The sequence below is a fragment of the Synechococcus sp. CCAP 1479/9 genome, assembly GCF_019038535.1.
In the GTDB taxonomy this organism is placed as follows: domain Bacteria; phylum Cyanobacteriota; class Cyanobacteriia; order PCC-6307; family Cyanobiaceae; genus Cyanobium.
The window spans coordinates 1-53535 of record NZ_JAFKRK010000005.1 but is presented as its reverse complement, the minus strand read 5'-3'; the positions used below and the strand labels follow the sequence as shown (position 1 = coordinate 53535).

Annotated in this window: 61 protein-coding genes and 1 tRNA gene (1 of these 62 only partly in view); 35 read left to right on the top strand and 27 right to left on the bottom strand. The window is 68.0% G+C overall.

The genetic code is table 11. The features are described from left to right. The 3 genes from ubiE to hisF all read right to left on the bottom strand — a co-directional run. Positions 1 to 275, bottom strand: the 5' end (the start) of a protein-coding gene (gene ubiE, locus KUG38_RS01795; protein WP_216918781.1) for a bifunctional demethylmenaquinone methyltransferase/2-methoxy-6-polyprenyl-1,4-benzoquinol methylase UbiE. The gene continues 427 nt to the left of window position 1, outside the view; the window shows 275 of its 702 coding nt (coding positions 1-275); its start codon is at positions 273 to 275; its stop codon lies beyond the left edge, outside the window. Positions 276 to 305: 30 nt separating this feature from the next. After that, on the bottom strand, positions 306 to 629 hold the full coding sequence (locus tag KUG38_RS01790) for a hypothetical protein (RefSeq protein WP_094586113.1): 324 nt from the start codon (positions 627 to 629) through the stop codon (positions 306 to 308). 80 nt (positions 630 to 709) lie between these two features. Next, on the bottom strand, positions 710 to 1507 hold the full coding sequence (hisF, locus tag KUG38_RS01785; RefSeq protein ID WP_216918780.1) for an imidazole glycerol phosphate synthase subunit HisF: 798 nt from the start codon (positions 1505 to 1507) through the stop codon (positions 710 to 712). A 43-nt stretch (positions 1508 to 1550) separates the two neighbouring features. On the opposite strand from hisF, the gene petP reads away from it, so the two are divergent. The 3 genes from petP to KUG38_RS01770 are packed head-to-tail and all read left to right on the top strand — an operon-like array spanning position 1551 to position 4979. Beyond that, the gene (gene petP, locus KUG38_RS01780) at positions 1551 to 1763 is read left to right on the top strand and encodes a cytochrome b6f subunit PetP (RefSeq protein ID WP_094586115.1); all 213 of its coding nucleotides are present in this window, start codon (positions 1551 to 1553) and stop codon (positions 1761 to 1763) included. Positions 1764 to 1776: 13 nt separating this feature from the next. After that, complete coding sequence (chlG, locus tag KUG38_RS01775) at positions 1777 to 2793, top strand: chlorophyll synthase ChlG (protein ID WP_216918779.1); 1017 nt, start codon at positions 1777 to 1779, stop codon at positions 2791 to 2793. After that, a complete protein-coding gene (locus tag KUG38_RS01770) occupies positions 2790 to 4979 on the top strand; it encodes a transglycosylase domain-containing protein (RefSeq protein WP_216918778.1) in 2190 nt (729 codons plus the stop codon). Before chlG ends, KUG38_RS01770 begins: the two co-directional genes overlap by 4 nt. Here KUG38_RS01770 and KUG38_RS01765 read toward each other — a convergent pair. Both KUG38_RS01765 and KUG38_RS01760 read right to left on the bottom strand, forming a co-directional pair. After that, entirely contained in the window at positions 4976 to 6394 is a 1419-nt protein-coding gene (locus tag KUG38_RS01765; RefSeq protein ID WP_216918777.1) for a 16S rRNA (cytosine(967)-C(5))-methyltransferase, read from the bottom strand. The two genes, KUG38_RS01770 and KUG38_RS01765, sit on opposite strands and share 4 nt — an antisense overlap. Beyond that, a complete protein-coding gene (locus KUG38_RS01760; RefSeq protein WP_216918776.1) occupies positions 6391 to 6810 on the bottom strand; it encodes an MGMT family protein in 420 nt (139 codons plus the stop codon). The genes KUG38_RS01765 and KUG38_RS01760 overlap by 4 nt, the downstream gene beginning before the upstream one ends. A gap of 59 nt (positions 6811 to 6869) precedes the next feature. Here KUG38_RS01760 and trmH point away from each other — a divergent pair, with 59 nt between their 5' ends. Further along, positions 6870 to 7559 (top strand): tRNA (guanosine(18)-2'-O)-methyltransferase TrmH, encoded by a 690-nt coding sequence (gene trmH / locus KUG38_RS01755; RefSeq protein WP_190610934.1) that lies wholly within the window; start codon positions 6870 to 6872, stop codon positions 7557 to 7559. Here trmH and KUG38_RS01750 read toward each other — a convergent pair. Together KUG38_RS01750 and KUG38_RS01745 are read right to left on the bottom strand one after the other, a co-directional pair. Continuing rightward, on the bottom strand, positions 7501 to 7779 hold the full coding sequence (locus KUG38_RS01750; RefSeq protein WP_216918775.1) for a hypothetical protein: 279 nt from the start codon (positions 7777 to 7779) through the stop codon (positions 7501 to 7503). The two genes, trmH and KUG38_RS01750, sit on opposite strands and share 59 nt — an antisense overlap. Before the next feature lie 60 nt (positions 7780 to 7839). Further along, entirely contained in the window at positions 7840 to 8700 is an 861-nt protein-coding gene (locus KUG38_RS01745; protein ID WP_216918774.1) for an ABC transporter permease, read from the bottom strand. Between the two features lie 443 nt (positions 8701 to 9143). Between KUG38_RS01745 and KUG38_RS01740 the strand changes: the two genes are divergently transcribed. Together KUG38_RS01740 and KUG38_RS01735 are read left to right on the top strand one after the other, a co-directional pair. Then, entirely contained in the window at positions 9144 to 9839 is a 696-nt protein-coding gene (locus KUG38_RS01740; protein ID WP_094586123.1) for a response regulator transcription factor, read from the top strand. Between the two features lie 2 nt (positions 9840 to 9841). Then, positions 9842 to 10558, top strand: a complete 717-nt coding sequence (locus tag KUG38_RS01735; RefSeq protein WP_216918773.1) for a response regulator transcription factor — start codon at positions 9842 to 9844, stop codon at positions 10556 to 10558. On the opposite strand, the gene KUG38_RS01730 is transcribed toward KUG38_RS01735, so the two are convergent. Continuing rightward, the gene (locus KUG38_RS01730) at positions 10527 to 11918 is read right to left on the bottom strand and encodes a sensor histidine kinase (protein WP_216918772.1); all 1392 of its coding nucleotides are present in this window, start codon (positions 11916 to 11918) and stop codon (positions 10527 to 10529) included. The two genes, KUG38_RS01735 and KUG38_RS01730, sit on opposite strands and share 32 nt — an antisense overlap. Positions 11919 to 12220: 302 nt before the next feature. Here KUG38_RS01730 and KUG38_RS16835 point away from each other — a divergent pair, with 302 nt between their 5' ends. The 4 genes from KUG38_RS16835 to KUG38_RS01710 all read left to right on the top strand — a co-directional run bounded on the left by KUG38_RS16835 (position 12221) and on the right by KUG38_RS01710 (position 16928). Beyond that, positions 12221 to 12640, top strand: coding sequence for a type II secretion system protein (locus KUG38_RS16835; RefSeq protein WP_286195529.1), 420 nt, complete (start codon positions 12221 to 12223; stop codon positions 12638 to 12640). Positions 12641 to 12813: 173 nt separating this feature from the next. Beyond that, a complete protein-coding gene (locus KUG38_RS16830; RefSeq protein WP_286195528.1) occupies positions 12814 to 13233 on the top strand; it encodes a type II secretion system protein in 420 nt (139 codons plus the stop codon). 696 nt (positions 13234 to 13929) lie between these two features. Further along, positions 13930 to 16092 carry an O-linked N-acetylglucosamine transferase family protein gene (locus KUG38_RS01715; RefSeq protein WP_216918771.1) on the top strand — a complete coding sequence of 721 codons (2163 nt, stop codon included), beginning with the start codon at positions 13930 to 13932 and terminating at the stop codon, positions 16090 to 16092. A gap of 125 nt (positions 16093 to 16217) precedes the next feature. After that, positions 16218 to 16928, top strand: a complete 711-nt coding sequence (locus KUG38_RS01710) for a class I SAM-dependent methyltransferase (protein WP_216918770.1) — start codon at positions 16218 to 16220, stop codon at positions 16926 to 16928. Between the two features lie 57 nt (positions 16929 to 16985). On the opposite strand, the gene KUG38_RS01705 is transcribed toward KUG38_RS01710, so the two are convergent. From KUG38_RS01705 to KUG38_RS01690, 4 genes are read right to left on the bottom strand one after another with little or no spacing between them, the layout of a single operon-like run. Then, on the bottom strand, positions 16986 to 17552 hold the full coding sequence (locus KUG38_RS01705) for a PulJ/GspJ family protein (protein WP_216918769.1): 567 nt from the start codon (positions 17550 to 17552) through the stop codon (positions 16986 to 16988). Positions 17553 to 17592: 40 nt separating this feature from the next. Continuing rightward, complete coding sequence (locus tag KUG38_RS01700; RefSeq protein ID WP_216918768.1) at positions 17593 to 18087, bottom strand: GspH/FimT family protein; 495 nt, start codon at positions 18085 to 18087, stop codon at positions 17593 to 17595. Continuing rightward, positions 18074 to 18478, bottom strand: coding sequence for a hypothetical protein (locus tag KUG38_RS01695; RefSeq protein ID WP_216918767.1), 405 nt, complete (start codon positions 18476 to 18478; stop codon positions 18074 to 18076). The genes KUG38_RS01700 and KUG38_RS01695 overlap by 14 nt, the downstream gene beginning before the upstream one ends. Continuing rightward, positions 18475 to 18987, bottom strand: coding sequence for a hypothetical protein (locus KUG38_RS01690; protein WP_216918766.1), 513 nt, complete (start codon positions 18985 to 18987; stop codon positions 18475 to 18477). The genes KUG38_RS01695 and KUG38_RS01690 overlap by 4 nt, the downstream gene beginning before the upstream one ends. Positions 18988 to 19127: 140 nt before the next feature. Between KUG38_RS01690 and KUG38_RS01685 the strand changes: the two genes are divergently transcribed. Next, complete coding sequence (locus KUG38_RS01685; protein WP_216918765.1) at positions 19128 to 19730, top strand: hypothetical protein; 603 nt, start codon at positions 19128 to 19130, stop codon at positions 19728 to 19730. A 208-nt stretch (positions 19731 to 19938) separates the two neighbouring features. On the opposite strand, the gene lepA is transcribed toward KUG38_RS01685, so the two are convergent. After that, positions 19939 to 21747, bottom strand: a complete 1809-nt coding sequence (gene lepA / locus KUG38_RS01680) for a translation elongation factor 4 (RefSeq protein ID WP_216918764.1) — start codon at positions 21745 to 21747, stop codon at positions 19939 to 19941. Between the two features lie 76 nt (positions 21748 to 21823). Then, positions 21824 to 23395, bottom strand: coding sequence for a class I SAM-dependent methyltransferase (locus KUG38_RS01675; RefSeq protein WP_216918763.1), 1572 nt, complete (start codon positions 23393 to 23395; stop codon positions 21824 to 21826). A gap of 119 nt (positions 23396 to 23514) precedes the next feature. On the opposite strand from KUG38_RS01675, the gene KUG38_RS01670 reads away from it, so the two are divergent. The 7 genes from KUG38_RS01670 (at position 23515) to serS (ending at position 29320) form a co-directional block, all read left to right on the top strand. Then, the gene (locus tag KUG38_RS01670; RefSeq protein WP_502988674.1) at positions 23515 to 23826 is read left to right on the top strand and encodes a NifU family protein; all 312 of its coding nucleotides are present in this window, start codon (positions 23515 to 23517) and stop codon (positions 23824 to 23826) included. 200 nt (positions 23827 to 24026) lie between these two features. Continuing rightward, entirely contained in the window at positions 24027 to 25637 is a 1611-nt protein-coding gene (locus KUG38_RS01665; protein ID WP_216918762.1) for a hypothetical protein, read from the top strand. 6 nt (positions 25638 to 25643) lie between these two features. Beyond that, the gene (locus tag KUG38_RS01660; protein ID WP_216918761.1) at positions 25644 to 26264 is read left to right on the top strand and encodes a type IV pilus modification PilV family protein; all 621 of its coding nucleotides are present in this window, start codon (positions 25644 to 25646) and stop codon (positions 26262 to 26264) included. Further along, positions 26264 to 26854: a pilus assembly FimT family protein gene (locus KUG38_RS01655; protein WP_216918760.1), complete on the top strand. Its 591-nt coding sequence runs from the start codon at positions 26264 to 26266 to the stop codon at positions 26852 to 26854. The genes KUG38_RS01660 and KUG38_RS01655 overlap by 1 nt, the downstream gene beginning before the upstream one ends. A 4-nt stretch (positions 26855 to 26858) precedes the next feature. Continuing rightward, positions 26859 to 27404, top strand: a complete 546-nt coding sequence (locus KUG38_RS01650; RefSeq protein WP_216918759.1) for a PulJ/GspJ family protein — start codon at positions 26859 to 26861, stop codon at positions 27402 to 27404. 11 nt (positions 27405 to 27415) lie between these two features. Beyond that, entirely contained in the window at positions 27416 to 27967 is a 552-nt protein-coding gene (locus tag KUG38_RS01645) for a hypothetical protein (protein WP_216918758.1), read from the top strand. Positions 27968 to 27994: 27 nt separating this feature from the next. Further along, on the top strand, positions 27995 to 29320 hold the full coding sequence (serS, locus tag KUG38_RS01640) for a serine--tRNA ligase (protein ID WP_216918757.1): 1326 nt from the start codon (positions 27995 to 27997) through the stop codon (positions 29318 to 29320). On the opposite strand, the gene KUG38_RS01635 is transcribed toward serS, so the two are convergent. The 6 genes from KUG38_RS01635 to KUG38_RS01610 form a co-directional block, all read right to left on the bottom strand. Next, positions 29268 to 30860, bottom strand: a complete 1593-nt coding sequence (locus KUG38_RS01635; RefSeq protein ID WP_216918756.1) for a class I SAM-dependent methyltransferase — start codon at positions 30858 to 30860, stop codon at positions 29268 to 29270. The genes serS and KUG38_RS01635 overlap by 53 nt on opposite strands. 11 nt (positions 30861 to 30871) lie before the next feature. Then, complete coding sequence (locus tag KUG38_RS01630) at positions 30872 to 31504, bottom strand: prepilin-type N-terminal cleavage/methylation domain-containing protein (protein ID WP_216918755.1); 633 nt, start codon at positions 31502 to 31504, stop codon at positions 30872 to 30874. A gap of 1 nt (position 31505) precedes the next feature. Continuing rightward, complete coding sequence (locus KUG38_RS01625; RefSeq protein ID WP_216918754.1) at positions 31506 to 32111, bottom strand: type IV pilin protein; 606 nt, start codon at positions 32109 to 32111, stop codon at positions 31506 to 31508. Then, on the bottom strand, positions 32108 to 32737 hold the full coding sequence (locus KUG38_RS01620; protein ID WP_216918753.1) for a hypothetical protein: 630 nt from the start codon (positions 32735 to 32737) through the stop codon (positions 32108 to 32110). The genes KUG38_RS01625 and KUG38_RS01620 overlap by 4 nt, the downstream gene beginning before the upstream one ends. Continuing rightward, entirely contained in the window at positions 32737 to 35463 is a 2727-nt protein-coding gene (locus KUG38_RS01615) for a type IV pilus modification PilV family protein (RefSeq protein WP_216918752.1), read from the bottom strand. Before KUG38_RS01615 ends, KUG38_RS01620 begins: the two co-directional genes overlap by 1 nt. An 84-nt stretch (positions 35464 to 35547) precedes the next feature. Beyond that, positions 35548 to 36003: a PilZ domain-containing protein gene (locus KUG38_RS01610; protein ID WP_216918751.1), complete on the bottom strand. Its 456-nt coding sequence runs from the start codon at positions 36001 to 36003 to the stop codon at positions 35548 to 35550. Between the two features lie 113 nt (positions 36004 to 36116). On the opposite strand from KUG38_RS01610, the gene rseP reads away from it, so the two are divergent. From rseP to KUG38_RS01580, 6 genes are all read left to right on the top strand, one after another. Continuing rightward, entirely contained in the window at positions 36117 to 37205 is a 1089-nt protein-coding gene (gene rseP, locus KUG38_RS01605) for an RIP metalloprotease RseP (RefSeq protein ID WP_216918750.1), read from the top strand. Position 37206: 1 nt separating this feature from the next. After that, positions 37207 to 37854 carry an endonuclease III gene (gene nth, locus KUG38_RS01600; RefSeq protein ID WP_216918749.1) on the top strand — a complete coding sequence of 216 codons (648 nt, stop codon included), beginning with the start codon at positions 37207 to 37209 and terminating at the stop codon, positions 37852 to 37854. Between the two features lie 75 nt (positions 37855 to 37929). After that, entirely contained in the window at positions 37930 to 38232 is a 303-nt protein-coding gene (gene rpsN / locus KUG38_RS01595) for a 30S ribosomal protein S14 (RefSeq protein WP_043325519.1), read from the top strand. A gap of 130 nt (positions 38233 to 38362) precedes the next feature. Continuing rightward, the gene (locus KUG38_RS01590) at positions 38363 to 40492 is read left to right on the top strand and encodes a polyribonucleotide nucleotidyltransferase (protein WP_216918748.1); all 2130 of its coding nucleotides are present in this window, start codon (positions 38363 to 38365) and stop codon (positions 40490 to 40492) included. 72 nt (positions 40493 to 40564) lie between these two features. Continuing rightward, entirely contained in the window at positions 40565 to 40807 is a 243-nt protein-coding gene (locus tag KUG38_RS01585; protein ID WP_216918747.1) for a type II toxin-antitoxin system Phd/YefM family antitoxin, read from the top strand. Then, positions 40801 to 41217 carry a type II toxin-antitoxin system VapC family toxin gene (locus KUG38_RS01580; RefSeq protein ID WP_216918746.1) on the top strand — a complete coding sequence of 139 codons (417 nt, stop codon included), beginning with the start codon at positions 40801 to 40803 and terminating at the stop codon, positions 41215 to 41217. The genes KUG38_RS01585 and KUG38_RS01580 overlap by 7 nt, the downstream gene beginning before the upstream one ends. A 16-nt stretch (positions 41218 to 41233) precedes the next feature. Here the strand turns inward: KUG38_RS01580 and KUG38_RS01575 are convergent, their stop codons facing one another. Continuing rightward, positions 41234 to 42166, bottom strand: coding sequence for a 3'(2'),5'-bisphosphate nucleotidase CysQ family protein (locus KUG38_RS01575; protein ID WP_216918745.1), 933 nt, complete (start codon positions 42164 to 42166; stop codon positions 41234 to 41236). Between the two features lie 32 nt (positions 42167 to 42198). Between KUG38_RS01575 and rsmI the strand changes: the two genes are divergently transcribed. Continuing rightward, positions 42199 to 43053 (top strand): 16S rRNA (cytidine(1402)-2'-O)-methyltransferase, encoded by an 855-nt coding sequence (gene rsmI, locus KUG38_RS01570; RefSeq protein WP_353617692.1) that lies wholly within the window; start codon positions 42199 to 42201, stop codon positions 43051 to 43053. A gap of 24 nt (positions 43054 to 43077) precedes the next feature. Further along, complete coding sequence (locus tag KUG38_RS01565; protein ID WP_216918743.1) at positions 43078 to 43317, top strand: hypothetical protein; 240 nt, start codon at positions 43078 to 43080, stop codon at positions 43315 to 43317. A 4-nt stretch (positions 43318 to 43321) separates the two neighbouring features. On the opposite strand, the gene KUG38_RS01560 is transcribed toward KUG38_RS01565, so the two are convergent. Continuing rightward, positions 43322 to 44284, bottom strand: coding sequence for a hypothetical protein (locus KUG38_RS01560; RefSeq protein ID WP_216918742.1), 963 nt, complete (start codon positions 44282 to 44284; stop codon positions 43322 to 43324). An 83-nt stretch (positions 44285 to 44367) separates the two neighbouring features. Between KUG38_RS01560 and KUG38_RS01555 the strand changes: the two genes are divergently transcribed. The 3 genes from KUG38_RS01555 (at position 44368) to KUG38_RS01545 (ending at position 45270) form a co-directional block, all read left to right on the top strand. After that, positions 44368 to 44441: transfer RNA gene (locus KUG38_RS01555), tRNA-Arg, on the top strand. A 96-nt stretch (positions 44442 to 44537) separates the two neighbouring features. After that, the gene (locus KUG38_RS01550) at positions 44538 to 44834 is read left to right on the top strand and encodes an AbrB/MazE/SpoVT family DNA-binding domain-containing protein (protein WP_216918741.1); all 297 of its coding nucleotides are present in this window, start codon (positions 44538 to 44540) and stop codon (positions 44832 to 44834) included. A gap of 4 nt (positions 44835 to 44838) precedes the next feature. Beyond that, the gene (locus KUG38_RS01545; RefSeq protein ID WP_353617691.1) at positions 44839 to 45270 is read left to right on the top strand and encodes a type II toxin-antitoxin system VapC family toxin; all 432 of its coding nucleotides are present in this window, start codon (positions 44839 to 44841) and stop codon (positions 45268 to 45270) included. On the opposite strand, the gene KUG38_RS01540 is transcribed toward KUG38_RS01545, so the two are convergent. Both KUG38_RS01540 and KUG38_RS01535 read right to left on the bottom strand, forming a co-directional pair. Beyond that, positions 45267 to 45671: a YccF domain-containing protein gene (locus KUG38_RS01540; RefSeq protein ID WP_094586160.1), complete on the bottom strand. Its 405-nt coding sequence runs from the start codon at positions 45669 to 45671 to the stop codon at positions 45267 to 45269. The two genes, KUG38_RS01545 and KUG38_RS01540, sit on opposite strands and share 4 nt — an antisense overlap. Positions 45672 to 45715: 44 nt before the next feature. After that, positions 45716 to 46090 carry an ArsR/SmtB family transcription factor gene (locus tag KUG38_RS01535; RefSeq protein ID WP_286195525.1) on the bottom strand — a complete coding sequence of 125 codons (375 nt, stop codon included), beginning with the start codon at positions 46088 to 46090 and terminating at the stop codon, positions 45716 to 45718. A 53-nt stretch (positions 46091 to 46143) separates the two neighbouring features. On the opposite strand from KUG38_RS01535, the gene KUG38_RS01530 reads away from it, so the two are divergent. The 5 genes from KUG38_RS01530 (at position 46144) to KUG38_RS01510 (ending at position 50739) form a co-directional block, all read left to right on the top strand. Further along, positions 46144 to 47184 (top strand): ArsJ-associated glyceraldehyde-3-phosphate dehydrogenase, encoded by a 1041-nt coding sequence (locus tag KUG38_RS01530; protein ID WP_216918740.1) that lies wholly within the window; start codon positions 46144 to 46146, stop codon positions 47182 to 47184. Between the two features lie 7 nt (positions 47185 to 47191). Continuing rightward, on the top strand, positions 47192 to 48475 hold the full coding sequence (gene arsJ, locus KUG38_RS01525) for an organoarsenical effux MFS transporter ArsJ (protein ID WP_216918739.1): 1284 nt from the start codon (positions 47192 to 47194) through the stop codon (positions 48473 to 48475). Between the two features lie 97 nt (positions 48476 to 48572). Beyond that, positions 48573 to 49193 (top strand): DUF3598 family protein, encoded by a 621-nt coding sequence (locus tag KUG38_RS01520; protein WP_216918738.1) that lies wholly within the window; start codon positions 48573 to 48575, stop codon positions 49191 to 49193. Continuing rightward, positions 49193 to 50158 carry a histone deacetylase family protein gene (locus tag KUG38_RS01515; protein ID WP_216918737.1) on the top strand — a complete coding sequence of 322 codons (966 nt, stop codon included), beginning with the start codon at positions 49193 to 49195 and terminating at the stop codon, positions 50156 to 50158. The genes KUG38_RS01520 and KUG38_RS01515 overlap by 1 nt, the downstream gene beginning before the upstream one ends. 44 nt (positions 50159 to 50202) lie before the next feature. Continuing rightward, positions 50203 to 50739, top strand: coding sequence for a hypothetical protein (locus KUG38_RS01510; protein ID WP_216918736.1), 537 nt, complete (start codon positions 50203 to 50205; stop codon positions 50737 to 50739). A 13-nt stretch (positions 50740 to 50752) separates the two neighbouring features. Here KUG38_RS01510 and KUG38_RS01505 read toward each other — a convergent pair whose 3' ends face one another. Then, positions 50753 to 50923 (bottom strand): hypothetical protein, encoded by a 171-nt coding sequence (locus KUG38_RS01505; protein WP_216918735.1) that lies wholly within the window; start codon positions 50921 to 50923, stop codon positions 50753 to 50755. A 340-nt stretch (positions 50924 to 51263) separates the two neighbouring features. Between KUG38_RS01505 and KUG38_RS01500 the strand changes: the two genes are divergently transcribed. Continuing rightward, positions 51264 to 51602: a PilZ domain-containing protein gene (locus KUG38_RS01500; RefSeq protein ID WP_216918734.1), complete on the top strand. Its 339-nt coding sequence runs from the start codon at positions 51264 to 51266 to the stop codon at positions 51600 to 51602. Between the two features lie 6 nt (positions 51603 to 51608). Here KUG38_RS01500 and KUG38_RS01495 read toward each other — a convergent pair whose 3' ends face one another. Together KUG38_RS01495 and KUG38_RS01490 are read right to left on the bottom strand one after the other, a co-directional pair. After that, a complete protein-coding gene (locus KUG38_RS01495) occupies positions 51609 to 52346 on the bottom strand; it encodes a pentapeptide repeat-containing protein (RefSeq protein ID WP_216918733.1) in 738 nt (245 codons plus the stop codon). 5 nt (positions 52347 to 52351) lie between these two features. Further along, positions 52352 to 53317 carry an HAD family hydrolase gene (locus KUG38_RS01490; RefSeq protein ID WP_286195524.1) on the bottom strand — a complete coding sequence of 322 codons (966 nt, stop codon included), beginning with the start codon at positions 53315 to 53317 and terminating at the stop codon, positions 52352 to 52354. Between the last annotated feature and the right edge of the window lie 218 nt (positions 53318 to 53535).

The window sequence follows — 53535 nt, the reverse complement described above, 5'->3', positions numbered from 1 at the left end:
GCCCGGCCCTCGGCGATGGCCAGCGGGGCGGCGGCCGCATCCAGGCCCAGCACCAGCCCGCCGGGCCTGACGCGGGAGGCCAGCACCAGGGCCAGGTCGCCGGTGCCGCAGCAGAGGTCCAGCAGGCGCTGGCCGGGGCGGGGGCGCAACCAGAGCAGGGCCTGACGCTTCCAGAGCCGGTGCAGCCCCAGGCTGAGCAGATCGTTCAGCTGGTCGTAGCGGGGGGCGATGGTGTCGAACAGATCGCTGATCTGCCGGGGATCAACGGTGGCCAAATCGGGGTGGATCGGGGGTGGGATCGGGCTTCAGCCCTTGCCCTGCAGGGTGAGGGAGTCGTCCCAGGGCAGCACGATCGCATCCAGGCTGACGCCGGTCACCTCATGGTCGGGGGCCGCCAGACCACGGGCCTCGAGCCGCACCGGGCTGGTGAAGGTGAGCACCATCACCGTGGCCAGGCCCACCGCCGCCGAGCAGACCATGCAACCGGCGAGCATCAGGGAGAACTCGCGGCGGTCGGTGGCGGCCTGCATCAACTGGAGCGCCCAGGCCACCAGCGCGATCACCACCACGACCACCACCAGCGCGATGACCGTGAACAGGGGCGTCGGCAGCAGCAGGAAGGCGTTCAACGATGCACCGGAGGCCACGGACGTTACTCAATGTTACGGCGCCTGAGGGAGGCGGTGCGATCGCCGCTGCAGCGAGCGATTCATCCCACCGCTACGGCCGTCAGCAGGGGCCGCACCGGCAGGCCCCGCTGCAGCAGATCGGTCTTGATCTCCTCGACGGTGAGGACCCCGTCGTGCAGCAGGGAAGCCAGCAGGGCGGCCGAGGCACCGGCGACCTCGAGGGCGGCGGCGATGTGGTCGATGCAGCCAGCGCCTCCGGAGGCGATCACCGGCACCTCCACGGCCTCCACCACGGCCCGGGTCAGGGCGAGGTCGTAGCCCGCCTGGGTGCCGTCGCCGTCCATGGACGTGAGCAGGATCTCCCCGGCCCCGAGCGCCACCACCCGGCGGGCCCAGGCCACCGCATCGAGGCCGGTGTTCTCCCGCCCCCCCTTGACGAACACGTCCCAGCCCGGGGGCTCCTCGCCGACGCTGGGGCGGCGGCGGGCATCGATGGCCACCACGATGCACTGGCAGCCGAAGCGATCGGCGCCGGCCGTCACCAGCTCGGGGGTGCGGACCGCTGAGGAATTGAGGCTCACCTTGTCGGCGCCGGCTCGCAGCAGCTCGGTGATGCCATCGACGCTGACGATGCCACCCCCCACCGTGAAGGGGATCGTCACCGCCTCGGCGGTGCGGCGCACCATGTCGACGAGGGTGGCGCGGCCCTGGTGGCTGGCGGCGATGTCGAGGAAGACGAGTTCGTCGGCCCCGGAGGCGCTGTAGCGGCAGGCCAGTTCCACCGGGTCGCCGGCGTCGCGCAGCCCGACGAAATTGACCCCCTTCACCACCCTGCCGTCGGCCACGTCGAGACAGGGGATGATCCGCTTGGCTACCACGGGTTCGCTGTTAGGGTTGCGCGACTTTCTAATCGCGCCGGACATGGCCCAGGCTGGCATCACCATCGGTTCGAAGGTGCGGGTCACCCGCGTGCGCGATCGGATCCCGGCCGGCCTGGTGGCCGCCCTCAAGGCCGATGCCACCGGCACGGTGAAGGATTTCCGTGTCACCGACGGCACCGGCATCGGTGTGGTGGTGGAGCTCAGCGGCGGCACCACCACCTGGTTCTTCGACGACGAAATCACCCCTGCCTGAGACGGCCCAACCCATGAGCCAGAGCCCCGAACCCAGCGCCGGCTCCCCAGGCGTCTCCGGTGGCGCCCGGCAGCTGCTCGGGATGAAGGGCGCCGCCGGCACCTCCAACATCTGGAAGATCCGGCTGCAGCTGATGAAGCCCGTCACCTGGATCCCCCTGATCTGGGGGGTGATCTGCGGGGCGGCGGCCTCCGGCAACTTCCACTGGACCCTCGCCGAGGTGGGGGCGTCCGTGGCCTGCATGCTGATGAGCGGGCCGCTGCTGGCCGGCTACACCCAGACGATCAACGACTACTACGACCGCGAGATCGACGCGATCAACGAGCCCTACCGGCCGATTCCCTCCGGGGCGATCCCCCTCGGCCAGGTGCGTCTGCAGATCGTGGTGCTGCTGCTGGCCGGGCTGGCCGTGGCCTGGGGCCTGGATGTCTGGGCCGGGCACCGCACGCCGGTGCTGCTGCTGCTGGCCCTGGGCGGCTCGTTCGTGAGCTACATCTATTCGGCGCCACCGCTGAAGCTGAAGCAGAACGGCTGGCTGGGCAACTACGCCCTGGGCGCCAGCTACATCGCCCTGCCCTGGTGGGCGGGCCAGGCCCTGTTCGGCCAGCTCACCTGGGGCACGGCCCTGCTCACCCTGGCCTACAGCCTGGCGGGGCTGGGCATCGCCGTCGTCAACGACTTCAAGAGCGTTGAAGGGGATCGGGCCCTGGGCCTGCAATCGCTGCCTGTGGTGTTCGGAATCCAGCGGGCCAGCTGGATCAGTGCCGGCATGATCGACATCTTCCAGCTGGCGATGGTGGCGGTGCTGATCGCCATCGGCCAGCACTTCGCCGCCGTGCTTCTGGTGCTGCTGATCATTCCCCAGATCACCTTCCAGGACATCTGGCTGCTGCGCGATCCCGTCGCCTTCGACGTGAAGTACCAGGCCAGCGCCCAGCCGTTCCTGGTGCTGGGGATGCTTGTCACCGCCCTGGCCATCGGCCACAGTGATCTGACCCGCATCGCTGCGCTGACGGCAACGCTGCCATGACCAGGGTGGGCCTGTCCACGGCCACCAGCGGCCCGCGGCAACCCGGTGAGCCGCCACCCAGCCGGCCTAAGCGACGCTCCGGCTGGCGCCTGCTCGCCCCGGCCCTGGCGGCGACCGCCGTCGGCGGAGTGGTGGCCCTGGGGCAGACGACCCTGGTGCGCGCCCTCGACGGGATGCTCCCCGATGCGGGCCGCATCACCAGCTTCAACCGGCCGGGGACGATCACGATCCTCTCCTCCGACGGCCAGGTGGTGCTCAAGAAGGGGCCGGCCACCCGCGAAAAACTTCCCGCCGGCAAGATGCCGCTGCTGATCCAGCGCGCCTTCGTGGCCGCCGAGGACCGGCGCTTCTACCAGCACGACGGCATCGATCTGCTCGGCATCAGCCGGGCCGTGATGCGCAACGTCCAGCAGGGTGCCGTCGAGGAGGGCGCCAGCACGATCACCCAGCAGCTGGCCCGCACCGTGTTCCTGAGCCAGGACCGCACGATCATGCGGAAGCTCAAGGAAGCGGCCCTGGCCGGAAAGATCGAGCGCCAGCTGAGCAAGGCGCAGATCCTCGAGCAGTACCTCAATTACGTCTACCTGGGCTCCAGCGCCTACGGCGTCTCCGATGCGGCCTGGATCTACTTCTCCAAACGTCCCGACCAGCTCACCCTGCCGGAGGCGGCGCTGATCGCCGGCCTGCCGCCGGCCCCTTCGGTGTATTCGCCCCTGGTGAATCCGGAGGTGGCGCTGCGGCGGCGCTCGATCGTGCTGCAGCGCATGCGGGAGGCGGGCTTCATCGACGATGAGCAGCTGCAGCGGGCCGACGCCGCCCCCCTGGCGCTGAAACCGGCGGAACCGAAGTTCTTCTACAACCCGGCCCCCTGGTACACCAGCTGGCTGGAGCAGGAGCTGCCCAAGGTGCTCAGCAAGGAGCAGCTGGAGGTGGGCGGGCTCACGATCCGCAGCGGTCTGAATGCGGCCTGGCAGGCCCAGGCCCAGAAGACGATCGACTCCTACGCCACGGGCAGCATGGAGGGGGCCCTGGTGGCCATGGAGCCCGGCACGGGGCTGGTGCGGGCGATGGTGGGGGGCAAGGACTGGGAGAAGACCCAGTTCAACCGGGCCTCCCAGGCGCTGCGCTCCCCGGGCTCCACCTTCAAGCTGTTCGTCTATCTGACGGCCCTCAAGCTGGGGATGAAGCCGGAGGACACGGTGCTGGATTCGGCCCGCTGCTTCGGCAGCTATTGCCCCAAGAACTTCGGCAACCGCTACATGGGCCGGGTGAGCCTGGCCACGGCCCTGCAGAACTCCCTCAACATCGTGGCGGTGGGGCTGCTCCAGAAGCTGGGCTATGACCCGGTGATCGCCACCGCCAAGAGCCTCGGCATCCACCGGGAACTGGGCCGCTACCTGTCGATGGCGATCGGCGCCAACGAGCAGACGGTGCTCGACATGACGGCGGCCTATGCGGCGCTGGTGAACCGCGGCGTGTACATCCAGCCGCTGCCCTTCGAGGAGATCTACGGGCCGGAAGGGGAGCTGCTCTGGTCGCGCCGGGCCAACGGTCCCCGCGGCACCCGGGCGGTGAGCAGCGACATCGCCGACGCGATGGTCTGGATGCTGCAGCAGGTGGTGCAGGGCGGCACCGGCGGCGGCGCCGCCCTGGCCGACCGGGCGGTGGCCGGCAAGACGGGCACCTCGGAAGGGGGGCGGGATCTCTGGTTCATCGGCTCCATCCCCCAGCTCACCACCGGCGTCTGGCTGGGGTACGACAACAACCGGGAGACGGGCACCACCAGCGTGCTGGCCACCTACGCCTGGCGGACGTTCATGGAACCGGTGACCAAGGGGATGCCGGTGCAGAAGTTCCCGCCCAAGCCGAAGCTCACCGGCACCTTCAAGCCGGTGCCGGGCAAGAAGACCACCGAGCGCGACGCCCGACCGGAGGACAGCGGCAGCCGCGAGACCCAGCGCTGGCAGCCGCCGGAGCAGGAGCCCAGCCGCACCGATCCCCCCGAGCGGGAGCCCTCCACGGAACAGCCGCCCACCCAGAGCGAGCCGACCCCGTCGGCGCCGCCGAACAATCCCGTCGCCGCACCCCGCTCCCGCGACGCGGCCATACCCCCGCCGCCACCGCCGGAACCCGCCGCCCCCCTGCCGCCACCGCCCCCCGTCGCCGCACCACCGCCACCGCCCTAGGCGGCCCCCGGCCCCCGCAGCAGCGCCGCATAGAAGCCGTCGCCACCGCCGCACTCCGCCGCCGCGGGAGTGGGCCACCACTGACGCTCCTCCAGCAGGGTCCAGTCCGGATGGGCCGCCAGCAGCGCGGCGATCAGGGCGCCGTTCTCCCGCGGTTCCACCGTGCAGGTGGCATAGAGGAGCCGGCCGCCGGGGGCCAGCAGCGGCAGCATCGCCTCCAGCAACTGGCGCTGCAGGATCACCAGCCCGTCGATGGCATCGGGGGTGATCCGCCAGCGGGCATCGGGGTGGCGGGCCAGGGTGCCGAGTCCCGAGCAGGGGGCATCCAGGAGAATCCGCTCGAAATGGCCCTGCCAGTGGGGCTTCAGCTCCCCGAGGCCGGTGGCGTCGGCGGCCAGGGAGCGGATCGTGGTGAGGCCCAGCCGCTCGGCGTTGCGATCCACGCGCCGCAGCCGGGCTTCGGAGCGATCCAGCGCCCACACCTCGCCCCGGTCGCCGATCAGCTCCGCCAGGTGGGTGCTCTTGCCCCCCGGGGCGGCGCAGGCATCCAGGATCCGCTGGCCGGGTCGGGGGTCGAGCAGGGGGGCGATGGCCTGGGCGCTGCGGTCCTGCACGCACCAGAGCCCTTCGCCATAGCCCGGCAGCTCGCGGGGATCGCCCACCCGCTCCAGCAGGGTGAGGCCATGGGGGGTCTCGGGCAGGGCGCGGGCGGTCACGCCGGCGTCCGTGAAGCGCTGCAGCAGGGCGTCCCGGGTGGTGCGCAGGCCATTGACCCGCAGGTCGAGGGGCGGCACCGCGTTGCAGGCAAGGGCGAAGGCCTCGGCCCGCTCCGGCGGCAGCCAGTCGAGCAGCCCGGCGCTGAGCCAGGGGGGCAGGGAGCGGCGCACGGCCAGGGCGGCGGCCGGGTCAGCCGGCAGCGTCAGCCCATCCCAGGGCTCCTGGCAGGGTCCGGTGCCGACCGGCCCCTCGCGCCGCCGCAGCAGGGAGCGCAGCAGGCCGTTCACCACCGGTGCCAGCTTGGCCAGGCCGGCGCGCTTGGCCAGCGCCACCGTGGTGCTCACCGCCGCCGCCGCCGGCACCCGGTCGCTGAACAGAAGCTGGTAGAGCCCCACGTGCAGCAGCCAGCGCAGGGCCGGGGGCTGGCGCTGGGCGCTCACCTTGCCGAGGGCGTCGATCCAGGCGTCGAGCAGCCGCCGCTGGCGGATGGCCCCGTAGGCGATCTCGGTGGCCAGGGCGCGGTCGGCGGGCGACAGGCCACCGCCGGCGCGGGCCAGGGAGGCCAGCTCCCGCTCCAGGGCGGCGTCGGCGTAGGCGCCGGCCGCGACCGCCTGCAGCACCTGCCAGGCCAGCTGCCGGGAGGCCAGGCCGGGGACGACGTCGCTGGCGTGAATCGGCGGGCTCCCGGGACGGATCAATCCTTTGTACAGGACCGCAGGGCTGGGCCTGGGGGCTCGGGGGTCCAGGCGTCGCCGGCCTCCGGCAGGAGCGCGGCGGGCGGGTGCCAGCGGTGCCGGGCCAGGGGCAGGCGCCCGTCGGGGGCCACGGCGATCCCCTCGGCCAGGAGCAGCTCCCGCTGCATCCAGTCGCTGCCCTCGCGGCCGGGGCTCATGGCGATGCGCCCCTGGGCGTTCACCACCCGGTGCCAGGGCACCTCGGAGGGCAGGGGCAGGCGCCGCAGGGCCCAGCCCACCTGGCGGGCGCAGCCCCAGGCCCCGATCAGCTCGGCGACCTGGCCGTAGGTGGCCAGCTGGCCGGGGGGGATGTGGGCCACCATCGCGTAGACGCGACGGTCAAAGGGGCGTCCGGAGTCGGCGGCAACCGGGCTGGCCATGGCGGACGCGGCGCGGGGGACAGGGAGGGCAACGCCGATGATGGCGTTTTGCCACGCCGATGCCGCTGCTGCCCCGCCGCTTCGAGCGCCTGCGCGCGGTGCTCGATCGCCGCATGGGGGATCTGACGCTGCTGCTGGAGCAGGTGGACAAGCCCCACAACCTCTCGGCGATCCTGCGCAGCTGCGATGCGGTCGGGGTGCTCGAAGCCCATTCCGTCAGCCTCCCGGGGCGCACGCCCACCTTCAACAGCACGGCCCTGGGCAGCCAGAAGTGGGTGGCGCTGCACCGGCACCGGAGCAGCAGCGACGCCATCGCCCAGCTCAAGGCCGGCGGCTTCCGGCTCTACGGCACCCATCTGGGGGCACAGGCGGTCGACTACCGCGACTGTGACTTCACCGGCCCCACGGCCTTCGTGCTGGGGGCGGAGAAGTGGGGCCTGAGCGAGGAGACGGCCGCGGCGATCGACCAGGCGATCGTGATTCCGATGGTGGGCATGGTGCAGTCGCTCAACGTGTCGGTGGCGACCGCGATCCTGTTGTTCGAGGCGCTGCGGCAGCGGCAGGCGAAGGGCGGCCTGCCGAGCCGGGGCGAAGGGCTGGCGCCGGAGCAGTACACCCGGCTGCTGTTCGAGTGGGCCTACCCGCAGGTGGCTGACTGGTGCCGCCGCGAGGGGCGCCCCTATCCGGCCCTCAGCCCGGAAGGCGCCATCCTCGAGGAGCTTCCGCGGACCGTGCGGCTTCGCTGTTGAGGGGGCCGCCGTCGAAGCGGGCGGCGCTCGGCAGCCAGAAGGTGAGCCCCAGGGCCAGGATCTCAAGCAGCAGCTGGCGGCCGCCGAGCAGCACCACCAGCACGGCCACGAAGGCCAGGAACTTCTGGAAGACGCTCCAGACGTCGTCGGGCGTGTTGCCCGCCTTCTGCCAGAGGGCAACAGCCAGCGCCAGCAGGGCCAGATCCAACCACCAGGGCATCGCCGCAGCCGCCGTTCACTGGAACGCTACCCCAGGCCTTCGGTGTCGGCCCGGAGACATTCAGCCGCGCTCACCGGCCGAAACGCCGCTCAGCCAGTTCTCCAGGCCCTCGCCCAGGAAGGACAGGCCGAGCACCAGGACGAACATGGCCAGCCCCGGAAACAGGGCGGTCCACCAGATGCCGGTGGGCAACGCCGTCAACGCCTGTTGCAGATCGCTGCCCCATTCCGGGATGGTCTCCGGCAGTCCGAGCCCAAGAAAACCCAGCCCCCCCAGCACCAGCACCGCATCGGCCGCATTGAGGGTGAGCAGCACCGGCACGGAGGTGATCACATTGCGGAACAGGTAGCGGCGCATGATCCAGGCGGGGCCGGCCCCCAGGGAGCGGGCCGCCTCGATGAACAGCTCCGCCTTCACCTGGGCCGACTGGTTGCGCACCACCCGGAAGTACTGGGGCACGTAGACCACGCAGAGGGCGGCGGCGGCGTTGGGCAGACCCCGGCCCAGCAGGAAGGCGAGCACAACAGAGAGGAGCAACACCGGCAGGGTGTACAGGGTGTCCATCACCAGCACCAGCAGACGGTCGACCCCGCCGCCGAGGTAGCCGCTCACCATGCCGAGGGGAACGCCGATGGCGAGGGCGAGCACCAGGGCGGTCAGTACCACCTGCAGGGCGACGCTGCTGCCGGAGAGCGTGCGTACGCAGACGTCGCGGCCGAGGCGATCGGTGCCGCACCAATGGCCGAAGGAGGGCGGTGCGTAGATGGGGTTCTCCAGGCCCGCGTTGGGATCGCTCAGCAGGCCCCCGTGCACCAGCAGCGGGGTGGCCAGGGCGATCAGCCCGTAGACGACCACGATCGCCAGGCCCCAGCGCGCCATCCGTTCCGCGAGGGTGGCGCCTCCGACCCGGGGGGCCTCCATGTCGGCATCACCAGTGGACTTTGGTATCACAAGTGGACGGGCATGCCCCGGAGTCGTGCGCATCTGCGCTCAAACGGGCGCAGATCAGGAACGCCGGAAGCTGTGGAGGATCGCCAGAAGAGTAACCTTGCCCATTGCCACTGTGGCGGCCTGCCGATCAGCGGAGTCACTGAATAACTCCGGCAGCCGTGATGTGCGGCGGAATTTATGCCTCTGACGGCGCCGACGTCAAGCCAAGCCGCGGGGATCGACATCGGGCCGTACTCACCGGGCCTACAGGAAGGTGGCAGTGATGCAATGGGATTTCTACCGCGTTGCAAGAGTGCCTGCAGGTGTGCTTGCAGGTGAATTCTCACGCTGGTATAATGTGCATCATATGCGCCACTCAACTCCAGAGTGCTGACTTCCATCGTGGCCGAGCGTCGTTCAGCCTTTCCGATCAGATGACCAGCGCCCGCCTCCTGATCGTCGACGACGACCCTGAAATGCGCGGCTTCCTCACCTCCGAGCTGGCGGTCGAGGGCTACGAGTGTGAAGAAGCCTCCTGCGGCCAGCAGGCCTTGGGCCGGATCCGCAGCCAGACCTGGGATCTCGTGCTCCTCGACTGGAACCTGCCCGATTTCAGCGGCGTCGAGGTGTGCCGGCGGATGCGCAAAGGGGGCATCTCCACCCCCGTGCTGATGCTCACCGCCCGGGATGAGGTGCAGCAACGGGTGGAGGCGCTCGATTCCGGCGCCGACGACTATCTGATCAAGCCGTTCTCGATCGAGGAACTGCTGGCCCGGGTGCGGGCCCGCCTGCGTCGCAGCGGCATCGATGAACAGGAAGGCGGCCTGCTGCGGATGGCCGATCTGGAGGTGAATCCCGCCAGCCGGGAAGTGGCGCGGGGCGGAGAGTCGATTCACCTCACGGCCAAGGAGTTCGATCTGCTGATGCATCTGCTGCGCCACCCCAATCAGGTGCAGGAGCGGCGGGCGATCCTCGATGCGCTCTGGGGTGAGAACTGGCTGGGCGACGACAATCTCCTCGATGTCTACGTCCGCTATCTGCGCCGCAAGCTTGAGCCGGCCGGCCAGCCCACCCTGATCCAGACGGTGCGCGGCGTCGGCTTCATGCTGAAGGAAGGGCCGCCCCGCTGAGGATGGCGGAGGCCACCACCCAGTCGCGGCTGCTGATCGTCGAGGATGACCAGCGCATGCGCACGTTCCTGGCCGGGGAACTCAACTGCGAGGGCTACGACGTCACCGAAGCCGAAGACGGCCAGGGGGCACTGATGCACCTGAGGGACGCCAGCACCGATCTGGTGCTGCTCGACTGGACGCTGCCCGATTTCAGCGGCGTCGAGATCTGCCGTCGGCTGCGCTCCAGCGGTGACATCACCCCCGTGCTGATGCTCACCTGCCACGACGACATCCGCGACCGCGTCGAAGCGCTCGATTCCGGGGCTGACGATTACATTCTCAAACCCTTCTCCATCGAGGAGCTGCTGGCCCGCATCCGCGCCCAGCTGCGGCGCACCTCCTACTGGCGCGGGGTGGCCGAATCCGATCTGCTGCGTTGCGCCGACCTCACGGTGAACACCGCCACCCGGGAGGTGATCCGTGCGGGCCAGGCGATTTCTCTCTCTGTGCGCGAATACGACCTGCTCCTCTGCCTGCTGCGCGGCACCGGACGGGTGGTGGAGCGGGAGGAGATCCTGCGCGAAGTGTGGGGCGAAAACCACTTCGGCGACGAGAACCTGCTGGGCGTCTACATCCGTTACCTGCGCCGCAAGATCGAGCCGGAAGGTCTTCCCACCCTGATCCAGACGGTGCGCGGCGTGGGCTTCATGCTGCGTGAAGGGGAGCCGCGCCCTTGAGGCGCAGCTGGAAATCGGCGCCCCCCTCCGGCAAATCCGCCACCGACACGCTCCCCCCCATCGCCTCCATCAGCGCCTTGACCACCGCCAGGCCCACCCCACTGCCGGGGATGGCACCGGTGTTCCGCCCCCGGCCGAAACGCTCGAAGATCAGCGTCTTCTCGCGGTCGGGAACGCCCGGGCCGGCATCGATCACGTGCACCACCACCCGATCAAGGCTGGCATCGAGCCGCAGCTGAATCGGGCCGCCACTGGGATCGTATTTCTGGGCGTTTTCAATCAGATTCGCCAGGCACTGCTCGAAGCGGTCGGCATCCCCGAGCGCGAAGGTGCGTGAACCCTGGGTGGCGCCGGGGGAGATCCGCAGGCGGCCGTGGCAGCGGGAACGCAGCCGCTCCGCCACCCGCTCGATCGCATGCGCCACATCAAAGGGCTCGAAAGGCATCAAGGTGCGGTTGGCATCGATGCGGGTGAGAGCCAGCAGGTCCGTCACCAGCTTCCCCATCCGGCCTGCCTCCTCCTCGATCAGCGCCAGCTGAGCGGCGTCCTCCTCCGACAGCCCGTGGGAGCGGCGGCGCAGGCGCCCGGCGTAGTTGCGAATCAGGCTGATGGGGGTGCGCAGCTCATGGCTCACCCCGTTAGCGAAGCCACGCTGGCGCTCCCAGGAGGCCGAGAGGCGATCGAGCAGATCGTTGAAGGCCACCGCGATCGGTGCCAGCTCCCGGGGCTGGGCGGCCACGGACACTCGCTGGGTGTCGAGGGTGTCGGAACTGATCGCCTGCATGCGCAGCCCCAGATCATGCAAGGGAGCCAGGCCCCGCACCAGCACCGGCCTCAGCAGCAGACCCGTGAACAAGGTGGCCAGGCCGGCGGCCACCATCAGAACGGTGAGCAGCAGCCGCTGCTGGGCGATCTTCTGGGTGATGTCCTCCAGGAAGCGGAGGCGCACCGTGCTTGCCCCGAGATAGATCTGCTCCGAACTGGTGAGATAGGTGAGCTCCCCGAAGTGCAGCACGGCCACCTGCCCGGAGCGGTTTCCCTGGGCCGGCAGTCGCGTCAGCGGCACGCCGGTGGGGATGGAGAACAGGCGGATCTGGTCGGCCGCCCCATAGGGGACCCCCTGGTCGGTCTCGACCCAGCCAAGGAAGTTGGGGCTGATCAGCCGTGCCAGGGCGTCACTGATCTCGTTGAGGGTGCGTGGCACGGGCCGGCGCGAGAGGAGTACCTGCCGCACACTGGCAGCGGTGGCACGGTGCTGGTCGCGTCGCTCCTGGCTGGCCAGCAGGGCGGTGGCGCCGATCAGGAGGGCGTAGCCCCCCAGAACGGCCAGCAGACTGAGCCCCAGCAGCCGCCGGCGCATCGAAAACGCTTTGGAAGGCCAGCGGAACAGGCCCGGCAACCGAGAAAAGCCCATCAGTTTCATTAGAAGGACATTAGACCTGGGCGAGATCCGGCTCCAATTGGATCGTAGTGGACAATGAAAAGGCCGCCACTCCGCCACAGAAAGACGGGGTGCAAGACCGGCGGAACCCCGTCCCCTAAAGGGTTCCGAAGCTTAGGGAATACAACAATGCCCCTCAGCCCACTGCAAGGGGTGCGGCATGGACGGAAGTGCCTTCGGTGCATAAAGTGGGTTGTGCTAAGCGCTTCGAAGCTTTTCCAATGAACATCTCCCCCAAGACCAAACTGGCGCTGATGCGCAGCCTGCGCGAAAAGAAGTCGAAAGTGGCCCAAGGCTTCACCCTCATCGAGCTGATGATCGTTGTGGCGATTGTGGGCATCCTTTCCGCAGTGGCGCTCCCGAACTTCCTTGGCGCCCGTAACGCCGCTGCTGCAGGTGCTGCCATCGGCGAAATCGTTGGCATTGCCAAGGAATGCGCCACCTTCAAAGCATCAGGTGGTGTCGGAGTTGCTCCTACCACCGGTGATGTCACATGTAACACCACTGCTTCGCAGACTTACTCGGCTACTTGGGGGGGAACCGTCTCCGGCCTCAGGTGCCTCGCCGCCACTTCCGCTGGAGCATCCAAAGCAGTCATCACTGTGGCGACTGATGGTGGCCTCAGCTGTGCCCTGTCCTGATACTCAGTTTTCGAGTCAAGGCCTTTAGCCCCTAACTGGGGCTTTTTTATTTTTTCTTGTCATCAGACTTGCATTGGGGCACATACATCATTACGATAGTGTGCATCTGACTCAATTACCGTCTCGAGTCTTTTGCATATCCTCTTAGATTCAATAAGCCTAGGTCCTTTTCAATGAACATCTCCGCCAAGACCAAACTGGCCTTGATGAGCAGCCTGCGTGAGAGGAAATTGAAGGTGGCCCAAGGCTTCACTCTTATCGAGCTGATGATCGTAGTGGCTATCGTGGGTATCCTCTCCGCAGTGGCCCTGCCCAATTTCCTAGGTGCGCGTAATGCCGCTGCTGCAGGCGCTGCGATCGGCGAGCTAATTGGCCTCGCCAAAGAATGCTCCGCCTTCAAGGGATCCGGTGGCGTTGGCATTGCACCTACTGGTGGTGGTTTCACCTGTAACGCCACTGCGTCGCAAACCTATTCAGGTACCTGGGGTGGAACCGTCTCAGGACTCCGATGCCTTGCCGCGACTTCGGCTGGAGCCTCAAAAGCGGTCATCACTGTGGCGACCAATGGGAACCTCAGTTGCACCCTGTCATAAACAGCTTCAATTCTCATTCCATAGGCTTTAGCCCATTCAACGGAAAAAGCGGCACGTGAGCGAGTGGGCGAACCCGCTTTTTCCTCCAGGCTCGAAAGGCAATGAATGAGGCGGATCGCTTGCAGATCAGGCTTGCCATGGAGATGCCTGCTCTGAGGTGGTTGTGATCAAAGTCCGAATTTTGAGCGAAAGATCTCCAGTAGATTGACCCTATCTCCGGAATCGAACTGAACAACCAGATCCCTTACAGCAGAAGCCGAGCGGAAGTAGCAAGGAGCAAGGAGCAAACAGCTGTAGGGGCAAATCTGGCGAAGCAACTCCGCTCGCCTAGTTGTTGGTGGCACCGTTCAACATCCCACACCGAGCTAAACTGTCTAGATCACTTCCTCTGTCTGACATCTTTGTCCTCCACAGGCTCACGATGACGAAGGGAGAAAAAGTTCAACGACGACATTGTGGGCCTTCATGCGGCCTTAGCCTCTATTCCTTGACCCAGTGCTTCATCAACGCGTGACGGGAGAGACTGCTCAGCGAGAGCAGCAACCAATCAGGCAAGCTGCCGCACTTCAGGACATGGCGACGAAACCGGACCAGCAGTGCATTAAGGGTATCTTCATCCATCCGAGGAAGGAGAAAGCAGCTAAATCTCCGTCAGGAGGGTCTTTGCTAAGATTATATTAGATTTTCTTCTTGCTCATGAATGCCAGCAGCCCCGGCAGCCAAGAGGAACAGATGCAGGAGGAAGAGAAGAGAGCATGCTTTTTCTGCAGAGTTGGAGAATATCGCAAGGCGGCACTACTTGCCTTAAGCCATCGAAGGCCAATCGCAAGACAGACAAGAGAGTTTGATCTGGTTCTCCCAACCGCGTTGGGCAAGAGTGGTCATTACCGTGCATCCATCTTATCAGCACTAAAGCTGCTACACAGCAGTGGCTCGTTTCGTGGCGACTTGATCGTCGTCATTTCTAATTCGGTGAAGAGCCTATCACTTAAGTCATCAGACATCGCCAGCGCCTTGGATTACATCGACAATATTCGGCTGACTCCCACTGAAGCTGCAGTCATTGTTTCTGCATTTGAAGACGAAGCGATGCAGTCATTCTTTCTTGATGAAGTCAAGAACAGATATGGATATGCAGAGGAAGAGCTCAGTTTCATATCCGCCTACATCAGCTTCAGAAAAGATGATTTACCAACAGCCATGCGCCAAATACAGACTGACCAAGCTACTGGGAGGTGCTCCTCTGCGTCCACTAAACTCGCTGCTCGCATCCTCCTTAACACCGGTTACCTCTACCCAGCCAGACGATATGCCTGCCATCTTCTGAAATCCGACAGGCAGGATGTGGAGGCACTGGATATTCTTGGTCAAGCTCTGAACGGAGAGGCAAACTGGAAGGCTGCACGAAAAGCATATTCGCTCATTCATGAGATCACCAGTGACGAAGTGAGCAAGTTGAATATGCTATTCACCATGCCGCAGGTAGCTGGTTCAGCAGATGAGTTGTCGGAGTCTCTTGAGTCTTTTATCGCGAATCTTGACGCTTACTCTACCGAGACGAAATCAGTTGGGCTAATCGCTTCCCTAGCCTATTCTACACCTATCTGTCACACATTTTATCTGGCCTATCAGGGCAGTATCGATCTTAGGTGGCTCTTGGAAACCTACTATCGCCTTATCCGATCAGTCGCCCATCAGGTCATCCAAGAAAACTATTCTTTCCACTCACCAATAAACAAGCTTGGTTCGTCTACCCCAATCCTTCGAAACGCATCAAATCGAACAAGAATCGGCTTCACTTCAAGAAATTTCTTTCAGCATAGCAATCTTCAAGCCCATACAGGGTTAATCCAAAAGCTAAGTCGTAACCTTTTTGAGGTTATATTGATTCACAGACATGGCGTCAAGAAAGACATGGCGCATCTTGAATTTAATGAGTATGCCGATCGCGTCATATACCTTGCTTCTGATTTTGGAAGTGCATGTAAGCAGATTGCGGATTTAGAGCTTGACATCAACTTTATTACGGATATTGGCATGAATCCTCTTGACGGGATCTTACCCATGGTTCGACTTGCGCCGTATCAAGTGACAGGATGGGGGCTTCCCCACACGACAGGACTTTCCGAGATTGATTACTACCTGCGATCCAATATCTTCCATGACTGCGAGGGACAGAACGAGTACACAGAGACCCTTGCATCCATAGATGGCTATCTCGGTTACTTTGACGTTGACAGGTCTTCACTCATCGAGAAGAGCACGGATTACTTCTTGCTCCCTCCAGACCGCTTCCTTGTAGGGTGCTTACAAACACTCCACAAGATTCATCCAGACTTTGACTCCTACCTAGAAGAGATTGCAAGGATTGATGAGTCGATTCTCATCATTATCGCGGCATCAGAAAGTGATGTATTGAACCAACGCTTCGTTCAACGAATAAAGAGATCTGCTCCGACAGCACACAAGCAAATCTGTTTTGTGCAGAGAATGGCAATGAGTGACTATCACAGCCTCAACCACCTTCTCGATCTGAATTTAGATCCGATCCATTATGGTGCTGGAATAACATTTATTGAGACGGCCTGGTGCGGCCCACCCTGCATCACCTTGCGCGGCAACACTTTAAGATCTGCTGTTGTATCACGCTCGTACGAGTATGCAAAAATCAATGATGCGCCTATCGCAAACAGCAAGAGCGAATATATATCACTCTTTGAAAGACTCATGAAAGACGGTCAGTATAGGCTTAGGCTTAGGGAGGAAATTCAATCAAAGAGCATGGGAACAATTTACAATGATTACTCCCATATCAAATCCTGCGAGGAGTTCCTTCATCAGCTAGCCAAAGCAACGTAAACCTGTTGACTTATTCATGCTGGCGTTATCGGTATCAGTCAGCATGCAATGCAGTGGGGTCGTCGAGCTACTAGCTCCAAACTCCCTTGCCCTGCCCTATCCTCCACGTCGCTCCTACCTCAACCATGTACAATTACTCCGCAAGAAGGATTAACTCGCTTCTAGATGCCATCAATAAACCTTCAAGATATCTTGAAATAGGGGTAGAGAGTGGGCTCACATTCTTTGAAGTAACTGCCTCATCAAAGACGGCAGTCGATCCCGCATTTACTTTCAATGTAGAGGAAGGGAAACAAGCTGAACCCGCGTCTCATTTTCTTCAGATCACCAGTGATGAATTCTTCCAGAATCATTGGAACGGTGAAACATTTGACTTTATCTTTCTAGATGGTCTCCACACTTGGGACCAAACCTACAGAGATTTCTGCAACAGCCTGCTTGCTACTCATGAACGATCCGTGATTCTGCTGGATGACATTTTTCCAAGTGATGTTTTCTCCTGCAATCGCGATCAAGTCGAGGCTATCATGATGCGTCAGTTCATGGCCAATGATCCAAGCAATGCTTGGCACGGTGACACCTATAAAATTATACCCCTAATCCGGACATTCCACCCGCTCCTCAGCTACTGCACGATCATCACCGACGGGAATCCACAAGCCCTTGTCTGGCGCTCCAAAAAGCCGTCTCAAACTTCACCCATCCTCTCGGACGTTGGCGCGCTGAACATGCCTTCGCTGGATTATCTGTGGTTTCTTCGAAACCAGGAGAGCTACAACTTGATGAATGAGGAGGATGCTCTGACTCTCGTCATCGACTCCATGAACAGAGATTGACGACCAGATGAGTGATTGATCAATCCCAACGCCGAGAATAGACATTCAACGGGCTTATCAGAGCCCCCCCACCCGCACCTCCGTCTCGATCCTTTGGGTTCCACCCCCTGAGGGCTCGAACTCCTGCCGCAGTCGCAGATGCAGCAGGCCGTCGGGCTCCACGGTGGCCTCCAGCCCCGGCAGGCTGAGCCCATCCAGCAGCACCCGGTTCTGGGCCGCTCCGGCGCTCGGTTCCCCCTCCAGCCCGAAGGCCGGACCACAACGCATCAGCACCCGCCGGCGCCAGATGGCGCTCGGTGGGCTGCCCACCGTGTAGGTGATCGGGCCGGCCGGTGTCTGCAGCTGCAGCACCGGATCCCGGCCCCCCAGGGCGCAGGCGGCACCGGTCCCCAGGGCCAGGTCCACCCGGGTGGCCCGCTGCAGATCCCCCCGCAGCAGGGCCAGCACCCGCCGCTGCTGGCCCCGCTCCCGCACCTGCCGCACCAGGCGCTCCACCTGCCGGCCATCCGCCACCAGGGCCTGTAGCACCACCCCCCAGAGCAGCAGCCCGAGGCTCATAGCCACCAGCAGCTCCGCCAGCGAGAAACCCGCCGGCCCCGTTGCGGGGCTCCGGCTCGAACGCACCCATGCCATGACACAACCTCGGGGTAGGGGATCGGGCAGCTCAGCTGTGGGGATCCGGCAGGCAGCCGCCCGGCCCCTGCCGTCCCAGGCGGGTCACCCCGAGGGGCAGGGCCACCACCACGCAGCGCACCAGATCGGTGCCCTCGGTACGCAGCAGCACGGTGCCGCCGTCGATGATCAGGCCGTTGCTGGTGAAGCGCACCGCCGCCGGCAGGTTGTGGCTGACCGTCACATCCAGCCCGCCGATCCCCTCCCCCAGCTCCAGGGCCGCCCCCTCGCAGGCCGGCAGGCCGCCCGCCTGGGGCTCCCGCCAGCCCGTGGCCTCCAGGCTCAGGGCACAGGGGCGGCCGCTGCGCAGGGCGGCATCCCGGCCCCGCTCCAGCCCCACCATCACCCGGCGGCTGGCCCCCTCCAGCCGAGCCAGGGCCAGCTCCCGGCTGGCGGAGGTAAGCCCCAGCTGGGCCAGCAGTCCCACCAGCACCAGCGTCAGCAGGGTCTCCGGCAGGGTGAAGCCCCCCGGCTCAGGGTGTGCCACCGCCCCCTCCCTGCGGGATGCCGCAACGCCCGAAGGCTGCCGGCGCGTACAGCCGCTGGCGCGGTTCGGCCTCCCCGGCCACCGCCATCCGCAGCACCACCCCGTCTCCGCTGGGGGACACCTCCAGCTGGCGTGCCAGCCCCGGGGCCAGGGGCTGGGCCGCCAGGGCCTGCAGCAGCTGGGCCGTCGCCGTGGTGCAGTCGCCAGCCGAAGGGGCCAGGGCGCGCAGGGAGGTTTCAGCCCGCGACAGGGCGGCTTCCGCCTGCTCGAGCCGCTCCTGCTGGCGCTGCTCGGCCACGGCCGCGGCGCCCGCCAGGGCCCAGAGCTGCAGGGAGGATCCCGCCGCGGCGGTGAACAACACCGATCCGGTCAGCAGTTCGATCAGGCTCATGGCGCCACCCCCCGCAGGCCCACCAGCCGCACGTCGGTGATCTGCGGCTGGGGCTGGGTGGGTGGCTGGGCCGGCACCAGCTGCACCGTGAACGCCCCCTGCCGCGCCGGCTCGCCCCCGGCGGCGGCCAGCTCCAGCAGCAGTTCGGCCGGCTGCAGCTCCGGGCGCCAGGCGACCAGGCGGTAGGAGCCCCCCAGCACCTGGCCCTGCCGCAGGGCCGCGATCGCCTGGGCCGGAGCGCAGGCCAGGCCCTGGACATCCCATTGCGGCAGCGGCAGCGCCAGCAGGCAGGGATGGCTGCGGTGCAGCTCCGCCAGCAGGTGCTGGCCCGCCGAGGCCAGCCGGTCCTCCGCCCGGCGCTGCTGCTGCTCCCGGATCCCCTGCAGACGCAGCTGCAGGCTGGCGGTGTGGGCCGAGAGGCTCCCTAGCAGCAGCACCAGGGACGCCCCCATGGCCAGGGGCAAGGCGAATCCCCGCTCCCCGGATCGGTGGCGGTGCAACGAGGGCATGGCGATGACAGCGAACGCCTTTTCAGGGTTCCCCCGTGGGGTCACGGGCTGCCGCCGGCAGAGTTTCAGATCTGGCTTGAGAGCTCCTGATCCGGGCTTCGCCTGTCAGTGTTGCCAAGGGAATGACGCACCAGCGCCCCATGAACGATCGCCGGCACAGGGACACCCGCGATGAGGTCGACAGCATCGTCAATCGCCACCAGCTGGACTATTCCCTGGGCCAGCTGCGGCTGGTGGGGCTGCTGCTGCTGGTGCTGGAGCTGAGCACCCTGCTGATGGCGGGCAGCTTCGCCAGCGTCGAGGCTCCCGCCGGCCGGCTCAACGGCCTGATCGGCCTCTCCCCCGCCCTGCCGTTGCTGCCTGTGGGCTTCGCCCTGTACCTCGTCGGCGGCGGCCATCGGCGTGACCGCCGCGAGCAACCCTGGACCGGAGCGCTGCACGGGGCCCTGCTGCCCCTGGGGCTGATCCTGCTGCTGCTGCTGCCGGCGGTGACCATCCATGACGCCGCCACCCTGGTGAGCCAGCGGCAGCTGGCGCCCCTCCCCCCGATGCAGCAGCACCTGCTCAACCCCGTGCGCCTGATCACCACCCTGCTGCTGCAGGGGGTCACCGGCGCCGGGCTGGTGGTGATGCAGCTCCGCGGCCGGCGCCAGATGCGGCGGGTGGGCCTCACCCCGAGCCTGTTCTTCCGCACCGACGCCACCGGGCCCGTCCATCAGCACCGGCGCCGCTCGACGGACTAGGTAAGGGTGGTGGGCCGCGCGGACTCGCGCCATCGGCTGGGGGACTTTGAGGCGCAGCCAGGGGACATGGAGGCGCGGCCAGGAGAATGTCCAGATCTGTACATCCTGTACAGAATCCGTTTGGCTCTGCAAAAGGGTGAGGCCACGGGCTGCACGAAAGGGTGCGGAGCCTTTCGATTCAGGCCCGGCCCGCCGCTTCAGAGCCGGCTCACTGATTCAGCTTCAGCACCGCCATGAAGGCCTCCTGGGGCACCTCCACCCGGCCCATGGCCTTCATGCGCTTCTTGCCCTTGGCCTGCTTCTTGAGCAGCTTCTTCTTGCGGGAGATGTCGCCGCCGTAGCACTTGGCCAGCACGTCTTTGCGGATGGCGCTGATGCTCTCGCTGGCGATGATGCGGCTGCCGATCGAGGCCTGGATGGGAATCTTGAACTGCTGACGGGGGATCAGTTCCTTGAGCTTCTCCACCAGGCTCTTGCCCACGTTGTAGGCCTTGTCGCGGTGGACGATGGTGGTGAGGGGATCGGCCTTCTCGCCGTTGATCAGCACGTCAAGGCGCACCAGCTCGTTGCGGCGGTAGCCGATCAGGCTGTACTCCATCGAGGCGTAGCCCTTGGTGCGGCTCTTCATCTGATCGAAGAAGTCGGTCACCACTTCCGCCAGCGGCATCTCGTAGTGCAGCGTCACCCGGTCGGTGGTGATGTACTTCATGTCGATGAACTCACCACGCCGCTCCTGGCACAGCTCCATCAGGGCGCCGTTGTACACATTGGGGGTGTAGATCTCCAGCTTCACATAAGGCTCCTCGATCGATTCCCGCTTCTGGGGATCGGGGAGGGTGGCGGGGTTGTCCACCATCAGGGTGCTGCCGTCGATCATGATCACCTGATAGATCACCGACGGTGCGGTGACGATCAGGTCAAGGTCGTATTCGCGTTCCAGCCGCTCCTGCACGATCTCCATGTGCAGCAGGCCCAGGAAGCCGCAGCGGAAGCCGAAGCCCATGGCGCTGCTGGTCTCCGGCTCGTACTGCAGCGCCGCATCGGAGAGCTGCAGCTTGTCGAGGGCCTCCCGCAGGTCGGGGTATTGATCGGCATCGGTGGGGAACAGGCCGCAGAACACCATCGGTGTGGCCTCGGCGTAGCCGGGCAGCGGCTCGGACGCCGGGTTGGCCGCCAGGGTGATCGTGTCGCCGACGCGGGCATCGGCCACCGCCTTGATCGAGGCGGCCAGGTAGCCCACCTCGCCCGCATGGAGGCTGTCCACCTGGCGCTGGTCCGGCGCCATCACCCCCACCTCGTCGAGTTCCACCACCTTGCCGCTGGCCATCAGCAGCACCTTGTCCTTGCGGGCGATCACACCGCTGATCACCCGGAAGTAGACGATCACACCCCGGTAGGGGTCGTAGTAGGAGTCGAAGATCAGGGCCCGCAGCGGTTCATCCGCCTGGTCGGGCGGCGCCGGAACCCGATCCACCACCGCCTGCAGGATCTCCGGCACCCCCAGGCCGGTCTTGGCGGAGCAGTTGATGGCCGTGGAGGTGTCGAGGCCGATGATCGCCTCGATCTCCGCCTTGATCCGATCGGGGTCGGCCCCGGGCAGGTCGATCTTGTTGAGCACCGGGATGATCTCCAGATCGTTCTCCAGCGCCAGGTACACGTTGGCCAGGGTCTGGGCCTCCACCCCCTGGCTGGCATCCACCACCAGCAGGGCGCCCTCGCAGGCCAGCAGGCTGCGGCTCACCTCGTAGGAGAAATCGACGTGGCCCGGCGTGTCGATCAGGTTGAGGATGTAGGTCTGGCCGTCGGCGGCCTTGTACTCCATGCGGGCGGCCTGGAGCTTGATCGTGATGCCCCGCTCCCGCTCCAGCTCCATGTTGTCCAGGAACTGGGCCTGCATATCCCGGGCGGCCACGGTGCCGGTGTCCTGCAGCAGGCGGTCGGCCAGGGTTGATTTCCCGTGGTCGATGTGGGCGATGATGCAGAAGTTACGGATCCGCTGGGCGGGAACGTCGGTCATGGGCGCCCGGAGGCTCAGCCGCGAAGGGAACAAGGGTCCGATCCTAGGCAGAGCCCCCGGGGGCCCTCGGCGGCGATCAGGCGCCGATGCCGAGGCGCCGCAGCACCGGCAGGCGCCCTGAGGCAAAGGAGTCCCAGAACTCCTGGAGCTGGCCCAGGGCCTGGTCGGGGTCCTCGATCGGCTGCCCCTCGGGATCCTTCACACTGCCGCCCGCCATGGTGATGCCCATCCACACCATCTGGGCCACCCCCTCCGGAGGCAGGCCCGAATCGGCCACCTGCAGGAAGAACGACTCCAGCGGGCTGATGGTGACCGGCTGGTGCAGGACAGGGGAGAGCAGGGCACCGATCTCCTCGCCCGCCGTGATCTGGTCGAGGCAGCGCTGATTGAAAGCGGCGATCGAGTGCTTCAGCCCATCAGCTCCGTCCTCACGGCAGAAACCCGCGCCAATCACCCCCGCGCCGATCAGTATCGAGAGCCGCATCAGGAGGTCCTGCGGCTCCAGTGCGGATTGATCCAGGATCCACCCCACACTCTGGGGACCATCAGCGAGGGCGCCCTTCAAGGCCCGCATGAACTCGGGCTCAATGGCCAGGAGACCGAGACTCGTGGGGAACGCTTCGGCGTCATCGTCCGCTGCGACACCCAAATGGAGCAGCAGATCTGTCATGGCCTGGCGGCGCCATTGCCGCGTGGGGGGGCAGGGGCCCTTGCCGAACAGATCGCGCCGGAACGTCTGATTGATGGCCAGATCCTGCAGCACCTCCCGCATCGGTAGATCGACAGCCTCCATCACCTGGGAGCCCCTCTGGGGATCCAGCAGCTCCGGAAACATCTCCGGCAAGGTCGCCGAACCGATGTAGGTGAGGCCATGGGCACCGCAGAGCCGGTGCATCGGGCCCACATACAAGGGTTGGTGGGCCGGCTGGAATTCACCCACCAGATAGCCCTCCGGCATCGGCTCCAGACGGGCGGCCAGGGTCCTGAGTCCCGGCAGCTCCTGGCCGAGGGGCCAGTCCTGGTCCTCCGTGCCGGTGAGTCGGCTCAGCGTCTCAGCCGACTTGCGAATACCGGCCAGGGAGGTGCTGCCCCCCGCCCGCAGCGATTCCTCCACGCTCAGCATCTGCAGGGTGCTACGCGACAGCCAGCCCGGGTAGGTGTTGTAGGAGCAGTAGAAGATCCCACCGGGCCGCAGCAGTTCGCTCGCCGCGGCGATCAGAGCCGTTCTCACCTCCGCCCCCACCCAGCTCGCCACCCCATGGGCGACCACGACGTCGTAGGACTCGGGCCAGTCCCGGCAGGGGCCTCTGCTGGGCAGGCCGCCGGCAAAGGCCGTCAGATCCGCCAGGGCGAAATGCGCGTTGGTGAGGCCCAGCTCCTGAGCCTTGGTGGTGGCAGCGGCGATATGGGTCGGGTTCAGGTCCACGCCGTAGAAGCTGGCCTCGGGGTGGGCGGCCGCGTTGAACAGCAGGTTCAGCCCGTGGCCGCAACCGAAATCGAGGTACTGGAAGCCTCTGCCGATCAGGCCCGGATCGATCCTGTGGCGTCCCCCCATCAGCGTGGCCAGCACGAGCCAGGACACCGAAAGCTCCCGGTGCAGGAAAGCCTCGTAGGTCTTCTCGATGGGATAGGCGGGGGTGGGGTCCATCCCGGCGTTGCGGTGCAGTGAGCGCAGGATGCCTCAGGAACCGGGGCCTGCCACCTGGCGCAGGGTTCGTCGGCCCCACGGAGACGGCGCCTAAGCTCGTTTCAGTGCGTAACCGAGCCATGACCACCGAAACCGCCAGCCCCGAGACCGCCAGCCCCGAGACCGCCGACGCCGTGGCGCCCGCCGTGGAGAGCGACCCCCGCGCCCTGACGATCGAGAACGTGGAGCGGGTGCTCGACGAGCTGCGCCCCTACCTGATGGCCGATGGCGGCAACGTCGAGATCGTCGAGATCGACGGCCCGGTGGTGAAGGTGCGTCTGCAGGGCGCCTGCGGTTCCTGCCCCAGCAGCACCATGACCCTGAAGATGGGCATCGAGCGCAAGCTGCGCGAGGCGATCCCCGAAGTGAACGAAGTGGTGCAGGTGCTCTGAACCCTGCCGGAATGAACCCGGAATCGCCCCCCATCCGGGGGGCTTTTTTCATGGTCGGTTGTCAGCGTTCTCTTCCGATCCCCCCAGCCGATTGCTTCACGCTTCTCAAGCTCATCGGGCGGTCCGGTCGTACGTTGAAGGGGCAGCAGAAGTGCTGCAGCGAATGGGGTTCCTGTCCACGTCGGAGGAGGCCTGGAGCGATGACTGGTCGGCTGCTGCTGCTGACGCTGGCGGGCTCCCGCAGGTCCCGCGATGCCAGGGGCTTCATGGTGGCCTGCTTCCTGATCATCATGGCCGTGCTCCTCGGGGGGCTGGCCATGGCGAAGCGCTCCTCCATGGCGGAGCTGGCCTCGGCGTACCAGAGCCAGGCCCGGGATGCCCGGGCCGCCGCCGACATCGGCATGACGGCGGTGGTGAGTGAGCTGAACCGCCACCGCAACCGCCAGCTGCTGGTCAACGCCTGCCTGCTCGAGACGTCCACGCCCGCCGCCATCGCCGTCAACAACGCCGTCAAGGTGCCGGATGGCCGGGCCTTCGCCAACGTGGGCGCCACCTTCCCCACCGCCGGCGCCCTACCCACCGCCCAGACGATCAACGTCGGCGACGGCTCCCAGCAGCGCTGGCGGCTGGTGGATGTGGACTGCTCCGCCGCCACCGCCGCCAGCGTGCGCCAGGGCACCCTGGCCAACCCCATGACCGGGGTCGCCGCCGTGCCCCCCACCGCCGGCGAGCTCACCCTCACCGTGCGCGGCTTCGCCCTGCGCGGCGGCTCCGTCGTGGCCGCCAGCACCCTGCAGCAGACCCTGGAGGTGGTGCCCAAGTGCCTCGACCGCAGCCTGCGCGGCCTGGGGAACAGCTTCGGCAACGACATCCGCCGCTGCACCCTGGCCCCGGGCTTCGGCTTCGTGGCCGGCGCCGCCGACGACAACACCGGCGATCTGGTGATCTCCGGCGGCGCCTACAACCTCAACGTCGATCCGGTCACCTGCATTGCGTCCTTTGCCGGGGGCTGCGTCGACGGCCTGGCCCACACCAGCGTCAACGTGGTGGACGTCAACCTGCCTCCGCCCCTGCCCACCGCCAACGCCACCTGCCGCAGCACCTCGCCACCGGCCAGCTGCAACGTGACCGTGAGCAGCGACCTGACCCTGGCCAGCCGCGACTTCGCCAGCTGGCCCGCCCCCTGGAACACGCTCTGCACCCGCGAGGACGAGAACGGCGGCGCCTCACCCCCCGGCACGTTCCAGACCATCTCCTGCAGCCTCAACCGGCTCAGCACGGGCAACAACGTCGAACTGTTCTTCGACACCAGCGGCAGCACCGCCGCCAGCACGATCCCGGTGCGGCTGCACTTCCCCAACGCCTCCACCAGTGGGCAGAAAAGCGTCAGCCGGGGGAACGGCTCCTCCGGCATCTTCCAGTGCGACTCGGACGCCGGGGCCATCACCTGCTCCACCAGCACCCAGGGCGCCCCCCGCGCCGCCGACCTGGCCCTGTTCGGCTGCCGCCCCGGCGCGCCCGCCCCCTGCGGGGCCCAGTACCTGGATCTCGGCAACGGCAACGGCGCCTCCCAGAGCATGTTCCTCTACTTCCCCCTCGGCAGCATCGAGATGGGCGGCACCCCGGACTTCAAGGGGGTGATCTGGACCAACGATTTCCGGGCCAACGGCAACATCACCGTCACGATCTCCCCGACCGATCTGGAGAGCGTCTGCGGGCTGATGAAGTTCTGCGGCGGCGACGATTCCCTCTACGAATCCTTTGCGATCGATTACGTCACCAGGGCCGTCAGACGTCTCACCTACTCCTGAGCCACCGTGAAACCCCTCCATCCCGCTGCCTTCAATGCCACCCCCCTCCCCCCGCCCCGCCGCAGCCGCGGCGCCGGTGGCTTCTCCCTGGTGGAACTGATGGTGTCGTCGGTGCTGCTGGTACTGGCCCTCACCGGCACCTCGGTGCTGTTCGTGGAGTCGAACCGTTCCTCGGCGGCGGCGGAGACGCGCTACCGCCAGCAGGCCCTGGTGGACACCGATCTGGCCCGGGTGCGGCGGCTGAACGATCGCTACACCTGCAGCACCGGCACCTGCACCAGCCTCGGCAGTGTGGAGCTCTCCAAGAACGATTTCTTCCCGCCGCCCACGTCCACAGCCGCCAACGGCAACAGCAGCGCCGGCCAGCTCTTCGAGGCCCTGTGCAACTCCACCAGCCTGATCACCCAGCTGGTGGCTGACATCGGCGCCACCCCCTCGACCCTCACGGCGGCCGGGATCACCTACAGCATCGACAGCGCCAACCAGGGGCAGCAGACCGTCACCGAATTCGGCACCAACGTGGTGCGCAACCTTCACCGCTACACGATCACCTACACGAACAGCAGCAGCGGCGAACTGCTGCGCCGGGTCACGCTCGTGCCCACCACCGTCGCCTGGTGCCCCTGATGAAAAAACACCCCGCCAACGCCGGCTTCACCATGATCGAGCTCGTCGTGGTGGTGGTGATCGTGGGCATCCTCGCCGCCGTCGGGCTCACCGCCTCCGGCAATGAATGGCGGCGCGAGCGGGTCAATGCGGTGGCCACCGAACTGGCGGGCTGGCTGGAGGGGGTGCGGCGCACCTCCCTGAAGGGCAATGCCTGCCAGGTGACCATCAGCGGCGGCAACCTGACAGGCGGCGCCATCCTCGCCAGCGCCTCGGAGCTGATCGCCGGCACGGCCATCGCCAACCCGACCATCGCCAACAACTGCCTCACCGGCCAGCCGATGCAGATCAGCGAAACCCTCGGCTCCTCCACCTACACGATCGCCCCGGGCGGCACCACCAGCTTCAAGTTCACCCCCCGCGGCACGGTCAATGCCGCGGCCGCCGACACCCAGCTCAACGGCCCGGTGGTGATCCAGATCTCCCTGGCGGGCAGCGACGGGCCGATGCGCTGCGTACGCATCTCCGAAGGCCTCGGCCTGATCAGTGTGGGCGCCAGCAATTCCAGCGGCGGCACCTGCCCGGACAGCAGCTATGGAGGCACCCTCTGACGCCATGAACCACCCCATCTCCCACCTTCAGCACCAGCGGCGGCGCCCCCGGCACCGGGGCTTCACCATGGTCGAACTGCTGATCACCTCCGTGATCATGGGCGTGATCTTCGCCACCGGCAGCAACGTGATGGTGACCCAGATCCGGGTGTCCTCCCAGCAGGAATCGCTGCGGCGGCTGCAGGACCACTGGGGCCGCATCAACCACCTGCTGGACAGCGAGATCACCGAATCGGCCTCGGCCACGGCCGTCCCCGGCACGTCCCTCACCCTCACCCTGGCGGGGGGACAGACGATCACCTACGCCTACAACGGCGGCACCCGGACCATGACCCGGACGGGCCCGCCCATCAACGACAACGGCACCCTCAACCTCACGGGCGGCACGGCCAACGTGTCCTCGGTGCTGCTCACCAACGTCGACGCCTTCGCGCCCACCCTCAACAACAGCCGCGAACCGGCCTACACCCTGGCCCTCAGCGACGGCCTGGGGGCGTCGTTCACTGGGCTGTCGAGTTCCAGTCGCTCGCGCACCTCCAGCTTCCCCTGACCGCCGCCCCCATGCGTGCCCGCCCCCCGGCCCCGCGGCCGGCGCTCCTGCTGCCGTTCCTGTTGCTGCCGCTGCTGCTGCTGCTGCCGGGGTGCCGGCGGCCCACGGTGGAGGTGAGCGAGAGCCAGCGGACCGCCTGCCGCGGTGAGGCCGAGAGCGCCGCCACCCCCGAGGAGGCGCTGCGGCGAAACGCCGACTGCCTGGCCGCCGCGCTCCGGGACCACGACAAACCACCAGCCCCATCCGGCCCGCCGGTGGTGGCGCCGCCGCCGGCCCCGGCGCCGATCGATCGCTACCGCTACTGCCGGGTGCACCAGGAGGATGTGCAGGCCGCTTCGGCCAGGCTCACCAACGCCGCCAAGCCCTGGATGGTGGCCCAGAAGCACCACGCCCCCGGCAGCGAGGCGTACCGCGAGGCCCAGCAGGCCTACGACGCGGCGGTGGCGGAGCTGGAACGGCTGCTGCCGCCGGAGATCCGCAATGGCATGGATCTGCTGCCCACCGCCGCCGAGGCCTACAGCCGCTGCGATCGTCAGGTGCTGGAAGGAACCTCCGGTCCGTAGGCTGCCCCCAAGACGATTGGCTCTCCCGTGCTGGATCAGCGCCTGCTGCGCAACGACCCGACGCTGATCACCGGCCCCCTGGCGCGGCGCGGCATGGCCACCGACCTTTCAGGCCTGCGCCAGCTGGCCCTGGAGTCCCGCGACCTGGAGCAGCGGCGCAGTGAGCTGCAGGCGGAGGGGAACCGCATCGGCAAGGAGGTGGGCGAGCGGATCCGGGCCGGCGCCGCCCCGGGCGGCGAGGAGGTGAAGGAGCTGCGGGAGCAGGGCAACCGGATCAAGCGCCAGGTGGGGGAGCTGGAGGAGCAGGAGAAGGGGATCGAGACCCAGCTGCTGGAGCAGCTGATGGTGCTGCCCAACCTGCCCTCGCCCCTCTGCCCCAGCGGCCGCAGCGAGGCCGACAACGTGGAGGTGAAGCGCTGGGGCACACCGCGCGTTGCCGCCGGAGACGAGGAGCTCCAGGAGCACTGGCAGATCGCCGAACGGCTCGGCATCGTCGACACCGAGCGCTCGGTTCGCATCGCCCAGAGCCGCTTCGTCACCCTGCTGGGCCAGGGCGCCCGGCTGGAGCGGGCCCTGATCAGCTTCATGCTCGATCGCCACGGCCAGCGGGGCTACACCGAGGTGCTGCCGCCGGTGCTGGTGAACACCGCCAGCCTCACCGGCTCCGGCCAGTTGCCCAAGTTCGCCGAGGAGAGCTTCCGCTGCGCCGACGACGACCTCTGGCTCACCCCCACCGCCGAGGTGCCGGTCACGTCCCTGCATCGCGGCGAGGTGCTGGGCGCCGAGCAGCTGCCGCTGAAGTACGCCGCCTACACCCCCTGTTTCCGCCGCGAGGCCGGCTCCTACGGCCGCGACACCCGCGGCCTGATCCGCCTGCACCAGTTCAACAAGGTGGAGCTCTACTGGTTCGTGGCCCCGGAGGAATCGGAGGCGGCCCACGAGCAGCTCACCCTCGATGCGGAGGCGATCCTCGAGGCCCTGGAGCTGCCCTACCGGCGCCTGGAGCTGTGCACCGGCGATCTGGGCTTCTCCGCCGCCCGCACCTACGACCTGGAGGTGTGGCTGGCGGGCGCCGGCACCTACCGGGAGATCTCCAGCTGCAGCACCTGCGGTGATTTCCAGGCCCGGCGCGCCTCGATCCGCTTCCGCGACGGCAAGACCACCCGCCTGCTCCACACGCTCAACGGCAGCGGCCTGGCCGTGGGCCGCACCATGGCCGCCCTGCTGGAGGCGGGCCAGCAGCCGGACGGCAGCGTCAGGCTGCCCGGGGCGCTGGTGCCCTACTTCGGGGCCGAGGCCCTCACGCCGGCAGGGCCCCCAGCCGCCGCAGCTGGGGCAGCCGCAGGGCGATGAAGTCGGCGGTGATGCGTTCGATCGAGCGCATCTGGGCCTTGGGGTCCTCGACGACCGTCTTGTCGGCCTCCAGCAGCTGCACGCCCATCTGCTGCAAGCCCAGCAACACGCAGGTTCCCAGCATCGGCCCCTCCAGGCCCTCCGAGAGGGCCCGGTGGATCAGCACCTCCACCGGGGAGATGGAGGTCACCGCCCCCAGGCGGGGCACAAGGATGGAGGCGTAGGAGCGGCCCTGCTCGATCAGCTGGAACAGGGCGGCGTTGACGCGCTGGGCCTCGGGGGCCGCCGCCTCACCGGCGTCGCCGCGATCGAGACCGATCCGGTTGACGTGGAGCAGCATCGACACGATCAGCATCACCCCTTCGGGCGGCTTGTCGCTGAGGGCCCCCAGCTCGGCCAGGGTGCGCGGCTGGTCCTGGACAGCCGCTTCGATCGGTCCATAGACCTTCGGATCGCCGACCACCTGACCGAAGGTGGTGGTGAACAGATACGGTTCGTCGTCCTTCGGATCGCCGGCCTCCGCAGGCGGGCTCTCGAGCCGCTGCACCGCCAGCGTCGCCAGCCGCTCCTCGGCCTGAATCCGGGTGAAGGGGAGGGCCCCCTTGACGAACAGATCGCGGCGGAAGGCCTTGTTGGTCGCCAGATCGATCAGGGTCTGGCGGATCAGGGGGTTCTCCTCCTCGAGCACCGCCTCCTTCAGGGAGGGGGCCAGCAGCTCGTCGAACAGTTCCGGCAGGGTGGCGCTGCCGAGATGGCGCAGCTTGTGGCGGCTGCAGCGCCGGTGCATGTCGGCCACATAGAGGGGCTCCCAGCCTTCGCAGCCGTACTCACCGCAGAGGTAGTCGGGATTGTCCTGGCTGATCCAGGCCAGCTCCCCATCCAGGGAGGGGAAGGCGCTGCCCAGGGGCGTGGGCGCGTCCACGGTTCCGATCAGCCGCCGCAGGCTGGCGACGGTTCGTTGGATCGTCGCCAGGGGTTGGCTGGGGTCGCTGCGGCCCGATTCGAGGGCGTAGAGCTTCTGGAAGGCCGAGCGGGCCAGCCAGCCCGGATGGGTGTTGTAGGAGCAGTAGAACAGCCCCCCGGGCCTCAGGGCCAGGGACGCCAGCTCCAGCAGGGCCTCCTGCACCGATTCGCCGATCCAGGTGGCGATGCCGTGGGCGGTGACGTAGTGGTAGGGGCCGGTGTGCCCGGGCAGCCAGCCGAGCGGCGAGGGATCCCGCTGCAGGGCCACGAAATCCGCCTCGAGAAAGCGGATGTTGGTGAGGCCCAGCTGGGCCACGAGCCACTCGGAATGGCTGATGTGCTCGGGGTGGAAATCGACGCCGACGAACGATCCTTCGGGGTAGTTGGCCGCCAGCAAGGCGAGGCCGAAACCCATGCCGCTGCCGAGCTCGAGGTAGGAGAACGGGCTGCCTTCCCGCGGCCGCGGCGGCGTGTGCCCCTTGACGAGGGAGGCGAAATCCAGCCAGTTCGGGGCCAGTTCCCGGTAGGTGCCGCAGGTGTAGGTGGATTGCGAGTAGTAGCCGCGATCCCAGTGCATGGGGGCTCGCGCTAGCGGATGTAGTGATCGGCGCCGGCGGCCACGCGAATCTGCTGGGTCCGGGTGATGGCGTAGGTGGGCACCGCCAGGGTGACGTCGATCGTCGCCGAGCGGCAGTCGGCCGAGACGGTGGGGGTGAAGGCGGTGACGCCATCGAGCACCACGGCGTTGTTCTGGTTGCTGGCGACGGTGGGATCGAGCCGGCCGCTGGTGAGGATGCGCGGGCCATCCCGGAGCACCCGGCCGGTGCCGGCATCGAAGCGGTAGGTGATCACCCGCTCCACCGGGTCGGCGTTGGCCACATCCAGGGGCACCAGCAGGTTGAAGTTGGTGGCCGGGCCGGTGACCGTGGCACAGCTGATCGGGGTGGCGAAGGTGCCGGGCACGCAGACGGTGTCGTTGGCGGGAGGCGTGCCGGACTGCACCCGGCAGGCCTCGACGGCCTCGGAATTGAGCAGGTAGTTGAACTTGCTGAGATCCCGCTGCAGCTGCACCGACCAGATCGTGGCATTGGTGGAATTCAGGTGCGAGACGATCACCGAGGCGGCGGCGGCCACGGCGACTCCCCCCAGGACCGCGCCGATCAGCAGCTCCACCAGGGTGAAGCCCGAGGGGCGCAGGGGACGTAGACGGGTTCGGTTCATGTCAACGGACGCTCCAGTCGGTGCAGTCGGTGTTGGGGTTGCCGGTGGCGTTGTTGCGGCCCATGCGCTGCAGGCCGAGGGTGCCAGAGAGCCGCACGCAGCGCACCGGCACCTGGCCGGCCACGCTGATGCGCACGCTGATGTCGGTGGCGGCGCTGCCGGCATTGACGCCAGGTGCGGTGGTGCTGATCGCCCCCCGGGGGGTGAACCACCACTGCAGGGTGCCCGTCGAGGTCACCGTCGTCGCCACCGACGCGGCCACCTGGTAGTTCAGGTTGGTGTTGATGCCCGGCAGCCGCACGTCGGCCTCGGTGGCGCAGTTGGTGGGGGTGACGGAGGCCAGCACCGCACCGGGCGCCAGGGTGCCCGTGGTCACGGTCACCTGGCAGCTGACGCCGTTCTGTTCAGGGGAGCGGGAAATCAGATCCAGCCAGGCGGCGAGCTCCACCGTGGCGGCGTTGGCGCGCTCGCGGCGCCAGCTGTCCTGGGAGACGGTGAACAGCACAGAACTGACCACACCGATGATGGCCACCGTCACCATCAGCTCCACCACCGTGAAGCCACGGACGAGGCCAGCGACGGGTGCCTTCGGCAGGTGCGCTCTCATGGACACCAGCGGGCCATCGGCGGGGTGATGTTGGCCACCCGGGTCACCCGGGAATTGACCGTGTCGAAGAAGGTGACGCGGATGGTTCTGTTGGCCTGGACGGCGGGGGTCAGGGTTACCCCGGTGGGTCGGGGGATCACGATCGGGTCATTGATCGCCGTCACCAGGGGGTTCAGGAAGGCCCCGCTGGCGCAGAGCTGGTCGACGGCGGCCCGCTCATCGGAGGTGGCCGGACTGGTGCCGACGATGGTGGCGGTGGTGGCGGGGTCGTCCCGCTGGGGATAGAAGTAGCGGGAATCGAGCGGATTGTTGGTGGCGCAGTTCGAGGTGGTACCGAACGTGGTGGGCGGTGTCACGGTGCAGACGGAGGTGCAGCAGGTGAGCCGACCGCTGAGCTGCTTGATCTGGGCGATGCTGGAATCAATCTCCTGATCCATCGTCACCACCCGGCGGGCTTCCGCCGACGACCGGTTGACGCTGGTGAGGACCACCGCCGTGCCGGAAACGACGATCGAGAGCAGGATCACCAGCACCAGGGGTTCGACGATCGTGAACCCGCCGGCCCTCCAGACCCGTGGCTGGCGGGCCCACAGCCTGGAGGTTCCGTGGCGCGCCGGGGAGGCCATCACTGGTAGTTGCGGGAGGAGGACACGGCACGCGCCACCCAGTCAACGCCGGTCCACTGGACGTAGTCGGGGTTGAAACCGGTGGAGAAGGCCGCCGAGAGGCCCACCGAGGAGGACGGCGGAATCCGGAAGTGGAAGGCGCCGCAGGGCCGGAAGCTGCTCACCCAGATCCTGCCGTTGATGCTCCAGTTGTTGGGATCGGTGGCGAAGCCCGGGGGATCAACACCGGTGGAGCAGCCATCGGAGATCAGCCGCAGGTTGCCCCACGGGAAGTAGAACCAGGCCCGCGAAATCTTGCCGGTGCCCGATCCGGCGGCGGCCATGGTGATGAATTGCTGGCCGGGCGTACCGCTCAGGGAGCCGTTGTCGCGTCCGAAGAAGTTGAGGCGATCGGGAACGCCCACATCCGAATAGGGATCGGAATCGGGAATCTCTGTGGTGCAGTTGTCGGAGAGGGTGGCGCAGCGGAAATGCTGGATCGTGGCCGTGTCGCTCGCGGACATCAGAGGATCGGCGAACGTGGAACCCCGGATGTCACCGGTCTGGCTGTAATAGAAGGAGATCGGCCCACCGGTGGTGTCCATCCTCACGCCGCCGCCGCTGTCGAGATCGATGATCGGACCGACGCAGTGGAACCCAGGCAGGACGGTCTGGGGGGAGGTGGCGGTGTACTCGCAGAAGCTGTTCACCCCGCCCCGGGGGGCCAGCTGCACGTTATCGATGGTGACCGTTTCATTGGGCTCGAGTGCCGTGGTATTCACGAAGCGGATGCGGGTGTTGGCACCCACGTTGGCCGACGGAATCGGATCCGTGATGTAGGTCCGGGCCGTATTGGCGCTGGCGGTGGTGATGGTGCCGATCGTGACCCAGGTGGAATCGTTGCTGGAGGCCTGAACGCTGACAATGTCAGCCGCATCGAAGTTGAAGGCCCTGGCCTGGAATTTCAGCCGCGGACCTGAGGTCTCGAACCCGGTGAGGTTGATGCCGCGGCGAACGCTTACGGTGTTGATCGCCGTGATGGTGCCATCGACGCTTCCGAAGCGCAGCGCCTTGCTGGAGGCGCCGAAATCGGTGGCCGCGGCGATTCCCACCTTGCCGGCCGTGGTGCTCTGGGAGGCTCCCACCGGGTCCACCTCCACCCAGGGGCCCAGCACCGCACTGGTGGAAGGGTGCAGCCACTGGGCAGTGGCGGGCGTCACATTGGTGTTACCGCTGTTGCCGGAATAGTCGCCCGAATTGAAGTTATCGGCGATGCGATCATCCGACACATTCTCCCAGGAGGTGCTGGTGCACGTGGCGAGGGTGCAGACCTCCACCCTGGGGCGATTGACAGCCGTGGGGGTGGTGGGAGTGTTGGTGCGGAAGGTGAATCGCCAAGTGCCACTCGTGCTCTGCAGCCGCATGAGCGGATTGGGGTTGAACACATCGGTCGCGACAGTGGCCGTCGTGGTTGACGTGTTGGTCAGGGCACTGCCTGGGATGTTGTAGCTGCTGGCGATCGTGGCGGCCGCCCAGCCATTAGGGCTCCAGGTGTAGTAGTAGTTGCCGGCGGTCGTTTCGCTGCCGATGGTCGGCAGGGCGATGGTGCCGGGGATGATGGGAATGCCGGAGATGCTGCGGCCCAGCTTGTCGCTGGCGCTGCCGCACTGGGCGCAGTTGATGTTGCCCCACCAGCTGGCGTCGTTGGGGGTGCCGAGCGCGGTGCTGTTCACCGATTTGCTGTTCGGCGACACCCGCCAGTTGGCGCGGTCGAAGGTGGTGTCGCCTTTGTTGACGATGCCGATCATGCTCGTGATCTTCACCACCTGATTGGCCTTGTTCACCGTGGTGAACCGGTCGTTGGCCCAGTAGGAGAAATGGGTGCCGCCGTTGATGCCGGTGATCAGGCCGAACTCAACGCCGCAGGCCCGGTTGTCGGAGCCCAGGTTGGTGGCCGCGTTGGAGCCGAAGGAGGCCCCGCAGCACTTGGGCAGCACCTCGAATTCCCGGGTCACCGTGGCGGTGGCCACGGCTGTGCCCCCCCGCATCACCCGGCCCTGAACCTCGACGGTGATGAAGCCCCCGTTGGCCCCCGGCAGGGCAGCGCCGGTGCCGTCGGGGTCGTCAAGGTTGATCAGATCGCTGAAGTTGCCGGTGAAGCTTGGTCCCACATTGGTCACCCCGCCGGTCTTGGTGGAGGCCACCGAAATCGCCCGGCGGTTCGTATTGCCGGAGGGCCCCGCCGAGTAGATGACGCGCACCAGGGCGAACTGGCGATTGCCGCTGTTGACCGCGGTCGGGTTGTCGACATCGCGGAATTCACCGTCACCGAAGCTCTTGGCCTGGGTCGTGGGCTGGCCGGTGCCTCCCGGCCTGGTGGCGGTGCCGTCGGTGGTGACGCAGGGGCTCTGGAGGGTGGTGGTCGAGCCGGCCCAGGTGTTCATCGCCTGGCCCGAGACCAGCAGCTTGCGGTTCTGGGGCTGGTTCCAGGTGGCGATGATCTCGTCGATGCCGGCCTCGGCGGCGCTGCGCGCCTCACTGCTGGAGCCCTGCTCGCGGCTGCCCAGCAGGTTGCCGGCCACCAGGCTGGAAAGCCCCACGGTGCCGACCACCAGGGCCAGCAGCACCAGGATGCCGGCGAGCATGGAAAAACCCGCCTGACCTTGGCGCCGCTTCGGCGCGGTGGTCAGCAGGTGGAGCAGAAATCTGGCGTTCACGGCAGGACCGACGGTGGGCTGAACATCCATGCAGCCGATCCGGAAATCCTAAGCACGGAGAGCGCGGGCAGCACGGGCCTGGGGAAGGGTCGGCAAGGATTTCGCCCCCCGGGCTCAGCCGTCGACGTTGCCGCGCGTCTGCAGGGTCTGGTCGAAGTACTGGTCGAGCATGGTGCCGGGCAGCAGGGGGCCGTCGCTGAACGCCAGCCCGACCAGGGTGTTGTAGCTGCGGCTGTTCACCCACTGGACCCGCGCCGGCAGGGAGACGCTCTGGTGCTGCTCGTAGTCACTGATGTCGAGCAGCACCTCCTCGTCGGCTGTCACCTCGAGGGATCCCCGTCGCACCACGCAGGCGCCCGTGCGGCTGACGTCGCCCACCGTCACATAGACCGTGCGGCCCGTGGACAGCCGGATGCTGGCCGAAACACCCCCGGGCAGGGCGTGGCGCAGCGAGGTGCGCAGCTCCTGGAGCTCACCATTGGCCTGCTCCTCCAGCCCCTCTTCCTGGGTTGGTTGCCCAGCGGTCGGTTGCCCAGGGGTTGGTTGTTCACCGGTCTGTTGCTCGGCCATGCAGGCAGACCCGCCCATCGATAAGGGCATGCTATCCCTCCCCTCCGGCGGCGCCAGCGTCCCGGTGCCATGGCGGTTCCCGCAGAATGGGGCCAATGGAGCCGGGAAACTGAATGGGTGTACTGACGGCGCTGGCGATCCTGGCGGGCCTGATCGTGGTGCACGAGGCCGGCCACTTCTTCGCCGCCACCTGGCAGGGCATCCGGGTCAGCGGGTTCTCGATCGGCTTCGGGCCCGCCCTGATCCAGCGGAAGCGGCGCGGCGTCCTGTTCGCCCTGCGGGCCATCCCCCTGGGCGGTTTCGTGGCCTTCCCCGACGACGAGGACGACAGCACCATCGCCGCCGACGATCCCGATCTGATGGGTAACCGGCCCCTGCCCCAGCGGGCCCTGGTGATCGCCGCCGGCGTGATTGCCAACCTGCTCCTGGCCTGGGGCGTGCTGCTGGCCCAGGGGCTGGTGCTCGGCATCCCCTCCGGCTTCAGCACCACCCCCGGTGTGGTGGTGGCCGCCGTGCAGCCCGGCCAGGCGGCCGCCGGCTCCGGCCTCCAGCCCGGCGATCGCATCGTCGCGGTCGACGGCACTCCCCTGGCCGGCGGCCAGGACGCGGTGATGGCTCTCGTGGAGCGCATCAAGGACGCCCCCGGCCGCACCCTGCGCCTGCAGGCCGACCGCAACGGCTCCCTCCTGCAGCTGCCCCTCACGCCCTCCGACAGCGACGGCATCGGCCGCATCGGCGCCCAGCTGCAGCCGAACGGCACCGAGTCCTTCCGCCCGGCGACATCCCCGCTGGAGCCGATCCAGCAGGCCAACCACGACTTCCTGGCGCTCACCCGCCGCACCGTGGAGGGCTTCGGCACCCTGCTCACCCACTTCGGCGAAACCGCACCCCAGGTGTCGGGGCCGGTGAAGATCGTCGAGATGGGGGCCTCCCTGGCCAGCCAGGGTGGCAGCAGCCTGTTTCTGTTCACCGCCCTGATCTCGATCAACCTGGCGGTGCTCAACGCCCTGCCCCTGCCCCTGCTGGACGGCGGCCAATTCGCCCTGCTGCTGCTGGAGGGGGTGCGGGGCCGGCCCCTGGCCGACCGCTACCAGATGGCCTTCATGCAGTCGGGCTTCGTCTTCCTGGTGGGCCTCTCCCTGGTGCTGATCGTCAAGGACACCAGCCAGCTGCCCGCCATCCAGCAGCTGCTCAGCCGCTGAGGTGCCCCGCTTCCCAAGCCCCCGCACCCGGGCACCCCTGATCCTCGAGCGGCTCGGCGTCCTCTATCCGGAGGCCACCTGCTCCCTCGACTGGCGCACCCCGTACGAGCTGCTGGTGGCCACCATGCTCTCGGCCCAGTGCACCGATGAGCGGGTCAACAAGGTGACCCCGGCCCTGTTCGCGCGCTTCCCCGATGCGGCGGCGGCCGCCGCCGTCGAAAGCGACGCCGTGGAGCCCTACGTGCAGTCGACCGGCTTCTACCGCAACAAGGCGAAGCACATCGTGGCCGCCTCCCGCCTGCTGATGGAACGCCACGGCGGGGAGGTGCCGGCATCGATGGAGGAGCTGCTGCCCCTGCCGGGGGTGGCCCGCAAGACCGCCAACGTGGTGCTGGCCCACGCCTTCGGCATCAACGCCGGCGTCACCGTCGACACCCACGTGAAGCGGCTGGCCAACCGCCTGGGCCTCACCCGCCACAGCGACCCGAAGAAGATCGAGCCCGACCTGATGAAGCTGGTGCCGCGGCCGGAGTGGGAGACCCTCTCGATCCGGCTGATCTTCCATGGCCGGGCCGTCTGCGTGGCCCGCAAGCCCCGCTGCGCCGGCTGCGGCCTGGCGGACCTCTGCCCCAGTCACCCGGGCCCCTGACCAGGGTCGGCCTGGGTGAACGGGGCGGGCCAGACGGTACGATGGCGGGCTGAAGTTTCCCCCTCCTCCGGCCGCATGGCTAAGAAGTCGATGATCGCGCGTGACGTGAAGCGCCGCAAGATCGTGGAGCGCTTCGCAGCGCGCCGTGCCGCCCTCAAGGAGGCCTTCGATGCGGCCGGCGATCCGATGGAGCGCCTGGAGATCCACCGCAAGCTGCAGTCGCTGCCCCGCAACAGCGCCCCCAACCGCATCCGCAACCGCTGCTGGGCCACCGGCAAGCCCCGCGGCTACTACCGCGATTTCGGCCTCTGCCGCAACCAGCTGCGCGAGCGCGCCCACAAGGGTGAGCTCCCCGGCGTGGTCAAGTCCAGCTGGTGAGCCGGGGGCTCCAGCCCTTTCACCGCAACGGCTTTCGGTCGCATCAGGCGCCCCGCGAGGGCGCCTTCTTCATGGCCTGGAACGGCGGATGCGAGAATGGTCGGCGACAACAAAACGGACATAACGCCCAGTGCAAGGACACACTCAGTCGATCTCCTTCGATGGTCGGGAGATCCGGCTGACCAGCGGCCGATTTGCGCCCCAGGCCGGGGGCTCGGTGATGGTGGAATGCGGCGATACAGCGATTCTGGTCACCGCCACCCGCTCGAAAGGCCGGGAAGGCATCGATTTCCTGCCGCTGATCTGCGATTACGAGGAGCGTCTCTACGCCGCCGGGCGCATCCCGGGCAGCTTCTTTCGCCGGGAGGCCCGCCCCCCCGAGCGGGCCATCCTCACCTGCCGCCTGATCGACCGGCCGATGCGGCCCCTGTTCCCGGGCTGGCTGCGGGACGACCTGCAGATCGTCGCCACCTGCATGTCCCTCGATGAGCGGGTTCCGCCCGACGTGCTCGCCGTGACCGGCGCCTCGATGGCCACCCTGCTGGCGAAGATTCCCTTCATGGGCCCCATGGCCGCCGTGCGGGTGGGCCTGCTGGGTGACGACTTCGTCCTCAACCCCAGCTTCCGGGAGATCGAGCGCAGCGAGCTCGACCTGGTGGTGGCCGGCACCCCCTCCGGCGTCGTGATGGTGGAAGCGGGCGCCAACCAGCTGCCCGAACAGGACGTGATCGAGGCCATCGACTTCGGCTACGAAGCCGTGGGCGAACTGATCCGGGCCCAGCTGGCCCTGCTCAAGGAGCTCGGCATCGAGCAGGTGCTGCCCGAGGAGCGCAGCGAAGACCCCGCCCTGCCCGAGTTTCTGGAGAAGGAATGCGCCAAGGGCATCGGTGAGGTGCTCAAGCAGTTCGGCCAGACCAAGGCCGAACGGGACGAGAAACTCGACGCCATCAAGGCCGAGGTGGGCGAGAAGATCGCCGCCCTCGGCGGCGAGGACCCCATCAAGGTGGCCGTGAGCAGCAACGGCAAGCTGCTGGGCAACACCTACAAGGGCCTCACCAAGAAGCTGATGCGCCAGCAGATCATCGTCGAGGGCAAGCGGGTCGATGGCCGCAGCCTCGACGAGGTGCGTCCCATCCAGGCGGCCGTCGGCGTGCTGCCCAAGCGGGTGCACGGGACGGGCCTGTTCCAGCGGGGGCTCACCCAGGTGCTCTCCTGCGCCACCCTCGGCACCCCGAGCGACGCCCAGGAGATGGACGACCTCAACCCCATCAGCGAGAAGACCTACCTGCACCACTACAACTTCCCCCCCTATTCGGTCGGTGAGACGCGGCCGATGCGCTCCCCCGGTCGCCGCGAGATCGGCCACGGCGCCCTCGCCGAGCGGGCCCTGATCCCCGTGCTGCCCTCCAAGGAGAGCTTCCCTTACGTGCTCCGGGTGGTGTCGGAGTGCCTCAGCTCCAACGGCTCCACCTCGATGGGCTCGGTCTGCGGCAGCACCCTGGCCCTGATGGACGCCGGCGTGCCCCTGGCGGCCCCGGTGAGCGGCGCGGCCATGGGTCTGATCAAGGAGGGCGAGGAGGTGCGCATCCTCACCGACATCCAGGGCATCGAGGACTTCCTCGGCGACATGGACTTCAAGGTGGCCGGCACCGAGAAGGGCATCACCGCCCTGCAGATGGACATGAAGATCTCAGGCCTGGCCGTCAAGACCATCGCCGACGCGATCAACCAGGCCCGTCCGGCCCGGCTGCACATCCTCGGCAAGATGCTCGAGGCCATCGACAAGCCCCGCGAAGTCCTTTCCCCCCACGCCCCGCGCCTGCTCAGCTTCCGCATCGATCCGGAACTGATCGGCACGGTGATCGGCCCCGGCGGCCGCACCATCAAGGGCATCACCGAGCGCACCAACACCAAGATCGACATCGAGGACGGCGGCATCGTCACGATCGCCAGCCATGACGGCGCCGCCGCCGAAGAGGCCCAGCGCATCATCGAGGGCCTCACCCGTCGCGTCAGCGAAGGGGAGGTGTTCAACGGTTCGGTCACCCGGGTGATCCCGATCGGTGCCTTCGTGGAGATCCTGCCCGGCAAGGAGGGGATGATCCACATCTCCCAGCTCTCCGAAGCCCGGGTGGAGAAGGTGGAGGACGTGGTCAACGTCGGCGACCAGGTGACGGTGCGGGTGCGGGAGATCGACAACCGCGGCCGCATCAACCTCACCCTGCGGGGCGTTCCCCAGCAGGAGCCGGCGGCGGTCTGATCGCTGCGGGGGCCTGGCCGTGCGGCCGGGCCCTCAGCCCTAAACTGGTTGGCAACTGGTTGGAATCGGGCGATGAAGACCGTCGGGGCCTTCGAGGCCAAGACCCACCTCTCCAGCCTGCTGGAGGAGGTGGCCGGTGGCGAGGAGATCCTGATCACCCGCCACGGCAGGCCCCTGGCACGGCTGGTTCCTGTCAACGCCCATGGCCGCGAGCGCCGCATCGAGGCCATCCAGCGTCTGCGCCGCTTCGCCACCGGTCGGCGCCTCAACGGCTCCTCTATCCAGGAGTTGCGGGACGCAGGCCGCCGGTGCTGAGCTTCGTCGCCGACGTTTCCGCAGTCTGCGCCTGGTGTTTCGAGGACGAACGCACCGCGGCCTCAGAGGCGCTCCTGGCGCGGTTGCCGGAGTCTGAACTCTGCGTGCCGGCGCTGTTTCTCTGGGAGCTGGCCAACGTGCTGCTGATGGCCGAACGGCGCGGCCGGATCAGCGCAGCGGATCGGAGCCAGTTCCTCACCCTTGTGGTTCAGCTCGATCTGGCCATCGATCCCGCCGATCCGGCCGTCGTCTGGCACGACGTGCTGAGCTTGGCGGCCCAGCACCGTCTCACCAGCTACGACGCCGCCTATCTGGAACTGGCGATGCGCGCAGGTCTCCCCCTGGCCAGCCGCGACAACGCACTCATTGAGGCCGCCAGGACCTGCGGGCTGGAGCTGCTCGCCTGCTGAATCGACTGGTTGCCGTTCAGACGGCGAAACCCGGATCGATCAGCGCCATCGCCGCCGCCGCCCGGCGGCAGAGCTCGGCGTGGGCCGGGCCGTGGCTGGCGATCAGGCAGCCCGCCTGGCACACGTCGCCGCTGTTGTAGGTGAGGGGCCGGCCATCGGCATGGCTGAAGGCACCGCCGGCGGCGACCAGCACCGCCTCCGGGGCGGCCATGTCCCAGTCCTTGGGGGCACTGCGGCCCGACAGGGAGATGTAGAGGTCGGCCTCCCCCCGCAGGATCGTGGCCACCTTGCCGCCGACACTGCCGATCGCCGTGCTGCGGGCCGGCCGCAGCTCGGCCAGCAGCTGCTCCAGGCGGTCGTCGCGGTGGTTGCGGCTGGCCACCAGCACCAGTTCCTCGCCACGGCCGCTGAGGGTGGCAGGGGTGCGCTCACCAGCCCGGTTCTCGCGCCAGGCCTCACCCCCCGTGCCGGCGTCGCCCGCCCCCACCAGCCCGAACCAGAGCTCCTCCGGCTCCGGCAGCAGCACCACCCCCAGCACGGGCCGCTGGCCGCGCACCAGGGCCAGGTGGACGGCGTACTCGCCGGTGCCCTGCAGGAAGTCCTTGGTGCCATCGAGGGGATCGAGGATCCACAGCCACTCGGCGTCCAGGGGCTGGCCCGGCACCAGCATCTCGGCGGCGGTCTCCTCGCTCAGCAGGGTCCAGCCGGCGGCCGGGAAGGCCGCCGCCAGGCCGTCGAGCAGCCAGCGGTTGACCGCCAGATCCGCCGCCGAGACCGGCCCCTCGCCGCCGTGGTCGACGCTCAGGGCCGGCGGGAACCCGTAGGGGGGCACGTCGCCGCGGGCATAGGCCCGCAGGATGTCGGCCGCCCCCCAGGCCAGCCGGCGCAGTTCCGCCAGCAGGGGCTCACGGCCGATGCCGTCGGGCAGGGCGAAGGCAGACGGCATCATGGAGACCGGAAAACGGCATTGTGCAGGAATCGGTGCAGGAGCACGAACCCGCCGCCGGCGTTCTCTATCTGGTGGGCACCCCCATCGGCAACCTCGACGACCTCTCCCCCCGGGCCCGGCGGGTGCTGGCGGGGGCCGACCGCGTCGCCTGCGAGGACACCCGCCGCAGCGGCCTGCTGCTGCACCACCTCGGCATCAAGGCGCCGCTGCTGAGCTTCCACCAGCACAACCAGACGGCCCGCATCCCCCAGCTGCTGGCGGCCCTGGAGGCGGGCGAAGCGATCGCCGTGATCAGTGATGCCGGCCTGCCGGGGGTGTCGGATCCGGGCCAGGAGCTGGCGGCCGCCGCCCGCGCCGCCGGCCGCCAGGTGATCTGCGTTCCCGGCCCCAGCGCCGTGACCACCGCCCTGGTGAGCAGCGGCCTGCCCTCGGGCCGCTTCTGCTTCGAGGGCTTCCTGCCGCCGAAGGGCGGCCCCCGGCGCCAGCGGCTGGAAGCCCTGGCCGGCGAGGAGCGCACGATGGTGCTGTTTGAAGCCCCCCACCGGCTGCTGGCCCTGCTCGAAGACCTGCTGGCGGTGCTCGGCGACCGGCCCCTGCAGGTGGCGCGGGAGCTCACCAAGCGCCACGAGGAGCAGGTGGGCCCCACGGTGGCGGCGGCCCTGGAGCACTTCCGCCGCACCCCGCCCCAGGGGGAGTGCACCCTGGTGCTGGGCGGTGCCCCGCCGGCGGCGGCCCCCGTCTGGGACGAGGCCGACCTGCGCCGCGCCCTTGGGGAGCTGGTGGCGGGCGGCCTCAGCAACCGGGAGGCCGCCCGCACCCTGGCGGAGCGCAGCGGCCACAGCCGCCGGGACCTCTATGCCCTGCTGCACCGCGAGCCGTCAGACTGAAGCAGCTGGTCCTGCAACGCCCCGATGCTTCTGCGCCTGCGCCTCCTGTGCGGCAGCCTGCTGGGCGGCACCCTGCTGCTGACCCTGCTCTGCCTCGGGGCCCAGAACCTGGAGGTGCGGCCCCAGCTGCGCTTCGGCTTTGCCCGCAGCGCCCCGCTGCCGGCCGGCTTCATCGTGGGGGTGGCCCTGGTGCTGGGGGTGATCAGCGGCGGCGCCAGCGCGGCCCTGCTGCTGCCAGGCAGCCCCCCGGGCGACGAGGGCTGAGGCCTCAGCTGCCGGGAAGGGCGTAGAGGGAACCCTCGATCACCACCCGGCTGATGCCCTGGGCCAGCAGGTAGGGGGCGGTGAGCTCGAACACCTTCAGGTCGGGCAGCTTGATCACCCGCTGGGTGCGGCCGCACTGGCGTTTGGCCTGGCGGGGATTGAGGAACACCACCAGGGCCTGGCGCTCCAGCTCAGCGTCCGGCAGCCGGCCCAGCTCCGGGAACTCGCTCAGGGGCCGGGCCTGCAGTTCCACGGTCTTGTCGACCAGCATGTAGGCGCTGGAGGGCAGGGCGGCGCTGGCCAGGGGCTGGAGCCGGCCGTCGGCCCCCGCCGGGGCGCCGTCATCGAGCAGCACCACGGGGATCGGCTGGAACGGGTTGATCTCCCCCTCGGCCCCGTCATCGTCACCGTCGTCGCTGGTGAGCAGGTCGTCGTCATCGGCGCCGAAGTCGTCGGCATCCTCGATGGCGAGCACGGCGGGACCGTCCTCCGCTTCCGCCTCGGCCTTCACCGGGGCCGCCACCGTCAAGCGGCGGGGCGGGGCAGGGATGACCCTACGAGCGGTGGTGGTCGTCTCAGGAGCGGGTTCCGGGGCGGGCTCCAGGGCGGGTTCCGGCTCAGCCGGCGCTTCCGGCTCGGGATCCGGCTCGTGCGCCGCCTCCGGCTCGGGGGCGGGCTCAAGCTCGGAGGTGGGTTCCGGCTCGGGGGTGCTGATGGCGAGGGCCGTCTGCAGGGTGTCCGGGGCAGCGGCCGGGTCGGCATCGTCCGTGGCCACACGGCTGCGCCGGCGGGAGCGCTCCGCCTTGAGGCGCTCGTATTCCTCGTCGCCGAGTTCCGTGCGAACGACGCGGATGACCGTGTTGGCGCTGCAGCCGTAGCTGTCCGCCAGCTGCTGGCTGCTGGAACCCTCCCGGAATCGCCCAACCAGCTCGGTTTTCTGGCTGTCGCTGAGCCGGGTGGCGGCCATGGAACGGTTCAAGCGCGGTCGTTCACTGTAGGGGGGGCTACCGGAGTGGCCTGGCCGCCGAACACTGGCACAATGCCCACCGGGCTCCCTTAGCTCAGCTGGATAGAGCAGCTGCCTTCTAAGCAGCCGGTCGATGGTTCGAATCCATCAGGGGGCGTTGGCAGAAACGGCCGGGAATTGACACGCCGAAGCCCGACCAACCCATGTAGAGTCGTGTATCTACATCCCGGCGGCACCGGCCGTGCTGGACGCCTTGGCACCATCCCAGCCCAGTCAACGAGCCGAGGAACCTGGCCGGCGCGTCCAGCAGGCGATCCGTCGCTGGGGCAACAGCCTGGCTGTCCGGATCCCCGCCGAGTGCCTGCGTCAGGCCGGCCTGCGGGAAGGTGACCCGATCGAGATCGTCGTCGGAGCCGACGGCCGAGTGAGCCTGGAGCCCCTGCAACGACTGGACCGCCGCGCGCTGGCCGCCGACCTGCGCCAGCTGCAGGCCACCATGCCGATCACCCCATCGGTGATCGAAGCGTGCCGGGACCAGGAGCGCTGGTGAGGCCGTGCCCGCCGTGATCTACCTGGACACCAGCGTCGTGGTTGCCCTGCTGACCCCGGAAGCGTCCAGCCCGGGGGCACTGGAATGGCTGGAGCAGTGCCGCGACACCCTGATCAGCAGCGACTCGCTGATCACCGAAACCCACAGCGCCCTCGGCCTCAAGCAGCGCCACCACGGGCTCAGCCCGGAAGCCCGCAGGGCCGCCAGCGAGCATTTCGAGCGCCTGCTGCAGGGCGGCGTGGAACTGCGCGCCCTCGACCGGGACCGTTTCCGCCAGGCCGCTGAGTTGCTTCAGGTCCCCGCTCTCGGGCTGCGCGCCGGTGATGCCCTGCACCTGGCGGTGGCCCTCCATAGCCGCTGCTCCCATCTGGCCAGCTTCGACGGGCGGATGCGGCAAGCCGCCGCCGCCCTGGGCCTGACTCCAGCGCTGGACTAGCGCCGCACCGGCACCACCTGCATGCCGATCGGGGCCAGGGCGATCAGGGCCAGCTTGATGTGCTGGATGCCGAAGGGGATGCCCACGATCGTCACGAAGCAGGCCACCGCGGCGCTGAGGTGGCCGATCGCCAGCCACCAGCCGGCCAGCAGGAACCAGATCACGTTGCCGACCAGCCCCAGGGGACCGGTGCCGAAATCCATCCGGCCGGTGAGCTCCCGGCGGCTGACGGCCTCGTAGCCGAACGGCCAGAAGGAGAAGTTGCCGATCACGAAGCAGGCCCGGGCCCAGGGGATCCCCACGATCGTGATCGCCGCCACCAGGCCGGCCAGCCACCAGCCCAGGCCCATCACGAAGCCCCCCAGCACGAACCAGAGGACGTTGAGCAGGAAGCGCAGCATGGGGAGGTCCGGTGCTGCGCTCCAGCATGACGCCGTTCGGCCCCTCAGCCGCAGGGTTCGGCCGGGGCGGTGCAGCTGGCGGCCAGGCCGGCGAGCCAGCCCCTGAGGCGTTCCAGGGCTTCCGGCTGCAGGCGGTAATACACCCAGCGGCCGCTCTGGCGGTCCGCCAGCAGGCCTGTTTCCTTCAGCACCTTGAGGTGGAACGAGAGCTTCGACTGGGCCAGGCCCAGGTCGGTGGTGAGGTCGCAGACGCAGCGCTCGCCGCCGCCGAGGGCTTCGATCACCTGCAGCCGGATCGGGTCGGCCAGGGCCCGCAGCAGCAGGCGCGCCTCCTCGGCCTCCAGCGGGGCCGAAGCACAGGCGAATCGCCCAGAAGCGCCGGGAGTCGGCGGAGCTGCAGCGGTCCTTAACCCGGCCATAAATCGATCAACTCTGCTTGATGCGAGGTTAGGGGCCTGTCGCTGCAGGCGCTGTGAGGATCGGCATCAACGGGTTCGGGCGGATCGGTCGCCTGGTGTTCCGCGCCCTCTGGGGGCGGCCGGGCCTGGAGCTGGTTCACGTTAATGACAGCGCCGGGGACGCCGCCGGCGCCGCCCACCTGCTGGAATTCGACTCGGTGCACGGCCGCTGGACCCGGACGGTGGCGGCCGAGGCCGACGGCGGGGGCTTCGCCATCGAAGGGCGCCGGGTGGGCTGGTCGCGGGGGAGCGATCCGGCGCTGGTGCCCTGGCAGGAGGCGGGGGTGGAGCTGGTGCTCGAGTGCAGCGGCAAGGTCAAGACCCCCGAGGCCCTCGCCCCCTACCTGCGGCAGAGCGGCGTGAAGCGGGTGATCGTGGCCTGCCCCGTGAAGGGCGAGCTGGACGGCATCGACATCCCCAACATCGTCTTCGGCATCAACCACGGCACCTACGTGCCGGACCGGCACCGGATCCTCACCGCCGCCTCCTGCACCACCAACTGCCTGGCGCCGGTGGTGAAGGTGGTGCACGAGAGCTTCGGCATCCGCCATGGCTCGATCACCACCCTGCACAACGTCACCAACACCCAGGTGGTGATCGACAGCTTCAAGAGCGACCTGCGCCGGGCCCGTTCCTGCAGCCAGAGCCTGATCCCCACCACCACCGGCTCGGCCAAGGCGATCGGGATGATCTTCCCCGAGCTGCAGGGCAAGCTCAACGGCCACGCCGTGCGCGTGCCCCTGCTCAATGCCTCGCTCACCGATGCGGTGTTCGAGCTGGAGCGCCCGGTGACGGTGGAGGAGGTGAACGGCGCCTTCGCGGCGGCGGCGGCGGGTCCCCTGCTGGGCATCCTGGGCTACGAGGAGCGGCCCCTGGTGTCGGTCGACTACGTCAACGACAGCCGCAGTTCGATCGTCGATGCCCTCTCGACGATGGTCATCAACGGCACCCAGCTGAAGGTGTACGCCTGGTACGACAACGAGTGGGGCTACAGCTGCCGGATGGCGGATCTGGCCTGCCATGTGGCCGCCCTGGACGCCGTCCGGGCGGAGTGAACGGCCGATGCTTCCGCTCCGCTCCGGCCAGCCACTGACGGCCCTGCAGCAGTACGCCATCGTCACGGCCAACTACTGGTGCTTCACCCTCACCGACGGCGCCCTGCGGATGCTGGTGGTGTTCCACTTCCGCTCGCTGGGCTACAGCACGCTGGAGATCGCCTTTCTGTTTCTCTTCTACGAGTTCTTCGGCATCATCACCAACCTCTGCGGCGGCTGGCTGGGGGCCCGCTTCGGTCTGCACCTCACCCTCTGGACCGGCACCCTGATGCAGGTGGCGGCCCTGCTGATGCTGGTGCCCGTCGCCGACAGCTGGCCGAAATGGTGGAGCGTGGCCTACGTGATGGTGGCCCAGGCGCTCAGCGGCATCGCCAAGGATCTCAACAAGATGAGCGCCAAAAGTGCTATCAAGTCCGTGGTTCCGGAAACCCCCGACGACCACGACAGGGGCGAGAGCCAGCTGTTTCAGTGGGTGGCGATTCTCACCGGCTCCAAGAACGCCCTCAAGGGGGTGGGCTTCTTCCTCGGCGGCCTGCTGCTGGCCACGATCGGCTTCAACGCCGCCGTCGGCGCCATGGCGGCTGGCCTGTTCCTGGCCTTCCTGTTCACCCTGGTGCTGCCCGGGGAGATCGGCCGCATGAAACAGAAGCCCGCCTTCACCGCCCTGTTCTCCAAGTCTCCCGGCATCAATCGCATCTCCCTGGCCCGGTTCTTTCTCTTCGGCGCCAGGGATGTCTGGTTCGTGGTGGCCCTGCCGGTGTTCCTGCAGACCACGCTCGGCTGGCGCTACTGGGAGGTGGGCGGCTTCATGGGGCTGTGGGTGATCGGCTACGGCCTCGTGCAGGGATCGGCCCCGGCCCTGCGGCGCCGCTGGGGCCAGACCGCGCCGCCGGGCGTCTCCGCCGTGACCTTCTGGAGCGGACTGCTCACCGCCATTCCGGCCCTGATCGCCATCGCCCTCTGGCGCGAGGTGGGGAATCCCGGTGTGGCCGTGGTGGTGGGACTGGCGGCCTTCGGGGTGGTGTTCGCCATGAATTCCTCGATCCACAGCTACATGATCCTGGCCTACACCGATGCCGAATCGGTGAGCCTGAACGTGGGTTTCTATTACATGGCCAACGCCGGCGGCCGCCTGCTCGGCACCGTGCTCTCGGGTGCCCTGTTCCTGGTGGGCGGCCTGCAGGCCTGCCTGTGGAGCTCGGCCCTGCTGGTGGGGCTGGCCTGGCTGGTGAGCACCCGGCTGCCGGCACCGCCGCGCCAGGCCCAACCCCGCCCCCTGGCCATCGGCTGAGCGCAGATCCTCGGCTGAGCCCTGACCCCCGAGGGCAGCCCGCGCCGGCGGGGCTGTTGTCGCCATGCTGAATGCCGTTGTTCCGTCGGCCATGCCCTTGAGCGCCCCGCCCCGCCAGAGGCTGCTGGAGGCGAACGGCGGTTGCTGGGAGGGTCTGTTCCACCGGCTCGATCCCGACGGCCGCGAGATCGAGCGCTTCCCCACCCGGCTGCGGGTGAGCGATGAGGACGGCACGATCGAAGCCGCCCTCACCTACCTGAACACCGGCCGCGTGGTGCCGATGCGCTTCAGCGAACCCCCGGCGGCGATGCAGATCAGCGCCGCCGGCCACTGGAGCCTGGGCATGGATCGGATGGGTCCATGGCCCTGGATCGCCGAGCTCTGCGTCGTCCAGGGCGAGCGGCGCCGGCGCGTGGTGCTGCGCCATGGCATTGAGAGCCTCGAGAGCTTCACCTATGCCAGGGAATGGCGGCCGGGCACAGGTGACGCCGGCCCCGACACGCCGCTGGTGGCCGTGATCGAGAGCATCGGATCGGGGGACGCCTCCGGCCACCGCTGGCACCTCGACGACGATGTCGAGGTGGTCATCTCCCCTGGGCCCGGCGAGGCGGGGCCCGTGCGGGTGGCCCTCAGCTGGCAGCCCGCCGGCGGCCCGCCGTGCCGGATCGAGCGCCGCTACACCCCCTACGGTCTGCTGGAGCCGCTGTCGCCGGACTGATGGGGCCCCCGCTGGTTTACCACCCGGCCTACGCGGTCCCCCTGCCCAGCGGCCATCGCTTCCCGATGCAGAAGTTCCGGCTGCTGAAGGAGCGGCTGGAGCAGCTGGAGCTGGCCCGCCCGGGGCAGATCCACCAGCCGCTGCCGGCACCGCGCCGCTGGCTGGAGCAGGTGCACGGCCGCAGCTACCACGAGGCCTTCTCCCGGGGGCTGCTGACCCCCCAGGAGGTGCGCCGCATCGGCCTGCCCGTCTCGCCCCCCCTGGTGCGCCGCAGCTGGCTGGCGGTGGGGGGCACCGTGCTCACGGCCCGGCTGGCCCTGCGCCACGGCCTGGCCTGCCACCTGGCGGGCGGCACCCACCACGCCTTCCCGCTGCACGGCAGCGGCTTCTGCATCTTCAACGACTGCGCCGTGGCGGCCCGGGTGTTGCTGGCCGAGGGCCTGGTGCGGCAGGTGCTGATGGTGGATCTGGACGTGCACCAGGGCGACGGCACGGCGGCGATCTTCACCGGCGACCCCCGCGTGTTCACCTTCTCGATGCACGCGGCCAGCAACTTCCCCCTGCACAAGCAGACGGGCGACCTGGACCTGGCCCTGGGGGACGGCGTGGGGGATGACGCCTACCTGCGGACCCTGGAGCGGACCCTGCCGGATCTGCTGGATCAGGTGCGTCCGGATCTGGTGCTCTACAACGCCGGCGTCGATCCCCACCGGGACGACCGCCTCGGCCGGCTGGAGCTGAGCGACGACGGCCTGTACCGGCGCGACCGACTGGTGATCGATGCCGCCCTGCGGCGCCGCCTGCCGGTGGCCACCGTCATCGGCGGGGGCTACGACGACCTGGCGGCCCTGGTGGAGCGCCACACCCTGGTGGTGAGGGCCGCTGACGAGCTCGCCCGGATCCACGCCACCGGCATGGAGCTGTCACGTCCGGTCACAGATGGCCCCCGACCCGGTCAGCTCTGAGTCATACGGGGGCGTTTTCCTGGTGGGGCCACGGAGCTTCGACCATGATCAGCCGTTCCTCCCGCCTGCTCCACGCCGCCCTGGGGGTGGTCTGCGGCGCCGGAATCGTCTACGCCCCGGTCCAGGCCCAGACCTCCCTGACCGTGCCCCTGGGGCAGTCCGGGTACTACGGCCGGATCACCATCGGCAACCAGGCCCCACCGCCGGTCCTCGGCTACGGCCCGGTGATCGGCTGGCAGCCCTTGGGCAGCGACCGCTGGAACCCGTCCGCGATCGAGCCCATCTACCTGCGGGTGCCCCCCCAGCAGGCCCGCGACTGGGGCCGCTACTGCGCGCTGTACCAGGCCTGCAACGTGCCGGTCCTGTTCGTCCAGGACGACTGGTACCGCAACACCTATGCGCCCCGGGTGCGGGCGGCCCAGGCCAGGCAGGCCAGGCAGGCGGCCCGGCAGGTCCGGCGCGCCGAGGAGGCACGCGATCGCTGGCGCGCCTCCCGTGAGGCCGTGAAACGGCTGGTGACGCCCGACGGCCGCGTCTACGTGCTGGAGAAGCGGCGCGACCGTGACGACGACGACGATTGAACGCCGCCCTGAGTCAGCGGCGGCCGAGCAGGTCCTCCCAGGTGAGGGGGTGCTGGGAGGGGTCGTGGCGGGGCGGCCTGGCCGCCAGGGGGCAGCAGGGGTAGGCATGGGGACCGCGGCCGGAGGCGGCGGCGCCGGGGATGGGGCGGGTCGCGCCGGACGGGCGCCTGGAGAGGGTGTTCATCGGAAAGGTGGACAGGGGGATATGGATCTCGCACCGGGAGACTGCCGATCCCCCGCGGGGAATCGCACACGGCAGTCGATGTTGGACCTGATGGACCGACGTTGGACCTGGTGGACCGACCCCAGGAAGCGCGGGGCGGCTCGGTGCTGGCTCCGACGAAGGCGAACAACAGGTTCGCCGGCTTCTGCCGGATCGGTTCACCCTAGCCGATGCTCTGGCGGCCCCATGGCGGGATGTTGCAGGAACCAGGCGAAGCGGTGGTGACGCAGACAACAACCGGACCTAGAATTGGCACTCCCCCTGTTCGCGCTTCATGGCAGGGGCGTGCCGTGCCCGTTTCATGTCACAGGATCTGCATCCCGAAGGGAAGCGTGCCAGCACACGGCACCACGTCCCTGTCGGCGTTTCGGTGAGCCTCACCCTGGCCACGAAGCAATCGGTGTTCGTCAATCTCCGCGATGTCAGCGAACAGGGGGCCTGCGTCCTGCGTCAGGGGAGTCTGGACGTCCAGGAGGACGACACCGTCATCTTCGAAGCCCGCAACTACGACGCCGGCTCGAAGGTGACCCTGCGCTCCAAGGTGCGCTGGGTGCGAAACACCGGCTTCAACACCTACGTGGGCCTGTCTTTCCTCAACGCCTCGCTCCCCCAGGATGCCCTCACCAGGCTGGTCGCCTGAGCTCGATCAGCCCTCCGCGGCGGCAGGTCCAGCCTCCTGACCCGGTAACGGCCCATCCGTGAGCGTCCGGCTGAGCTGGGCGCCCCGAAACTCCGCCCCATCCACCCTGGCGCCCCGCAGGTCAGTCCGGCTCAGATCGGCCCCGGTGAAGTTGGCACCGCGCAGGTCGGCGTCTCGGAGATTCGCCCCGCTCAGATCGGCGCGGCTGAAATCCGCCTCGGCCAGATCAGCGCCATGGCAATCGGCGTTGCGCAGCACCGTGCCGGAGAAGTTGGCACCGCGCCACCGGCTGAACGGGATCCTCAGACCTTCGAGATCCACGCCCCCCAGATCGAAGCCGTCCTGCCAGAGGCCATCGGCGGAGAGCATCTCCAGGGCCCGAAGGCGGCCCAGGCTGTTGGAGGCCCCGGCCTGACGCTGGGCCAGCAGCAGTTCGAACATCTCCTGATGCTCTTTCTCCTTGCGCTGTCCGGCTTCGAGCAGGTAAAAGATCGCCGCCGTGACGATGCTGAACGATTCGACCGTGCCGACGCTGATGATCTCCAGGAAATTGCTGGTCAGGCAATCGGCCTGGCCGGCCTTGGCATGGCAGTTCTCGAAACGGTTGACCACCGCCAGCAACGCAAAGGACAGCGCGGCGGCCATCAGAACCCGGAAACCGAAGGAGCGGTCCAGCAGCCAGAAGAACGGCGATTCACGCCGCCGCTTCTGGCGTGCGTACCAGGTGGAGGAGGGCCTGCGCATCCGGGTCAGTTCTGGGTTGGAGGTGAGGGGAAGATCCTGTCCCAGTCACGCCGCAGGCTGACCAGGCTCCAGTCGTGGCGCCCGGCCAGCTCCAGGCCCTGATCCAGGCGGCCGAAGGGGGAGGCACGGTCGTAGGCCACCTCCCGCTCGCCGTCATCGTGGTGCAGCAGCAGCCCCAGCCGCTGGCCGGGGCCGGCGGTGGTCCAGCGCAGCATCGCCAGGTCGCCGTCGGAGTTCCCGAAGGCCGCGATCGGGCGCCGGCCGATGGCCCGGGCGATCCCCAGCGGCTTGGCCTCGCCGTCGTTGATGGAATCGACCATGGCTTCGCGCCAGACAGTCGGCTGGCCGTTCTCCTCGCCGTAGCGCAGCTGCAGTGTCGAGCCGATCACCCGCTCCGGAGGGATGCCGAAGGTCTCCTCGGCGAACACCCGCACGAACTCGACACCGCCACCGGTCACGATCCAGCTGCGGAATCCCCTGGCCCGCAGGAGCGCCAGCAGTTCCAGCATCGGCTGGTAGACGAGCCCGGTGTAGGGCACCCCAAGCCGGGGATGGCGGGCCTCCCGCAGCCAGGCGCGGGCCAGGTCGCTGAAGGCCGCGTCGGTCATGCCGGCATGGGTGATCGCCGCCAGCTCCAGCAGCCCCTCGAGGCCGTGGCCCATCAGGGCGTCGATGTCGTCGGCCAGGGCCGCCGCCACCAGGGAATGGCGTTCCAGCTCGGGGCGCTCCGCCACCAGATGCCGTACGCGCTGGAGGGCGAAGGCCAGCTGCACGTACATCGGCTGCTCCGACCAGAGCGTGCCGTCGTTGTCGAACACGGCGATCCGCTCCTGGGGCGCCACCCAGGCGGGGTCCCCGGGGGTGCTGACCGCCTGGGCGAACGCGAGCAGGCGCCTCTTGACGCTGCCCTCGCGCCAGGAGGGCAGGGGATCGGGGCCAGCGTCAGCGGTCATGGGGTCGCTTGCCGTCATGGGCTGCGGTGTGCCGCCGGCCCACGCTGGCACAGGGACCGGAGAAGCCCAGCCTCGCCCAGCCGGAACCCGACGCCATGAAAAAACCCCCTGCTCGCGCAGGGGGTTGGAAGGTTCCAGAGAATCTGGAAGGGCTGGATCAGCCGATCGCCGGGGCGGTCAGGGCCACGGGGGTGGCGCTGGCAGCGGCCAGGTCGAGGGGGAAGTTGTGAGCGTTG

What these genes read in the sequence shown, in the direction of transcription:
- petP (WP_094586115.1), top strand. Translation starts at nt 1,551, where the DNA reads ATGGCCCAGGCTGGCATCACCATCGGTTCGAAGGTGCGGGTCACCCGC.
- chlG (WP_216918779.1), top strand. Translation starts at nt 1,777, where the DNA reads ATGAGCCAGAGCCCCGAACCCAGCGCCGGCTCCCCAGGCGTCTCCGGT.
- KUG38_RS01770 (WP_216918778.1), top strand. Translation starts at nt 2,790, where the DNA reads ATGACCAGGGTGGGCCTGTCCACGGCCACCAGCGGCCCGCGGCAACCC.
- KUG38_RS01760 (WP_216918776.1), bottom strand. Translation starts at nt 6,810, where the DNA reads ATGGCCAGCCCGGTTGCCGCCGACTCCGGACGCCCCTTTGACCGTCGC.
- trmH (WP_190610934.1), top strand. Translation starts at nt 6,870, where the DNA reads ATGCCGCTGCTGCCCCGCCGCTTCGAGCGCCTGCGCGCGGTGCTCGAT.
- KUG38_RS01750 (WP_216918775.1), bottom strand. Translation starts at nt 7,779, where the DNA reads ATGCCCTGGTGGTTGGATCTGGCCCTGCTGGCGCTGGCTGTTGCCCTC.
- KUG38_RS01745 (WP_216918774.1), bottom strand. Translation starts at nt 8,700, where the DNA reads ATGGAGGCCCCCCGGGTCGGAGGCGCCACCCTCGCGGAACGGATGGCG.
- KUG38_RS01740 (WP_094586123.1), top strand. Translation starts at nt 9,144, where the DNA reads ATGACCAGCGCCCGCCTCCTGATCGTCGACGACGACCCTGAAATGCGC.
- KUG38_RS01735 (WP_216918773.1), top strand. Translation starts at nt 9,842, where the DNA reads ATGGCGGAGGCCACCACCCAGTCGCGGCTGCTGATCGTCGAGGATGAC.
- KUG38_RS01730 (WP_216918772.1), bottom strand. Translation starts at nt 11,918, where the DNA reads ATGCGCCGGCGGCTGCTGGGGCTCAGTCTGCTGGCCGTTCTGGGGGGC.
- KUG38_RS16835 (WP_286195529.1), top strand. Translation starts at nt 12,221, where the DNA reads ATGAACATCTCCCCCAAGACCAAACTGGCGCTGATGCGCAGCCTGCGC.
- KUG38_RS16830 (WP_286195528.1), top strand. Translation starts at nt 12,814, where the DNA reads ATGAACATCTCCGCCAAGACCAAACTGGCCTTGATGAGCAGCCTGCGT.
- KUG38_RS01715 (WP_216918771.1), top strand. Translation starts at nt 13,930, where the DNA reads ATGAATGCCAGCAGCCCCGGCAGCCAAGAGGAACAGATGCAGGAGGAA.
- KUG38_RS01710 (WP_216918770.1), top strand. Translation starts at nt 16,218, where the DNA reads ATGTACAATTACTCCGCAAGAAGGATTAACTCGCTTCTAGATGCCATC.
- KUG38_RS01695 (WP_216918767.1), bottom strand. Translation starts at nt 18,478, where the DNA reads ATGAGCCTGATCGAACTGCTGACCGGATCGGTGTTGTTCACCGCCGCG.
- KUG38_RS01690 (WP_216918766.1), bottom strand. Translation starts at nt 18,987, where the DNA reads ATGCCCTCGTTGCACCGCCACCGATCCGGGGAGCGGGGATTCGCCTTG.
- KUG38_RS01685 (WP_216918765.1), top strand. Translation starts at nt 19,128, where the DNA reads ATGAACGATCGCCGGCACAGGGACACCCGCGATGAGGTCGACAGCATC.
- lepA (WP_216918764.1), bottom strand. Translation starts at nt 21,747, where the DNA reads ATGACCGACGTTCCCGCCCAGCGGATCCGTAACTTCTGCATCATCGCC.
- KUG38_RS01675 (WP_216918763.1), bottom strand. Translation starts at nt 23,395, where the DNA reads ATGGACCCCACCCCCGCCTATCCCATCGAGAAGACCTACGAGGCTTTC.
- KUG38_RS01670 (WP_502988674.1), top strand. Translation starts at nt 23,515, where the DNA reads ATGACCACCGAAACCGCCAGCCCCGAGACCGCCAGCCCCGAGACCGCC.
- KUG38_RS01665 (WP_216918762.1), top strand. Translation starts at nt 24,027, where the DNA reads ATGACTGGTCGGCTGCTGCTGCTGACGCTGGCGGGCTCCCGCAGGTCC.
- KUG38_RS01655 (WP_216918760.1), top strand. Translation starts at nt 26,264, where the DNA reads ATGAAAAAACACCCCGCCAACGCCGGCTTCACCATGATCGAGCTCGTC.
- KUG38_RS01650 (WP_216918759.1), top strand. Translation starts at nt 26,859, where the DNA reads ATGAACCACCCCATCTCCCACCTTCAGCACCAGCGGCGGCGCCCCCGG.
- KUG38_RS01645 (WP_216918758.1), top strand. Translation starts at nt 27,416, where the DNA reads ATGCGTGCCCGCCCCCCGGCCCCGCGGCCGGCGCTCCTGCTGCCGTTC.
- KUG38_RS01635 (WP_216918756.1), bottom strand. Translation starts at nt 30,860, where the DNA reads ATGCACTGGGATCGCGGCTACTACTCGCAATCCACCTACACCTGCGGC.
- KUG38_RS01630 (WP_216918755.1), bottom strand. Translation starts at nt 31,504, where the DNA reads ATGAACCGAACCCGTCTACGTCCCCTGCGCCCCTCGGGCTTCACCCTG.
- KUG38_RS01625 (WP_216918754.1), bottom strand. Translation starts at nt 32,111, where the DNA reads ATGAGAGCGCACCTGCCGAAGGCACCCGTCGCTGGCCTCGTCCGTGGC.
- KUG38_RS01620 (WP_216918753.1), bottom strand. Translation starts at nt 32,737, where the DNA reads ATGGCCTCCCCGGCGCGCCACGGAACCTCCAGGCTGTGGGCCCGCCAG.
- KUG38_RS01615 (WP_216918752.1), bottom strand. Translation starts at nt 35,463, where the DNA reads ATGGATGTTCAGCCCACCGTCGGTCCTGCCGTGAACGCCAGATTTCTG.
- KUG38_RS01610 (WP_216918751.1), bottom strand. Translation starts at nt 36,003, where the DNA reads ATGGCCGAGCAACAGACCGGTGAACAACCAACCCCTGGGCAACCGACC.
- rseP (WP_216918750.1), top strand. Translation starts at nt 36,117, where the DNA reads ATGGGTGTACTGACGGCGCTGGCGATCCTGGCGGGCCTGATCGTGGTG.
- rpsN (WP_043325519.1), top strand. Translation starts at nt 37,930, where the DNA reads ATGGCTAAGAAGTCGATGATCGCGCGTGACGTGAAGCGCCGCAAGATC.
- KUG38_RS01585 (WP_216918747.1), top strand. Translation starts at nt 40,565, where the DNA reads ATGAAGACCGTCGGGGCCTTCGAGGCCAAGACCCACCTCTCCAGCCTG.
- KUG38_RS01575 (WP_216918745.1), bottom strand. Translation starts at nt 42,166, where the DNA reads ATGATGCCGTCTGCCTTCGCCCTGCCCGACGGCATCGGCCGTGAGCCC.
- KUG38_RS01565 (WP_216918743.1), top strand. Translation starts at nt 43,078, where the DNA reads ATGCTTCTGCGCCTGCGCCTCCTGTGCGGCAGCCTGCTGGGCGGCACC.
- KUG38_RS01560 (WP_216918742.1), bottom strand. Translation starts at nt 44,284, where the DNA reads ATGGCCGCCACCCGGCTCAGCGACAGCCAGAAAACCGAGCTGGTTGGG.
- KUG38_RS01540 (WP_094586160.1), bottom strand. Translation starts at nt 45,671, where the DNA reads ATGCTGCGCTTCCTGCTCAACGTCCTCTGGTTCGTGCTGGGGGGCTTC.
- KUG38_RS01535 (WP_286195525.1), bottom strand. Translation starts at nt 46,090, where the DNA reads ATGGCCGGGTTAAGGACCGCTGCAGCTCCGCCGACTCCCGGCGCTTCT.
- arsJ (WP_216918739.1), top strand. Translation starts at nt 47,192, where the DNA reads ATGCTTCCGCTCCGCTCCGGCCAGCCACTGACGGCCCTGCAGCAGTAC.
- KUG38_RS01515 (WP_216918737.1), top strand. Translation starts at nt 49,193, where the DNA reads ATGGGGCCCCCGCTGGTTTACCACCCGGCCTACGCGGTCCCCCTGCCC.
- KUG38_RS01510 (WP_216918736.1), top strand. Translation starts at nt 50,203, where the DNA reads ATGATCAGCCGTTCCTCCCGCCTGCTCCACGCCGCCCTGGGGGTGGTC.
- KUG38_RS01505 (WP_216918735.1), bottom strand. Translation starts at nt 50,923, where the DNA reads ATGAACACCCTCTCCAGGCGCCCGTCCGGCGCGACCCGCCCCATCCCC.
- KUG38_RS01500 (WP_216918734.1), top strand. Translation starts at nt 51,264, where the DNA reads ATGTCACAGGATCTGCATCCCGAAGGGAAGCGTGCCAGCACACGGCAC.
- KUG38_RS01495 (WP_216918733.1), bottom strand. Translation starts at nt 52,346, where the DNA reads ATGCGCAGGCCCTCCTCCACCTGGTACGCACGCCAGAAGCGGCGGCGT.
- KUG38_RS01490 (WP_286195524.1), bottom strand. Translation starts at nt 53,317, where the DNA reads ATGACGGCAAGCGACCCCATGACCGCTGACGCTGGCCCCGATCCCCTG.